The organism is Bacteroidia bacterium (assembly GCA_039924845.1).
Classification (GTDB): Bacteria; Bacteroidota; Bacteroidia; order DATLTG01; family DATLTG01; genus DATLTG01.
This window is the reverse complement of record JBDTAC010000041.1, coordinates 1-57671: the sequence shown is the minus strand read 5'-3', so window position 1 is coordinate 57671 and position 57671 is coordinate 1. Positions and strand designations below refer to the sequence as shown.

Here is a 57671-nt window from a genome sequence, read left to right as displayed (position 1 = left end):
ATTTTTTTGAAGGCTCTTTTTAATCTGTCGTGGTTTTTTTATTCTGATCCTTAAATCCATCCAAATCAAAAAGCATGGTAAAACGTAACGTATGCGCCAAAGGATTATTTATTTGCGTTGGAATTAGATATGCCAAATCGAGTGAAAAAACTTGATATTTTAATCCGGCTCCAAGCGTAACATATTGCCGATCACCTTTGGTGGCATCTTCATAAAAATAGCCAGCACGAATAGCAAATTGCTTCGCATACCAATATTCTGTTCCGATAGACCAATCAATTTCATGCCATTCTTCTAATAAACCACCCGGTGCATCCGAAAAAGAGCTGATCATGCCACTTACTACACTTTGGTTTGGATCTTTTCCTGCGAGGATTACATATTGTCCAGCGGCGTTGACGCTATCTGTACCCGAATGATTTTGATAATATACTGGCGGTGTCGGCACTAATAGTTTATTGGCATCCACCATGAAAGAAAAACTGTTGTATTCGTCTGTATTGATGGTAATAGAAGTACCCAAACGCAAATCAGTAGGAATAAAATCGGTTATCGTACTGCTGCTGTATGACATTTTTTCGCCAATATTAGAAATATTTAATCCAGCTCTCCAAATGCTTTTTTTACCACCAATGGTAATGTCAGAATTTTGATAAAAGGTATTGATGTCCGCAGCAATAGACCTACCAGGATGCGTAGTAGCACCTGAGACAATTTGTCCTGCCGTTAAATTGGAATAAATATAACGTACTGCCATTCCTCCCGACCATTTGTCAGATAGTTTTTTTGCATACCCGAAATCAAGCGCAAATTCATTGGGATTGTATTGTCCGATAGCATTGCCTCCCATATCAGTAAATGTAATACTCCCCAAAGAAAAATAGCGTAATGAAGCAGAGATGGTTTGATCATTTTTTAATTTATAATATCCAGCAAGGTATGCTAAATTAATATCTGGCACCAAGGCGCGCAACCAAGGAGTATAGGAAATAGAAAAACCCATTTGTTTATCAACAAATGCTAACTTAGAACAATTCCAATGTAGCGAATTAGCGTCAGGAGAAGAAGCAACCCCAGCGTCTCCCATCGCGCCCGACCTGGAATCAGGTGCAATCATTAAAAAAGGAACAGCCGTAGTAACTGTATTAATATTATGTCCGCTGGTAGCTTGTCCAACATTATTTAGATTAGTCGGATTACTTGTTTGCGCGCCTAAAAAACCAGCAAATGCAATTCCGGCAGTGAGGGTGAAAATTTTTTTTTCTTTCAAAAACTTCATGTTTATCTTCTGTTTTTTATTGATAAATGGGGTACAAAAATAATTTTTTTAATTACAAAATAACAAGTTTATCGTATTTATCTGCGATGGATCCATCCGAAGCCTTTACAATTAGATGATACACGTAAACGCCTCGTCCGATTTTATCGCCATAATCGTCTTTTCCATTCCATTCAATGGGGTCTGATCGAAAGCCTTGTGTTTGGACATTTTCAGCGATTGTTTTAACTAATTTTCCAGAAACGGTGAAGATTTGAATTTGAACTGCAAATTGCCCACAGCCAAAATTTTGTTCAAAATAAAAATTTGTATTTGTAGTAAACGGATTGGGATAATTCAACACGTGATCCAATTGGAATTGCGCTGCTTGCGCTACAACAAACTCTGTTGTTACTTCGGATGAATTATTGTACACATCCCAAACTCTCAACGTAAGCGTATGTGTGCCAGGACTTAATCCTGTGAAAGGATAAGTAACACTTCCACTTTGATAACTATTCATATCGGCTTGATAATAGGTATTCAAATTTATTGCACCAGCAGTATTGCGATCAAGTATCGCTGTAATATCATGTCCGATGCCATTTCCTACTGTATTTATCCCACTCGAATCAAAAACAGTCGCGTATAATTGTGGATTTTCGTTCGTCATTCCTCCATATACAAACTTATTGTCGTTTAAATACAGTTTAACAGACGGTCCTGTAACATCTTTGGGCGGATTTGGATTGGAGCCACCCACAACAAAATTACCGAATTGTCCGGCAGCATCTTGCACCCCATTTTCGGCGTAATAACTGATGCGACCTTTCCCGAAATTGTAAGCAATATCTTTAGGTACGACAAAAGTAAAACTAAAATTTCCATTGATGACGCTTACTTTTCCTTTATATAAAACACTATTTTGCAATTGAAAAGTAAAAGGAGGATTATTTGCAGTGCCACCATTGGAAAGTGTCGTTATACTATTTGGCTTATCGTATACTGTTGGATAAATAATTCCGTTAAAATTAGACACCTTGCTTCCGGCAGAATCACTCACAAAACCAATTATGGTAACTTTTGTCAATGCTTTAATTGTATCCATTGTGGGTGATGTGGCAAGGATTCCTCCTACGGAAGTTGTGGTTACATTAAAATGTGGGAAAGCAGGCGTTACAGCAGGGTCGCCCAAGAAAGTAAAATTTCGATTGTTTACATTCGTTCCGCTTAAATTTTTTGTTTCCATCATTAAATCTCCCATTCTCGGAAAAGTACCATGCATAGGGCTTTGTAAGACATTAAAGAAATTCTGATTGAGCGTAAAATTAGGTCCTGAATAGACAACCCTCACTGTAGTTAATAAACCAATACCACCACCAATAGGGTTTAGCAAAATATCTTCCCCTGCTGCTACTTGTTCCGGATCATCAAAACGACTGAACTCACAGGTTGCAGTAATAAACAATGGTAGAGTGTTCATATTTGTCCAACTTTGAATATCCGAAATACTTAACACCCTTTCCAATCCCCAACCAAATACGCCTCCATGTCCAAGATAATTAACAATAAATGCTCCTTTTTGAACTTGTTGGTTAATTGCATTTTCGACATCAGGATAACGTTCCCCTCCCGGCGTTGTTTGCTCTACATACGCATCAAAATAAATTTTATTTATATTATAATCTGGATAAGCGGTTTCCACTTGTGTAGCAAGTTGATCGGATTGCGATTCAAAAGTAATATCACCATCGTGCGCTACAAAACAAATTTGATTTCTCCAATCAGTTAAATTGTAGTTTTGAGCTTGTGATCCACAATTACAATTGTTTCCGCTCGATGCTAAGGCACCCGTTTTCGTTTCATAGCGAATCACCTTATTGATAATATTTTGTGCATCTTGAGTTGTTTGCACTGGCATCCGACCAACGCCAATATCTAACATATAACTAGAAGTCCAATCGCCTTCATTGTCATCTAATAAAGCATAAAAATCATCTGAGACATAGGAACTAGTAGGATCAAGTGAATTGTCTGATTCATACGTTGGGATGTAATCTGTATTATTGGGGATACGATATTTATTATCGTAAGATCCGCGCCCCATCAGTAATAAATATTTAGGAGCATTGCTTGGATTACTTGCCCGGTCATAAAACATTTTAACAAAATCTCGAATCCCTACAGGATCTTGTTCTCCGCCAGAAAATTCATTGTAAATCTGATTAGTTGTAGCAACTACAACATTTAAATTATCCTGATTTGCATGAAAATTTGCTAAATTATTTGCTTGATTGACAAATTTCGGATTCGTAACAATAATTAAATCTGCCCGCTGATACGCATGTAAATTCTGATTCGCAACCGAACCAAAATTTTGTGGTATTAAAAAATTATTTCCAGTGAAAGAAATAAATTTTCGGAGCGTTGGTGTTGGTAAGGTATATTGATACGTCGTACCGCTCAAAGACATTGTGATTTGTTGCGCATTGGTCGGATCTGTTACGTCCCATATTGTTATCGGAAGAAAAGAAGACACATTAAATTGTGAAATATTTGTTGCACCCACCGATTTCGTATCTTGGAATTCCATTTGATTCCCAACCATAGTAAGTTGTCTTCTCGCATTTAATTCAATGAAATTTAACCAACCAACCGCTGCTGGCGTATTATTGGTAACGGTTACAGTAATATTTGAGCTCGATGGAGTAAATACATAGCTGCTGTCTGCTTCAGAAGCATATATACAATCAAAGCAAGTAACTGCGACAGGCGTCGTAATTAGCGTTGTGGATCCCGACTGTGAACTGACGGAAAAAGAACCGTTAGAGCTACTTCGAGCTACCAAATCCGTATTCACCCAAACTTTTGAAGAAACATCGATATTGGGAAAATTAAAAGAAAAATTATATGAATTGAGTATATTAAATTGTTCTCCGTACCACTGGTTTCCAGAACGTATCAAATTTACTCCGTCTAATTCGTGGTAATTATAATCATCAAAAGAGCTAACCGTATTTGTTATAGATTGTGTGGCGGAAGGAATGTTAGCAATTCGTTTACCTGCACCTAAATCCGCTGTAATAAAATAAAAAGTGGTATCAGAATAATAATTACTTTGATGATGAAATCTAGTATCGGTAGAATCATACTTCCAAATTACTGGACCTTGCCCATAGAAAAGTAAATATCCAGCACTGTCCAGCGTTGTGTTATTTTGTTCATTTACAAAAATAGGATCTTCTACTAAATCATCGTGTCTAAAAGTACTATTGGGCAAAGGCAACATGCCACCTCCATTACCATAAACTCGGATATTTTTAGGATTAATTGTTGTCATATCCATCCCGATATTTTTTAGATATTGATAGGATAATTTATAAATACCATCCTGAGTTACGCCTATTTTATACCACTTTCCGGTTGCCAAAACCGAATTAGCAGCGAAACTCATGGATCCTGTTCTGTGCGTTTTCAATTCCTCTTTTACATTCTGAATAATAAAACTGAAAGAAACTAATTTTTCATAGGCTCCTGTAAAAGTATTTTTTCTAATGGGAATAAATTTTATTTGAGCAAAGGCTTGTTTCTGACTGTAACCCACATTTGCAATTATTTTTATTTTAGTACTTAAAAAAATATTTTTTTGAGTCGCTAAATTAACCTCTGCTGAAGTAAGAGGTTCATATACATCATTGATTAAACTCACGGAAATATCAGTTGGATTTCCTGACAATTTAATCGTTTCATAATACGTGGGAAGCGGCTGTGTTTTCGAATCGTAAATGGCTTTTTGGAAACAAATATAGGAGACCTCGCGCCCATCAGGTAATGTTTCAACAACAGGATTTTTCCATTTTAAATAACGCAAACCCACATCACTTTGAGCGAGCAAAGAAAGCGAAGACGAAATAAAAAAAAGAAAAACAACTATTTTTTTTAGCATTCTAAACTTAGATATCAAAAAATAAAAAACGACGGTGAAAGACTTTTGAATTTCAAAAATAGCAAATATAGACGATTCGATTATACAAGTTCTTTTTAATAAATTTTTTGTTTTGAATATATATTGCATATATTTGTCTCTGTATTTTGTCTTTGCTTAACGCAAGAATTGAAATTTTATTTTATTATACATTAAAAATATTTTTTTGAAACATATTTACAACTATAATCCGTATAACCCATTGCTTAACATATATACTATGATAAAACGATTTACTATTTTCGTTGTTGCGATGATCTCCTTAGGGTTGACACAGTCTGCAATGGCACAGGATCCTGAGTTCACACAGTTTTATGCTAATCCTTTATATTTGAATCCTGCTTTCGCTGGATCTGGAAGATGTCCGAGGGTTTGTCTTAATTACCGTAACGAATGGCCTGCTATTTCAGGAACTTTTGTTACTTACAGCGCATCTTATGATCAATCAGTGGATGCTATTTCTGGAGGCTTGGGGCTTTTAGTTACAAGTGATCAAGCTGGGCAAGGCACTATTAATACCACTAATTTCAGTGGAATCTATTCCTATCAATTAAATGTAACACGCGAGTTTTCTATCCGCGTTGGTTTTCAAGCCACATACGAAGAAAAAAGTATAGATTGGAGTAAACTTACTTTTGGTGATATGATTGATCCGAGAAGAGGGTTTGTGTTCAACTCACACGAAATTCCAGGAGCTAGTTCCATTAATAATGTTGATTTTTCAACAGGTATTTTAGGCTTCAGCAAGAATTATTTTTTCGGATTTGCCGTTGATCACCTCACACAACCAAACGAAAGTTTTTTTACCGGAGCGAATAACAACAGTCCGCTACCAATGAAATTTACTGGACATGCTGGAGCTATTATTCCTGTTGGAAATGATATGGGAAGCGGAAATCAAGCATTTATTTCTCCCAATATCTTATTCCAAAAACAACAAGATTTTCAACAATTAAATTTGGGTTTGTATTTCAGTAAAGGTCCAATTGTAGGTGGTTTATGGTATAGAAATCAAGATGCCTTTATTGCTTTAGTAGGATTTCAACAAAATCTATTCAAATTTGGATACAGTTACGATGTTACGGTATCCAAACTGAGCAATGCAACAGCAGGATCTCATGAACTTTCTTTTCAAATGCAATTTCAGTGCAAACCAAAAAGAAAAAAATTCAGAACAATAAGTTGTCCTTCTTTTTAGTTAATATAATATAGTTATATTTGCCAACGAACTCTATCAAAAAACAAAAAATATGAAAATAATTTCAAGAACGGTTCTATTTGCCACAGGCGTAATGCTTTTTGCTTCGTGCAGTAAAGAAAGATCTCCTGCTACAGGATGGAATTACAACGATAAGAAAAACGGAGGTTTTGAAGTAGTCCCTTACGAGGAGCAAGAAACTGGACCTGGTCTTATTTTGGTGGAAGGTGGTACATTCACGATGGGTCGCACAGAGCAAGACGTAAATTATGATTGGAACAACGTTCCAAGAAGAGTTACTGTTTCTTCTTTCTACATGGATGAGACCGAAGTTACCAACTTAGATTATTTAGAATATTTACATTGGACAAACAGAGTTTTCAGTGCTAATTTTCCTCAAATATACACCAAGGCACTCCCTGATACACTTGTTTGGCGTTCTAAATTAGCCTATAATGAACCTTATGTAAATTATTATTTAAGACATCCTGCTTACCGCGATTATCCAGTGGTTGGTGTTAATTGGTTACAAGCAAATGATTTTTGTAAATGGCGTACCGATAGGGTGAATGAATTTATTTTAATGCGCGAAGGAATCATTGATATCAATCCAAATGCTTCTGATGCAGATTATTTTAATACAGATGAATACCTTGCTGGAAAATGGACAGGACAAATTAAAACTCCCTTACCTTCATTAGATCCTAATACAGATACACGCCAAGTGAAAATGGAAGATGGTATCTTTTTACCGGATTACCGCCTTCCAACTGAAGCAGAATGGGAATATGCTGCTTACGGCTTAATCGGAAATACACATGGAGAATTGATTACTGATCGTAGAATATATCCGTGGAATGGACACTGGGTGAGAAATCCGGACGACAAATGGATTGGACAAATGTTAGGCAACTTTGTGAGAAGTAATGGAGATTATATGGGTGCTGCTGGTTGGTTGAATGATGCTGCCGATGTTACAGCTCCTGTATATTCTTACTGGCCGAATGATTATGGTTTGTACAATATGGCTGGTAACGTAAGCGAATGGGTAATGGATACTTATAGAACGTTAAACCTTCAGGATGACGATGATTTCAGACCATTCCGTGGAAACGTATTTAAAACACAAGTGAAAGATGATGACGGAATTCATATCAATGATTCTATTAGATATGACGCTGATAGCAATATTACAAATATTCCAGGACAAGTTCTTTGGAGAGATGTAAGCATCAACAACAAAGAAGATCATTTGGACGAACGCAGAAACTACAAACAAGCTGACAATATTAACTACACCGATGGAGATGTTAATTCCAGTATTTACTACAAAGATGGACAAGATGCAGTCACCAGTCGTGGTAATGCTATAATGTATGAGTATGCTAAAACTTCCATGATTAACGACAACGCAAAAGTTTATAAAGGGGGTTCTTGGAGAGATAGAGCGTATTGGATGAGTCCTGGAACAAGACGTTTCTTGGATCAACGTCAAGCTACCGATTATATTGGATTCCGTTGCGCAATGACGCGTGTTGGAAGTCCAACAGGATTAGGAACTAAAAAAAGAGAGTAATTAAAAAAATATTTTTTTGAAAGCCCCGATTTTTATAAATTGGGGCTTTTATTTTTATAGCTATGTCAGAACAAATTAAAAAACTATACGCGCACTTTCTCCGAAATCCAATCGTATCTACTGATACGAGAAATTTATTTCCCGGAAGTATTTTTTTCGCTTTAAAAGGTGGAAATTTTAATGGAAATGAATTTGCTGAAAAAGCCATTGAATCCGAATGCTCCATCGCTGTTATTGATGAAAAGAAATATCAAAAAAACGAATCATATTTTTTAGTGGATGATGTGCTGAAAACACTTCAAGAATTAGCAAATTATCACCGCAAACAATTAACAATTCCCATCATCGCCATTACAGGAACAAACGGAAAAACGACCAGCAAAGAGTTGATCAATGCGGTGCTTTCGCAGAAATTTAAAACCGTAGCAACAAAAGGAAATTTAAACAATCACATCGGCGTGCCGCTCACGTTGCTTTCTATTGACAAATCGCACGAAATCGCAATTATAGAAATGGGTGCGAATCATCAAAACGAAATTGAAGCACTTTGTAAAATTGCTGAACCCGACTTCGGAATGATTACAAACATTGGAAAAGCCCATTTAGAAGGCTTCGGCGGATACGAAGGTGTCGTCAAAACAAAAAATGAATTGTATCAATTTATTCAACAAAAAAATGGAATTCTTTTTGTAAACGACGACAATGATTTATTAAAAAAACTTTCGGAAAGTATCAAAAAAATAATTTTCGGAAGCGCTAAAAAAGCTGATATTATTGGTTTATTTATTGAAAGCAATCCTTTCGTAAAATTAAAATATAAAACAAAAAACGAAACGATTTCTATTAACGAAAAAGAAATTATTAGTACACAGTTAATTGGAAAATACAATTTCGAAAATATTTTGGCGGCGGCTTGCATCGGAAATTATTTTGGTGTGCCTGAAAAAAATATTCGAGCAGGTTTAGAAAATTACGTTCCATCCATGAATCGTTCGCAAGCAATGCAAACGAAAAAAAATTTTTTATTGTTAGATGCTTACAACGCGAATCCTTCCAGCATGAGCGCTGCGATTGAAAATTTTGCAGCAATGCCTTCCAAAAATAAAATTTTAATTTTGGGAGATATGCTTGAATTGGGCGATGATACTGCAAAAGAACACGATGCGATACTTGATTTAATTCATCAAAAAAAGTTTGAAAAATTATTTTTCGTAGGCACTTATTTTTCTGCTTCCGCGAAAAAAGGAAATGCAAAAACATTTCGAAATACGGAAGAAGCGAAAGAATGGATTTTGTCTCATCCTATTGAAAATGCAAGCATTTTAATAAAAGGTTCACGCGGAATTCAGTTAGAGAAATTGGTTGAATTTCTCTAAAAAAGTATTCGGAAGATTATTTTTCTGATGACGTTTTTACATGTCCATTTTCATGTTTGAAAAATTATTTTTTCAAATCCTTTTATTCAGCAATAAAATAAGGGAAAGTAATTTTATCGTCTTTCAGCATCCTGCCTTTAATCCCGTAAGTAGAAAAAAGTAATTCGGGCGTAATAATAGTCGCAGGTTTTCCATTCGCAACTATTTCTCCGTTTTTCATCATCACAATTTTATCGGCATATTGCGAAGCCAAATTAATATCGTGTAAAACGGCAATGACCAAAATATTTTTTTTGGCTAAGGATTGTGCTATTTTCAAAATGAAATGTTGGTAATTGATATCCAAACTGGAAACCGGTTCGTCTAAAAATAATATTTTAGATGCGTATTCTTCGTTTTCCAATTGTGCTAAAATCCTTGCCATTTGCACCTTTTGCATTTCGCCGCCAGAAAGTGTGTTGTAATCGCGTTCGCTTAAATTTTGAACACCCATTTTTTCCAACATCTCTGCGCAAATTTTTTTATCCTTTGCCGTTACAATCGTGTCGTAATAAGGATAACGCCCCATCAACACAATTTCTTCTACCGTTATCGGGAAAGAAATTTCGTAGTGTTGCGAAAGTACGGCACGCATTTTCGCGAGTTCTGTTTTTGGGAACTTGTTAAGCGATTTATCATTCATTAAAATTTCTCCTGTGGAAGGAAAAATACTTGCCGCCATTACTTTTAAAAGCGTTGATTTTCCAGCACCATTTGGTCCCATAATCGTAATAAATTCGCCTGCTTGAAACTCTAAAAAAATATTTTTCAGAAGCGGAGTTTTGGAAATTTCGTAGGAAATATTTTTCAGACTAAGCATAAAAATTCCCTTTCCCTTTTCTACTATTCCGAATAAGTAACCATAAAAATAGCGGAGCGCCTACAAAAGCGGTAATAATACCAACAGGCATTTCAGCAGGAGCAATAATAATACGCGCTAACATATCCGCCAAAGCGGTAACAATAGCTCCCAAAAGCGCGGAGCCAATAATAAGATAACGATTATCAGAACCTTTTATTAATCTCAAAATATGCGGAACAATTAATCCGACAAAACTGATAACGCCCGTCATTGCTGTTGCTACAGAAACCATTAATGCTGTTACAACAATAACACGCATTTTTAATTTACGTGTGTTGATACCCAAATAACCTGCTTCGGTTTCGCCCAATTGAAAAGCGTTGAGGGCTTTTGCCATTCGTATCGAATAAAAAATTCCGGTAATTGTAATAACAAGAAGAATGCAAACAGAGGGCCAGTCGGCACCAGAATAAGTTCCCAAATTCCAAAACGTAATAGAACGTGCTTGCGGATCACGAGCGATGTAAGACAAAAAACCAACGCCTGCTGCGGCAATTGCATTCACAGCAATTCCAGCTAATAGCATAGAAGTTATATTTACTTTTCCGAAAGAAGATGAAATTCGATAGACCAATAAAGTCGCGGATAATCCACCTACAAAAGCCATAAATGGCAATAAAAAATTTCCCAGAAAAGCGAAATGGGAGAAGAAAGCAATTTTACCAAACACAAAAACGAGCGATGCGCCCAATGCTGCGCCTGATGAAGTTCCAATTAATCCTGGTTCTACAATCGGATTGCGAAATAACGATTGCATCATTGCGCCACAAACGGAAAGTATTGCTCCTGAAAGCATACATAAAATCGTCCGCGGCAAACGTATTTGTAAAAATAATCCTTCGTAAATTTTATTGATTCCGTCTCCGGATTTTAATCCGAAGAAGTTTAAAAAATAATTAAGTATTTGAGAATAACTTAAATTTACGGCTCCTACACCAACGGATAATAAAAATAAAAAAAGCAATCCAATCCCTAAAGATAAATAGATAACCGAATAGCTTATTTTTTGACGCATTTTAGCGATGAATAATGTCCATTAATTTTAAAATATTTTCTCCCGTTCGCGGACCGAGATATAACAAATCGTGTTCTGAGATGCGATATACTTTTTTATTTTCTCCCGCGGGAGTGAGCGACAACCCTGGCATTACGTCCAAAAATTTACCAACGCCTCCAGCTTTATCAAAACCATAATCAGTAGCTAAAATAACATCTGGTTGATCTTTCACAATTGTTTCGGCACTCAAATTTCTCCATTTGGTAGTATCAGCAGCATTTACGCCACCTGCCATTTCAATCAAATCAGTTGGAGTTCCGTTGTTTCCCATCACAAAATAACGATTGCTTTTTCGTCCGTAATGAATAATCAATACTCTTGGTTTGGGTTTTCCTTCATATTGTTTTTGTTTTTCGGCAACTATTTTCATGTCTGCATCTAATTTATTGCAAATCGAATCTGCTTTAGCTGTCGCGTTAAAATCTTTACCTAAAAGATGGATTAACATTTTTAAGCTATCAATAGAACCTGCGGCAGGATATTGTTTGATATGAATGCCAATTTTTTGAAGCTGAGGAAGCAACGTAATTGGTCCTACTTCAGCATCAGTACCTTTATTAAAAATAACGATGGTTGGTCGCAAAGCAGCAATACCTTCTGCGCTTAGCATCATGTGATAACCAACAGTAGGAATTTTTTTTGCAGCTTCCGGAAATGTACTTGATAAATCAACACCAACAATTTTATTGCCTTGTCCGAGATCAAATAATAATTCGGTAAGTTGTTTAGAAACACAAACAATTCGTGTGCTATCTTTGTCTTGATTGGCGGATGGTTTATTTGAAAATTGTCCACAAGAAGCGAAAAATAAAGGAAGTGAAAAAATTCCTAAGAGTAGTTTATTTTTTAAAAACATTTTTTTATGTATAATAAAATTTTTTTCGGGAGAAGAATAAATCTCCTCCCGAAAAAATAATTTTTTGATGATTAAAATTTATAACTGATAGTTAATCCTCCGTAAAAAGTAGCTGCATAAGGAGCCGGTAAAATGTAACCATCACCACCTCCATTTTTAATATTAGGGTCATTCCCTTGCGCCAACTCTTGGATATTTTGTCCAACAAAAATAAGACTGTAATAAGTACTGCCTAACAAATTATTAGCACCTGCATAAACATCCACTACAAAATGGTTAAATGTATGTTTGTAGCCAATTTTTGCTCCCAGCAATGAATATGCATTCATATAATGACCATTGTCAAATGTAATAGGAACTTTATCTACATATTGATAAGTAGTATTTGCATAAAATCCAATTTTTGTCTGCAAATCAATACCGAAATTGAACACATTAGGAGCTACTTCTGCAACTTTTTTATTGGAATAATCATTCGTCACAGTGTCTGTATTTCCTTTTGCTCCAAATGTTTTAAAATTAACATACGTATAATTAGAATACGTGTAAGACACCCAAGGACGGAGCAATGTAATGGCGTTATTTTTATTATTTAAAAGATTATATGCCATATACAATTCTGCTCCCAAGTTACGTTCTTCGCCAGCATTGGTATAAAAGGATATCGAATTAGCTGTTTCTTGAACAAGCCTGTTCGTTATATCCATATCGTACAAAGCTAATTGGTACGTAAATTTTTGAGTTGATCCCAAAGAACCTTTAGTGCCAATTTCGTATTGTATCGCATTTTCTGGCTTCAGCGCGGAGTCCACTTTTCCAACTGAATTGGTCATTTGGCTTAGTAAGGCTGGAGCATATCCTTCACTCACATTGGCGTAAACAGCAATGTTTGAGGTCAAAGCTTTTGTTAGAGATATACTTGGCAGGAACACAGGACTAAATGACTTAATAAAGATTGGATCATCTAAATATATCTTGCCACTATTAAGTAAATTTTGTGTGCCGAATTCATTAAAATTAAGAGACCCACCAATTGCCAACGTAAAATTAGAAGGTAAACCAACTATCCAATTAGTAAATAAATTATAACTCAACGCATAGTTTTTTACATCGGATGGAAAATCAGGTCCTGAAGTTGAAGTGAATGGCGAAGGAACAAAAGGGAGAATAAAATTTCCTTGATCTGTTTGATTTGATTTTTGGAAAGAAACACCCGTAATGCCATTTACGCTTATTTTATCACTTTTGGTATCGTAAACCAAAGCTGTTCGTCCGCCGAAATTCAAATTGTTATTCAAGCTAAAACCATGAGCAAAATATTGGTTCAGTTCATTTCCTGTAGCAAATAAGGTGGTTTCTGTACTAAATTTTTTTGACAATTTATATTTATCTGTTATTCCTGTACGATAACTCTCTATATCAACATGTGATTGATTAAACATATAATTGGTATCACTTACAGCTTGTCTATTATAAAACGTTGCACTGTCAATTTCTCCAGTTAATTGTTCGTAAGAATGGCTGTAAGAAAAATAAGTGGAAATAGTGTTTTTACTACTTGTTTTAAAATCTCCCGCGAAACTTGCATAATTTTTTTTAGAATGGTCGTTCGGACGAAATCCATCGTACGTTTGTTGTCCATAATTTACCCATATAGAAGAAGAACCATCGGAAGTCATTAGGCTCGTATTTGTACGAAATAAACCATAGCTGCCTGCGATTGCTTGCTCCTGAACGCTTGTTTGATCGGGGGTTGGAGTGGGTGTATACAAGCTTACTGCACCTGCAATGTAACTACCATACAAAGGAGAAGGACCTTTTACTACTTCTACCTTACCAAGATTAGACATGTCAATATCATCCATTACCGTAGTTCCTGTTGCATCTGTTACAGGAATATTGTCGATATATAATTGATAACCCAATCCATTAAAATTCTCTCCATTAGTTCTACCATTGTCAGCACTGGGATAATAACCACGAATAATAATGTGCTGTCCGCCCCAAGGAGAGCGAGAGCTCATCATTACTCCAGGCACCGTATTCAGCGCATCTTCTAATTTTAAACCCGAACTTCTATTTAATTCATCGTGGCTTAATGTGGTAACCGAACCTCCTTTTTTTAAGGCTAATATTTGAACTTCACTGAGTGCGGTATTAGAAACTTTAAGTAAAACGGATAGCTGTTGTGATTTATCCTTTGCAAGCAATTCCTGCGACTGGTAGCCAATTAAAGAAACCATAATACTGTCAAAATCAGTTGGAGCTGAAAGCGTAAACATTCCTTTACTATCCGTACTAACAGCCGTGGATGTATGAGGAATAGAAACTACCGCTCCAGGTATTGGTTCATTGTCTGATCCGTTTACCACACCTTTAACGCTGTATTGCGCATAGGTAATTTGGGTGGATAATATAAAGGCAGCAAGTGCCATAAAGATTGTTTTTTTCATGTCTATTTTTATATGATTTATAATTAAAATACGCACTCTACCAAAAACGCTTTCTGCTTTTGCGTAAAATAAAAAAAAGATAAAACTGTTCAGCCTAAACTAAACAATAGGCTGAACAGTTTATCACTAAACTACTAAACTATTTTTTTATGCTATTTTAGGCGGTGGAGAGAGAACATCCTTACTTGCATTGCTATAATGCGAAAAAAGAAGTGGGAAAAAAATATTTTTTGAAGATTGATGAATAAGAATTGTATTTATTGACGGAAAATAATCTTTACTAAATGCTTTTACCAATTTCTTAGAATTATCATTCGTGTTTTTTGAATCAGGTAAAACGTTCATACTTACCTGAACATTCAATGCTTTATTCAACGTATCTTCACGATTATCCTGAATACAATAAAAATACACAAAGCCATCCGATTTTTTTTGGCGCACCACATCGTACATATTTCCGTGGTAACGAATTTCATTTTTATCTGTTAATTGAAAATCAGAAGTATTGTTTTCGATTTCTTTTTCAGAAATTTTCACAACGTTTAATTGCTTATCAGAAAATTTATTTTCCACTTCGCGCTCCATTTTTTCTTTGTTGTCGAATTGCATAAAATCCAACGTAAGATACACCCCGAAGAGGTTAAATAAAAAAAGTGCGAGCAGCGATATGGAAAAAAATCGTTTCAAAAAAATATTTTTTCGAATAGTTTGAGAGGCAAAGAAACATTTTTTTTTCTTCAAAAACAATTTTCTGCCAATAACTCCCGTTGATAGTATGATAGAAAACGAAACATTTTTACTTTTTTAGTACTTTTGTTTCATAATTATTAACTTAAAACGTGTAAACATGGCCGGAGTAAACAAAGTGATTTTAGTAGGTAATTTGGGCAAAGATCCCGAAGTGCGTTACCTCGAAGGAGGAACTGCTGTTGCTAAATTTTCCTTAGCAACCAGCGAAAGCTACAAAGACAAAACAGGTAAAAAAGTAGATCAAACCGAATGGCATAATATTGTTTTATGGCGCGGTTTGGCGGAAATTGCCGAGAAATATTTAAAGAAAGGAATGCAAGTGTACATCGAAGGTAAAATACGCTCGCGTTCGTGGGAAGACAAAGAAGGCGTGAAAAAATACACGACCGAAATTGTTGGAGAAAGTTTAAATATTTTGGGTAAAAAAGAGGATCGTGACGGAAATTCGGTACACGCAGAATCGCAGCATGAAGACAATCATGCGCCCTCACCTGCCAACGAATCGACGGATGATTTACCGTTCTAAAACGATGTCGAAAAATTAATTTTTCAAACGCCCTTTCTGGTTACCTTGTAAATAAAGGAATTAGAAAGGGCGTTTTTATTTTTATCTTTGGCAAAAAAAAAACATTGCAGCATTTATTTATACCAATATATTCTTTTTTAATTTTCAATATTTCCCTCAGTCCATTGACATTGGCTGCGCTTAGCGCGATTATCGGAATTGTGGTTTTATTGTTGTTAACTGCCACCGTTTCTGCAGCAGAGGGCGCGTTTTTTGCACTTTCTCCAGCAGACATTGAATCCTTAACATCTTCTAATGAAAAAAAAGATACACGCATCGTAGAACTTATTTCAAAACCTCGCTATTTACTTGCCACGCTACTTATTTCTATCAATTTCACCAACATTGCTATCGTCATTCTTTCCACGTATCTCACAGAAAATATATTTCCGAAATTTCAAAATCCGATACTTGAATTTATCGTAGAAATTGCCGCCATCACTTTATTAATTTTACTTGTTGGCGAAATGATTCCGAAAATTTATGCCACTCAAAATGCACTAAAAACATCGCGACGACTCATTTATCCAATTGTGTTTTTACGAAAAACAACGCAACCTTTAGCTTCATTTTTAATTGCTTCTACTTCTTTGATTGATAAAAAAATAAAACGTAAAAGCAGAAATATTTCGATGGACGAATTGTCGCACGCGCTTGAATTAACTTCCGAAAAAAGCATGCCCGCAGAAGATCATAAAATCTTGAAAGGAATTGTGCGTTTCGGAAATACCGATGTAAAACAAATTATGAAGCCGCGTATGGATGTGATTGCGTTTGAACAAAAAATGGCTTACGCAGAATTGCTCGAAAAAATTACCAATGCCGGATTTTCGCGCGTGCCTGTTTACAAAGAAAATTTAGATACTATTTCCGGAATTTTACACATCAAAGATTTACTTCCGTTTTTAAATGAAAAAAATAATTTCAACTGGCAACAATTGATTCGACCTGCTTTTTTTGTTCCAGAAAATAAAAAAATAGACGATTTATTGCGCGAATTCCAATATAAAAAAACACACCTCGCCGTTGTAGTGGATGAGTACGGCGGCGTTTCCGGCATTGTAACCTTGGAAGATGTAATTGAAGAAATTGTAGGCGAAATAAACGATGAATTTGACGACGACGATACTGTTTATTCTAAATTGGATGCGAAAAATTTTGTGTTCGAAGGAAAAATTTTACTGAATGATTTTTGTCGAATTACGAATTTAAGCACGGATATTTTTCAAGATAATAAAGGAGAATCCGAAACATTGGCAGGATTTCTCATCGAATTGGAAGGAAGAATTCCGAGAAAAAATGAAAAAATATTTTTTGATAATATTCTTTTCAACATCGAATCGTCCGATAATCGAAAAATAAAACGCGTAAAAATAACTTTAAACGATGTTATATCCGACTGAAAAAAAAGCGTTTCAAAAAAATAATTTTTCGAACGCAAAAAAATATTTTTTCGCGAGTGCATTTTTAATAATCCTAGCTTCCTGTGGAAACAGTGATGATTCCTTGCCATTACCAAAACCAAAAGGTTATTTTCGAATTGCACTTCCACAAAAAAATTATGTTATCTACAATGCCGTTTGTCCGTTTTCATTTGATTATCCGACGTATGCAAAAGTAGTTCCCGATACCAGACCAGACGCGCAACCGTGTTGGTTAAATGTGGAATTCCCTCAATTTCACGGATCCATCCATTTAACGTACAAACACGTAGACGGAAATTTGAAAGACTATTTGGAACAATCGCGCACCTTGGCAATTAAACACGAAATAAAAGCTTCTGCGATTACCGAACAAGTGATTGTAAATGATTCCAACAAAGTGTACGGTTTGGTGTATGATATTGAAGGTAATGCGGCTTCGCCGATGCAATTTTATTTAACGGATAGTGTGTCTAATTTTATTCGTGGATCACTTTATTTTGAAGCTGTGCCGAACAGCGATTCGATTGCGCCAGTAGTTGGTTTTATAAAACAAGACATTCAAAAAATGATTGACAGTTTTCGTTGGAGAAAATAATTTTTCAAGCGATTAAATCCGATTCAAAAAAATATTTTTGGGATTCACCTTTTGCATCCTATTAACTTGCTGCTTCAGATTATTGTTCTACATTTACTTTCACAAATAAAAAACGCCTCATGACAGAACAAACTACACCTCCTACTCCACCTGCTTATGCAGGATTTTGGCTTCGCTTCGTAGCATTTATTTTAGATGCGCTTATTTTGGGCGCTGCCAAATGGATTATTTTAGCACCTCTACTTGCATTATTTGGAATTAGCACTATTGCTGCGGGTTTGGAACATCCTTCCGCAAGTCCTGAATCCATGCTTTCTTTCAGTAAATTACTTGCGTTAATTACCGTTGCTGCTATCTATTCAGCAATTATTTTATGCGTTTTGTATTGGCTGTATTATGCGTTGATGGAATCTTCATCCAAACAAGCAACCGTGGGAAAAATGGCACTGGGCTTGAAAGTAACAGGTTTAAACGGAGAAAGAATTTCTTTCGGAAAAGCATCTGGAAGATTTTTTGCCAAATACATTTCTGGCTTAATCTTATTTATCGGATACATGATGGCAGGATTTACAGAAAAAAAACAAGCCCTTCACGATATAGTAAGCGATTGCTTAGTGGTAAAAAAATAACCACTTATTCTTACAATCCCACCAACTGTTCCTTTTTACAATAAAAAGTGGATTTGTTGTTTACATTTGTTGTAGATAATTAATTTAGAACCCAAATACTATGATAAAAAGAACTACGCCAAAAAACAAATGCATTAAAACGCTGATGGCGTTTGCATGTTTTATAGTACTTGGATTTTCCGCTTATGCCGGACCTAACGATACGCTTAATGTAATCAGTCATAACAAAGTGCACATGAACTATTACGGTTCATTTGATGGCTGGGGCGTTTTCCCGAGTGATACCGTATCCTTCCGTAAAGTGTTATTGAATTTAACGATTGGATGTCCTTCCAGCGGTTGCAGCCAGTGGGATTATACCGTAAAAATAATGGTGCGCCATAATACAGGCATTGTAGATTCTACCTATAAAACAGCGCCTTCTTTTACAGTAAATGGATCTATAAAAGATTCCGTTAAAATTAAAAAGGACACTACTTACACTACTTTTTACGACACGATTACGCACACAACGGATTCTACTAAAAATGGTGCTTATACTATAGTTCAATATTTGAATTCTTCACAACCCACTACTCCAACAGATACAGTTCATTGGTGGAATTCCGGATACTACAATTATTACTATAACAACACGGGCGCAAAAACAGATTCTATTTTTGTGAACGACAGTATAATGTACCAAACCTATTATCATTATTATGCAAAATACGATTCCATTCAGGAATATGAAATTGCACGTACCATTACGCCTTATGGCGGATATTACAATACCTCTTGGTCGCATTTGTACCAAATAGACGTTTCTGATTTCGTTTCGCTTTTACATGATTCAACCCAAATACGTGTGTATTATCAAGGTTATTCAGATGGTTTTGCCGTTACTTGTAATTTCGAAATGATCAAAGGTATTCCTCCACACAAAGCTTACAAAACACAAAATTTATGGAGTGGATGGTTTCCTTACGGAGATCCTGTTCATCCCATCGGCACGTATTTACTGCCTCAAACAGTAAAAATTGACAGCGCCGAATCTGCTGTAGGCATACGCGTTCTTCAAACAGGTCATGGCTCGGATAATGTAGACCCTTGCTCTGAATTTTGTTCTCAAAACAGTTATTTTAAGATAAACGGAACCACTGATTTTACCAAAACTATTTGGCGAAACACTTGCGGATTAAATCCACTTTTGCACCAAGCTGGAACATGGATTTACGATCGTGCCAATTGGTGTCCTGGAGCAGATGTATATCCTTTTTCGTTTGATTTAAGTTCTTTTGTAGCACCTAAAACAACTTATACTTTGGGTATGGATATGGATCCTTATACACGTGATGCAGGTAACGGAAATTGCGGTTACAACATTGGTTCTTCTGTTATCTTTTACGGTCCTGCTAATTTTACAGTGGATGCAGAAGTTTATGACATCAAAGCACCTACTACCTTTCCGGCATACAGTCGCTTTAACCCTATTTGCGGTATTCCGGAAGTAGTGTTGCGAAATGCTGGATCCACTCCGCTTACCAGCGTAGATATTAACTACGGTGTTATCGGCGGATCAACACAAACGTATCATTGGACTGGAACTTTAAATTTTACAGATACCTTAACAGTTGCACTTCCTTCTATGAATTGGAGCAGCAGCGCACCTAAACATATTTTTCAAGCAAGCGTTAGCAATCCAAACGGACAAGCAGATCAATATGCAGCGAACGATATGATGCAAGCTCCATTTATCAATCCTCCACAATATCCTAATATATTTATTGTTGTTTTTGAAACGAATAGCGCAGCAGCAGAAGATTCCTATGTTATTCGTGATGGAAATGGAACTGTTGTTCATTCCAAAAGTGGTTTTGCAAACAATACACTTTATAGAGATACTCTTAATTTAGGCGACGGTTGTTATCAATTTGAATTGGACGATGCCGGAGAAGATGGTATTAGCTTTTTTGCAAACAGTGATGGAAATGGCTTTATACGTTTCCAAAAAGTTACTACTCCATCCACTGTGTTCAATACCTTACAGCCAGATTTCGGGACTTCTATTATCCAAAGCTTTACCGTAGGTGGTTATTTAAGTGTGGATAACATTACAGCCAATAAAATGGATTATTTCGTGTATCCAAATCCAAGCGATGGCATGTTTTATATTGATGGTTTGTTGGCTTCTACGAAAGTGAAAGAAGTAAATATCTATTCCATACTCGGACAAATTATATACACCACAAAAATTCCTGCGGGAGTAGATAAATTTGCTATCAATACAGCTTCATTTGCTGCCGGAATGTATTGGGTAAGCATTAGCAACAGCGATGGAAAAGTACTGAAGAAGTTAAGTGTAGTTAAATAAGTTTGTTTATTTAAAACTTCTGAAGAAGATATATTCTCAAAGAAATATTTTATAAAATAGACTAAAAAACTATTTCATACTAACAAAAAACCACACCAATATTTGGTGTGGTTTTCTGAAAATTAAATGGAATTTATTCTTTCACAATCTTAATGCTTCTGCCTTTTGGCGAAAAGGAATTGGTTACTACCTTAAAGCCGTACTCACTCAGCTGTTCCTCTTTACCGCGATAATGAGCGAGCAAAACATCCCGCATTTTAGAAACTAAATACGTAAGGGTGTTCGGATTACTGGCTGTTTGCCCCTTCTCGATACCCAAAGCGATGCGCGCTGCTTGCATATCCTTTTCGCTTTCTTCGCGTAAGTGTATGCTGCGGGTGCGATTGGTTTCGGCTTCGGTGGCAAGCAATTCCAATTCTGCCAAATCGGATTGGGCAATCGGACTTACTTCCTCATTTGTTGCGCTCTTTTCCATGATGCGTTGAGCAAGACGCAATAACTCTTCCGGCTGTCTGTGCGGGAGGGTTACACTTACGGTTCTTTTCGACATCTTCTTTTGTTTTTAGGGTTAAACGTGTTTAACAACGTCAAGTATTAACTCATTATTGTTTAGCATGTGTTAAAATTTACTAAAAAAGAACTAATAAATAAATGGTATCAGTTCATTCTTGCTATGTATCAACTCATACCAACAAATAATGAACTGCGAGTGCCCTACTCACAGCTTATACTTTCTTAGTCGCAACTCATACTGCCTTAGTCGGAGTTCTGAGTGTCTCACTCACAGCTCATACTGAGATACTCTCAGTTCATACTACCTTAGTCAGAGTTCTGAGTGTCATACTCACAGCTTAGACTGAGACACTCACAGTTCATACTGCCTCACTCACAGTTCATACTGAGACACTCACAGCTGCGACTAAGATACTCACAGCTCATTAATAAATGCTATTATCCTCTCAGGACGCTTGTTTAACAAGGCAATTCCGTTTTAAAAGTACTCACTTCTCCTCCGCAGAAAATTCTGTTGAAGTTTATTTAAGACCATAGGAAAAACTGTATCTTTGATTTGAACTAACAGATGAAAAAAACATTCTTTCTATTCCTTTTTTCGCTTTGCCTCTTGGCTTTTACAACAAAAGCTCAAGTGCAAAACCTCGTACCCAATCCGAGTTTTGAATACCATACCTGTTGCCCAAACATTGGGCAAATAAGCTGTCAAAGCCCATGGTTTTGTTCTATTCTTTTCGGTGATGAATATGATAAATATTATCATACTTGTGCACCCCAGGGAGGAGGAGGAGGAGTACCGCTTAGTATTGCTGGCTTTCAATATCCAAGAACAGGAGATGCATATACATTGATTAGGTGCTATGCATGGTCGGTAGCCCCTCCAAATGCGAGAGAATACATGGAAACACCCTTGGTAAAACCGCTGCAAAAAGGGAAGAGATACTGCGTACGCTTTTTTGTGAATTTAGCCAATGATGCTTACGCCATCAGTGATATGGGAGCTTATTTTTCGGATACAGCTATTACCAATGACAATAATTACCCATTTTCCTTCCAGCCGCAAGTGAATAATCCGGTAACTAATTATTTAAACGATACGCTCAAATGGATGCCCGTATCGGGCAGTTTTACCGCAAAAGGAGGAGAAAAATACATCACACTCGGCACCTTTGTGTATAACAATGCCCAGTTGCACTTTGAAGATATTAGAGATACCTTAAATGGTGGCGGCGCAATTTACTACATCGATGATGTTTCGGTAATAGAGCTGCCCGATAGTGCAGCAGGCTTGGGTGGCAGTATTTGCAAAGGAGATAGCGTACAATTGGGCAAAGCCGTCTTGCAAGGTTTTACCTATAATTGGTACCCCACAACAGGTTTAAGTAATAATACCAGCGCACAGCCTTGGGCAAAACCTGCACAAACTACAACGTATTACTTAAGTGTGCAAGATAGCGCTGGTTGCAGCAGCACCGATACGGTAACTGTTACCGTTTGTCCGCCGCCTACCTTGCAAATACCCAATGTAATTACACCCAACAACGATGGCAAAAACGATTATTTTGTGATAGAGAACTTACCCGATAACAGCGAGCTTACTATTTATAACCGTTGGGGTAATAACGTTTACCAAAGTCTCAATTATCAAAACAATTGGAAAGCGGATGAAGTAAATGCAGGAACGTATTATTACCTATTAACTTTACCAAATAAGGAAGTGAAGAAAGGGTTCCTTGAAGTGATTAAATAAATGCAGAATGCAGAATTAAGAATGCAGAATTGAAAGTTGATTTGAAGATTTGAAAATGTGCAGATGTACCGATTAAAAAACAATAAAGAAAAAGCCCGTCATTCCGAACTTGATTCGGCATTGGATTTCGAATACGATTTTAGCAAAATGAAAGGAGGAACCCAAGCCTTGAATTTTTGTTTCTGTTGCTTCAAGGCAAAAGAAAAAGCAAAAAACAATTATGAATGCAGAATCTGCGCGAAGGGAAATTTATTTTATTTCTTGTCCTTCACGCAATTGATCGGAAGCATTTAAAACCAATACATCAGCAGGTTTTACATTTCCCCATATTTCTACTTTATCGCCAGATTCGTTTCCTTTTTTTACATCTACCCATTTTGCCTTTCCATTTTCATCTTCTTGAATAACAAAAACTCTTTCGGTAGAAGTAACCACAGCAGACTTAGGAACAAAAAGACTGGAATCGGCACGTTGAATTTGCAAATTCAATTCGGCATACATGCCAGATTCTAAAATGAAATTAGAATTGTCCACATCAAACTCAATCATTTCTGAACGGATATCTTGTGTGATGGCATCTGCTTTCCGAGCCAATACCGCTATAAATTTCTTCCCCGGAAAGGCATCCACACTAAAAAAAACATTTTGTTTATCAGGAATACTGCTTGCATAAATTTCGGGAACAGCTACCACCAAACGCAATTTGTTTTCTTGCTTTAAGCTAAACATCGGCAACGTATTGTTTTTTCGAGAAACGCCTACTAAAGCTCCAGGCGAAATATTTCGTTCCGTAATAATTCCATCAAAAGGAGCCGTTACGTTTAAATAATTTTGAATATCCGACAAGGATTGATACGCCGATTTGGCTGAAACAACCATCGCGCTATCTGCTATCATTTTCGATTTCATTTGCTCCAAATCATTGACAGATACAGTTCCTTTTATTTGGCTGGTTTCGAACAAGCGTTTGTAATTGGATTTACTGGCGATATAAATAGCTTGTTCTGCATTTAATTTCGATTCGGCTTCTGCCATTTGTGCTGCTAATTCGGGGGCATCTAATACCGCCAGCAAATCGCCTTTCTTCACTACAGAGCCTCTATCCACCAGCACTTGTTTAACGAATCCACTTTCTTTGGCATAAATATCTACTTGGTTAAATGCCTTTAATTCTCCCGGTAAAGTAATTGATTTCGCCATATCTGATAAGGTGGGAGAACAAGTAAGGATTTGCGGAGAAGCTTTTTTATCGGTAGTAGCAGCAGAGTTAGCCGTATTTCCATTGGAGCTATCGCATCCTGTAAAGGCAACGCTTGCCACAATGATTGAGAGTGCCGATAAGATGATTTTGTTTTTCATTTTTTGAAGATTAAGATTCATTTAAAAAATTATTTTTTCGATGACGTTTTTTTATGCTCTTTATAGAAATTACTTTCCGGATCTTCTGGATCCAAGGAAACAGATTGCAAAGTGGTTTTGTTTTGTATTTGAGCAAATACAATCGGTAGAATAAAGATTACCGCCAATGTAGAAGCAATCAAACCACCAATAACGGCTCTTCCAAGCGGCGCACTTTGTTCACCGGCATCGCCCATCCCAGCTGCCATCGGCAACATTCCGACTGTCATGGCAAGGGTCGTCATTAATATCGGACGAATCCTTGCGTTGGCTCCCGCAATAGCTCCTTTTTCCGCATCTCCGCAATCCAATCGCACACTTTCCGAATTGGTAACCAATAAAATCGCATTCGCGACGGACACACCAATCGACATAATAATTCCCATATAGGATTGCAAATTAAGTGTGGAACCTGTAAGCAATAATGCAATTAATGAGCCTGCAATTACAGCAGGAACAGCCGACAAAATGATTAAGGAAAGTTTAAACGATTGATAATTGGCAGCAAGCAACAAGAAAATAACTAACACTGCTAACAATAAACCAGATTGTAAACTGCCTAAAATTTCACTTAACAATTTCGTTAATCCACTTTGTTCTACGGTTAATCCTCGTGGCAATTGACCGGATTCTGCAATAGCTTTATTTACTGCCGCAACTGTTCTTCCCAAATCTTTTTTATAGATATTGGCAGTAATTGTAACCACTCTTTTGCCGTCAATGCGATCAATTTCGCCGGGTATCGTATCGTATTGCAATGTTGCTACATCTCGCAAAAGCGGACGAATTTTACCAGCCATCAAAGGAATATTTTCCATATCCGACATACTGTTCATATCAGGATGAGGTACCTCCACCTCCACTTGATAGCCCATCCCTATTTTTTGATCCATCCAAAAGATTTTATCTGTATATCGACTGGAGGAAGTAGCTGCTACCAAGGATCGTGTTACATCGCTGATGTTTAATCCAAACTGAGCTGCTCTTACTCTATCAATATGTATACTAATGGTTGGGTATTTAAGCGGTTCGGCTATTTGAACATCTCTCAAAAAATTAATTTTTCGAAGATGCGACATCACAGTATCTGCATATACTTCGCCTTGGTTTAAATTTTTTCCAGATACAATAATTTCTACGGGCGTTGGCGAGCCTTCGCTCATTACTTTATCCACCAATTCGATGGGCTCAAAGGAAACCTTCATTTCAGGCATTTTTGCGTGTATTTCTTGCCGAAGTTTTTCTTTTAAATCATCCATGTCTTTGTACTGCGGATATTCTTTCAAATAATCTCTGTTCAAATTCACTTGCATCATGGCTTCTTGCGGACCACTGCTGAACATAAAAATATTATTTACGGCATACGTGGCTGGCTGTGAACCCACAAAACCGGACGTTATAGAAACATTTTTTTCGCCTACGGTTTGTTTGATGATGTCGATGACTTGCAAATATTTTTCTTCTGTGCGTTCAAAACGTGTGCCGTCTGGCTCTCTCAAGCGTAGTTGAAATTGACCTGAATTTACTTTCGGTAAAATATCTCTTCCTATTACCGAAGCTAAAACGACCACTAACCCGATAACGCCCAACATGTAAATAGTAATCACTCTCTTTTTACTTTTCAATAGTTGATGAAGAACGTTGATAATTCTTTTCTTGAATTTATCAAAGCGAGAAAGCTTTTTTTCGGATGCGTGTTCAATTCTGTATTCATCCGCAGCAGTATCTTTTATTTCGCGCTTATCCATCGCCAAAGTAGTATGCTCATGGTGCTTAAATTTATCAGTTTTCAAAATCCAATTCGCCATTATCGGAACGAATGTTTGAGAAAGTAAATACGACACAATCATTGCAAATCCAACAGATAAGGATAAAGGCGTAAACAGCGATTTTGGAACTCCTGTCATAATAAAAGAAGGAGCAAAAACAGCCAATACGCACAATAAAATCAATAACAGAGGAAAGGACATTTCGCGGCTGGCTTCCAAAATAGCTTTTGCCTTTGGTTTCCCCATCTCCAAATGCTGATGAATGTTTTCTATCGCCACTGTTGCCTGATCTACTAAAACGCCGATGGCTAATGCCAATCCGCTCAAAGTCATAATATTGATGGTTTGATGACACAACATCAGCATTAAAATAGCCACCATAATGGAAACTGGAATCGTCAAAATGACAATTAGCGCACTACGAGCATCTCCTAAAAACAATAACACCATTAATCCCGTTAGAATAGCGCCAGTGATTCCCTCTGTCATCAAACTTTTTACCGAATTAATCACATAAACAGATTGGTCAAATTCGTAGGATATTTTTACATCACTGGGAAGCTGAGCTTGCATTTGCGGCATCGTCTTTTTTACACGTTGCACTACATCCCAAGTAGAAGCTTCTGCCCGTTTTAGCACAGGAATAAAAACTGCTCTTCTTCCGTTTACAAGTGCATAACCAGTTGTTACATCTCCCGCATCTTCAACAGAAGCAATGTCTTTTAGAAAAACTGTTGGTCCTGTTCCCATTTTTATTGGTAAATCCAATAATTCGGATGGCTCTTTTACCAAGGTATTGGCAGGAGTCATAAAAGTTGTATTGCCGATATTTACATCGCCGGCAGCGGCTATTTGATTGCTCATCGCGATGGCTTTCACAACTTCATCCGGAGTTAAATTATAACTCCTCAACAATTCAGGATTTATAGTAACCACAATCGTTCTGGAACTTCCTCCAATGGGTGGAGGCGACGATACGCCCGGAATTGCGGAGAACATCGGGCGCACAATCCGTCCAGCAAATTCTTGCAATTCGTTTAAGGTGCGATGTGGCGCATTAAACACCAATTCGCCTACAGGCAATGAACTGGCATCGAAGCGCATCACAATAGGCGGAACAGTTCCGGGTGGCATAAATGCTTTGGAGCGTGTAACTTGATTCGCCACTTCTCCAGCAGCCTGCGCCATATCTGTACCTTCGTAAAAAGATAATTTTACCAAAGCAGCACCTTGTATGTTTTTTACTTCAATGCTTTTGATACCGGATACATACAAAAAATGGTCTTCGTATCGCGTGGAAATCAATGCTTCCATTTGTTGTGGCGACATTCCCCCGTAAGGTTGCGAAACATAAATAGTCGGTAAATCAATCGCCGGAAAGATATCTATCGCAATTTTTTGAGCTGCTAAAAAAGAAAAGAATACCAATCCTGCAATAATTACAATCACCGCAATGGGTTTTCGGAGCGCAAATTTTATCATCTCTTTTTATTTAATGTTATTGAATAGAATGGTTAAATCACCTTTGGTAGCAGCAATGTACAACAAGGCATCCCATACCTTTTCGTTGGCAATGGCTTGATCGGATTCTGCCCGATTCAGATTATACAAGGTTTGGGCAACATCCGCAATAGAAGTTAATCCGGAATTGTACATCGCTAATTTTTGACGGTACGCATCGGATGCTGCAGAAAACTGAATAGGTGCTTCCTTTGCCTCTTCCAGAGCAGATTGTATGGTATTGTACGATAATAATAGTTGATTTTTAAGTTCTACATTTTGTGCGCTTAACTCAGACTGCAAAGCTTTCGTGCGAAATTTTTGTGCTTCGGTTTCTGATTTTATTCGCGGATAATCTAAAATATTAAACGTGCACGAAATCCCCAAGGCATAGTTGTAGCGCGATAATTTTGTGCCATCACTAAACGCATTGTTGTAAATGCCGTTGTAGCCGATTCCAGAACCCCTCCCATCTGTTATTCCTAAAAGAGAAATGTTCGGAAAATAGCTTTTGGCAATGTATTTCGATTGTGCTTCGCTTATTTTTACTTCTGAATTATACAATTGAATCAAGGGATTATTTCCCAGATTCGTAGTAATAGTATCCGCAGAAACAATTGGAATATGCTGTGTAAAAACGCTGTCTAATTTAAAATTAACATTGGCGATGCCCATCAAATTTGCCAATGTATTTTTTTGCGTTTCTGATATTTGTTCATCGTTTAAAAAATTAATTTTCGCTTTGGATATTTCGGAGTTAGCAAACGAAGTATCTACACCTGGTTTTAATCCATTGGTGGCATACGAAGCAATAATATGTTTGATTTCCTCTGCCCGAAAAATATTTTTTTGATCTGTTTCTACGATTTTTTGAAGAGCCAATAATTTGAAATAAGCTCCGGCAACATTTACTTGATCGGTAAACAATTCGTTCGCATCGTCTGCATTTGCATATATTAATTCTGCTTTCGATTCATTTATTTTTGCGCGGTATTTTCCAAAACGTATGGGTGTCCATTCAAAATAACCCAGAGCAATCGAACCAAAAGCAGCTTCTGTATTTTCTTTCGCACTAATTCCAGCTGAAGTAGAAGGCACAATGCCCATCGGAAAATAAGTTCCTGGCAAGGAATTATCCGTCGCATAACTAAGTTGTCCGCTAACGCCCAAAGCCGGCAAATAGCCTCTGCGTGTCGCTTTTAACTCTTCATCGGCTGCCTTTACTTCATACTCCTTTGCCTGTAATAAAGGATAGTTTTTTATAGCTAATTGGAGCGCTTGTTTGAGCGTAATAATGCTATCTGTTTGCGAAAATGCAACACTGCACAACAAACCCAAAAATGGAATGAGAAAATATTTTTTCTGACGAATCATAAAAAAACAACGTATTAAAATAAAAAATTTAAAATGGAATTTTTACTTAAATATCTTTACTTGTAAGATATTTGGAATGTGCCGAGAAGCAACTATTTGGAAGAAAAAATCAGATTAAAAAGGTACGAAAAAGTACGTTTCGTTTTTGTGTGTTTTTGGGAAAATGCGTCGTATCAACAAAAACGAAACAAGTATTAGAGGAAATTTTGATGCTCAAAAAAATATTTTTTTGAAGCAGATTAATCGTGTTTAAATGATACGCCTTGCAAATATTATTGTAATTTTCTTGCTGCGCATCGTTGGTCGCGTAAATGTGTACATAACCGCAATCTCCAATACTTTCGTGGATATTGGATTGAATACAAGAAAAACTTTCTTTTCGAAAAGAGTTATGCGCGTTTGTTTGAATGGAGGTAAAAAGCGCTGCTGCACAGATAATCACAGAAACGAAAAAATATTTTTTGAAAACGAAACTCAATTTATCCATCACACTTGAAATAGAATCGGCGACAAAACTAATCAATAAAATGATCCCTTCATTGCCTTAACATTATTTAACGTTGAAAAATTATTTTTTTGAATTCTAAATTATTTCCTTCGTGCAGCTTTTGCATTAAATGCAAAATGACGCGCTCTTTTCAATTTCAATTCTCCATTGTCAATTATTTTATCACTTCTAAAAAGCCTTTCATTTTATCATCGTGTATAATCGACCAGCGTTTTAAATTTATAGTTTAGGCGCATGCCTACAACCAACATTTTATTAGCGACCAACATTACACTAATAGTTTAGAATTCCCAAAATTGTGTAACCAACTAAAATAATAATTGTAATTCCCCAAAAGAGATATTTAAAAACAATTTTATTATTTGCATTGAAACCGAATTTCGTAATTAAATAATAAAGCATTTTTGAAAAAACATAGCACAGAAAAATTACAATTCCGTAGCCAATTAAAATCATTAAATATTCCACCATAATTCAATTCATTAATTACCTATTCCACGTTAAGCGTAGCGTCTCGCTATGCTTTTATTAATCGGTATCTTACCGATTGGTTTCAATAAAATAATGATTTATTTCTTTATTGGAATTTCGGAACTCTTCTTTATTTTGTCTTACAAACAAAAGAAACAGAACATAAAAAAATATTTTTTCGAGTACTTCAAATTGGTCGTTTTATTTTCCATCAAAAAATATTTTTCGAACTATAAATTAAGACATTTTTATCGGGGGCTAAAAATGACAGAACGAATGTAATGCAAAATAGATGCTTCGGAAAATTATTTTTTATCAGGTACAAAATCCAAGACGATGGAATTCATGCAAAAGCGTTTTCCGGTAGGTGGCGGACCGTCATCAAATTCATGTCCGAGATGTCCGCCACATCTGCCACACAGAACTTCTGTTCTATCCATTCCGAAGGAATGATCTGATTTGTAAATAACACTGTTTTTACGAACCGTTTCAAAAAAACTGGGCCAACCACAAGAGCTGGCGAACTTAGCATCCGAACGGAAAAGTTCATTTCCGCAAGCCGCGCAATAATATGTTCCAATGCCAGTATAATTCCAATATTTTCCTGTAAAAGCACGCTCTGTCTGTTTATCACGAGCCACTTCGTAAATACTATCTGGTAACACTTTTGCCCAAACTGAATCTGGCAAATCCAATTTAGTAGTATCTGTGCGCGAATAATAGGGATTATTCGGATGTTCTGAATCGCTCATGGGAAAATTATTTTTTGAATTATTATTTTTTGATGCATCCGGCTTGTTATAGCAACTGATAATGGAGACAGCCACTAAACCGCTGAAAAAAAATGTTTTTTTGATATTGAATTTCATGTTGAAAAATTAATTTTTTGAAGGTGATTTTACAAGCATATACGAAAACTTGGAATAAACAGTTTTCAATGCTTTCTCCTTTTCTTTACTTGAATGTTCAATGTTTCTACAAAAAGCGAAAATCCCATTGCCAAATAAATATATCCTTTTGGTATTTCGTGGTGAAAAGCGGATGAAATCAACAACACGCCAATCATCAATAAAAAAGCCAAGGCTAACATTTTTATGGTCGGATTTTTATTTATAAAATCACTCACTGTGCCTGAAAATTCAATCATAATAAGCATTCCGACAATCACCGCCAAAATCATAATCAGTAAATTAGTTACCAAACCAACGGCAGTTAATATCGAATCGAAGGAAAACACAATGTCTATCAACACAATTTGCAAAACGGCTGCACGTAACACATTTTGTGTTACAGAAGGTTCTGGAGCCTCTTCCTCTCCTCCACTTTTAATTTTATCAAGGATTTCTAAACTCGTTTTTATCAATAAAAAAATTCCGCCACCAAATAAAATCAAATCTCTAGCGGTTACGTCAAAATCAGAAATACTAAATAAAGTAGATTTCATTTGTGCCAAGGTTGTAATCGCGAAAAGCATGATAATACGCATCAAAAGAGCGAGTAATAATCCTGTAGTACGTGTTTTTTTTTGTTTGTTTTTTGGTAATTTTCCAGCAACAATGGAAATGAAAATAATATTGTCAATGCCCAAAACAATCTCTAAAACTGACAGTAGTAAGAGGCTTCCAAGCGCCGACCAAGAAAACAAATCATGAAAATTTTGAACTAAGTACATCCTTTTATTTTTGAATGAGCAAAGTTAAAATTACGAAACAATAGCAAACGATTGTATTTTTCATTTTTCAAAAACCAATTTCTTTCCACACGTAACGTTTTGTTTTTAAATTAAAGTACGCCATTTTTTTAATTTTTTCTACTTCTAAAATCCCGTCCACATTATCGCCGACTTTGTCCAATTCACAAGGAATAATAAAATTATTTTGCTTGTCTATAAACCCAATTTTTCCGTTTTGTTTTACTTGTGCGATTCCTTTCACAAAATCTCCCGCATCATCGTAATTAAAAGGAATTACTATTTTTCCATTCATATCAATAAATCCAACTAAATTCTTTTTCGATACGCGCGCTAAACTGTCTGAAAAATCATACGCATTGTCGTATTGGAGAGGAATTTTTAATTTCATTTTCTGATTCAAATAACCCCATTTGTCATGCTTCTGAACGGCTATTAAACCTTGAGAACAATAAGAAATATCTTCAAAATCACGCGACAAAATTATTTTTCCAGTGCTGTCAATCAAGCCTTTTTTTTGATTACTGATAATTTTGGCAAATCCATTTTTAAAGCCTTCCGTCAAAAGTGCATCCGATGTAAAATCGTATTCTATCGGAATAATTATTTCTCCTTTTTTATTGATAAATCCATATTTTCCATCCTTCACCACCATCGCTTTGCCTTCTGAAAAATCACCTATTTTATCATAGATACAAGCAACTATCGTATCGCCTTTTGTATTGATTATTCCATATTTTCCAGCCAATTCCACTTTTGCTATTTCTTGCGAAAATTTTTCTACCCAATCGTATTTAAAAGGAATAATTTGTTTTCCTTCCAGATTGATAAAACCATATTTATTTTGTGTTTCCACGAAAGCCAAGTGATTCGAAAAATCGCCGGCATTTTGGTACCGGCACGGAATAATTTCTCTTCCTTTCTCATTCACGAAACCGTATTTTTCATTTTTCATCACTACCGCTAAACCTTCTGAAAAATCAGATACTTCATCATACACAATCGGAATAATTTCTTTTTTAGTTTTATAAATCATTCCGTATTTATTGCCTAATTTAACAACAGAATATCCTTTTTTAAAAGCTTCTACATCATCGTATTTAAAAGGAATTTCAAGTTTTCCCGATTTACTAATAAACCCTGCTTTTTCATTCATTCCCACCTCTGCATATCCTTCCGAAAAATTCGCATTCCATTCATAAATACAAGGAATCATCGTTTTTCCAGAACTATCGGCGTAGCCCCATTTCCCGTTTTCGCGGATAGGATAAAAATGCGTGAGCGATAAAGCCAAATCTTGATAAATTTTTTCTCTGTAAGGATAATCGGGATAATCCAAGCGAAAATCAACGATAGAACGCGGATTAAAATCGCTCGTAAAAATGGTGTAAATATTGTGCCAAGCGGTTTCTACGTTGTGATTATTCGGATATTTTTTGACGAACTGATGGTATTCTTCAATCGTAGCATTGGGTACAGCTAAAGCGAAAATAGCATTTTCAGCATCCTCTCGGTACGGACTTTTCGGATATTTTAAAATGAATGATTCGTAACTTTTAATATCGGAAGGCTTTGTAAGCGTTTTGTAAAGTGAACTTTCGTATTTCGATTCGGCGTCTTTGTACTCTTCCGCATCAGGATAATTTTTCATAAAATCAGAATACGCTTGGTAGGTATCTAAAATTTGAGCAATGTTAAAAGCCAAGCGATTCCTCAATTTAACAGCATTTTCGTATTCGGCTGCATTGGTAAAATTTGTCAAAAAATGCGTGTATGCCTCCATCGAATTTTTATTTTTACAAATCAAAAAAGCACGCGCGTTAATACTGTCTGTTAAAGCTGAAATGGCGGAATCATTGATCTGCAATAAAGCAAAATTGATTTTCTTTTTTGGAGGAAGTATAGCATATTTTTTCGCAGAAATAGAAATGTATTTATGCGCGCTATCCACGTTACTGAAAGGATTATCGGTACGATAATAAATAATACTCAAACCATAAGAAGCTCCAGCAGAATCACGTTTTAAGGCTTTCTGAAAATAATTTTTCGCTTTAAAATAATCGTAAATATGCAAAGCCTGAAATCCCTTTTGCAATTTCCCGGCAAAAGCCGCTTGAGTAATCACAAGAAAAAAGAGTCCAAGAAAAATAATTTTTCTCATAAAATAAATCTGTAAACGTTGCGAAGTTAATAGAATGCGAAACAGGTACACGAAATTTTAACATATATTTGCAGAAAATACAATGTATGTTTAGTAAAGGAGAACATATTTTCGCGATAGTTTTTTTTATCGCTTTCGTCATCGGAATAAGTTTTGCTTACCGCAAAGACAAAGGAAATGACAAAGATTATTTTAAAGGAATCTACAAAATAATTTTAGCCATCATTGTCGTTTTTTCGCTACTTTTTTTGTTTGTTACGTTAAAACGCCTCAATTATTTCTAAGAAATTGCTGTGTCAAAAAATTATTTTTTTGAACGACTTTTACCGGATAAATTGCGCTTCGTTACCTTATGTTCATTCTTCAACATTTTCAGTAATCTGCAGAGAAGTTTATTATTTTGCTGAATCAGGTTTTTATCCTCTTCTTTTACTTCCTTTTCTAAAATATCTTTTTTGTAATACTGAAAAAAATCATGATTTAATGTTTCAGATATTTTTTGTAATAAATCTGAATCCATTGATTTCCGTCTGAAAATATTATACACGTTTTCACGCGTTGTATGAATTCTCTTTCCAAACTCTGTTACCGAAAATCCAGATTTTTCGAATTGTTCTTCCACAATTTTACCAATGTTAACGGTGTGCTCTTTCAAACAATCCGTTGGGCAATTACCTTGCTCTTCGTTTATTTTTACTTTTTCAACATTCATTATTTTACAATCATTAAATTCCGCACAATATCTTAACAAGCCTCCAAATAATTGGTATTACTAATATTAATTTTTTCTCACGGAAGCGTATAAAAAAAACTCCACATATTTAGGCACTCTTTATTGATGAGTCCTAATTTTTGAGAAATCGGCTAACGCGAACGAACGACAATTTTTTTATTAACGACTAAATCGTTCCAATAATTCTTCTAAAATAAGGTTGTTTTTTTGGAGTAATTGAATGTCAACTTTATTTATTTTAGCAGACTTAGCTATTTGATAATAGTCGAAAAAATTATGATTTAATACTTTTGATATTTTCTGTAATAAGTCACAATCCATTGATTTCCGTCTGAAAATATTATACACATTTTCGCGCGTCGTATGAATTTTTTTCGCAAATTCAGTAACCGTCAATTCTGATTTCTGAAATTGTTCTTGAATTATTTTTCCGATGTCTACAAAATTATTTTTTTGCAAACAATTTTGCGATTCCGATTCGACGAGCCCCCTACTCGCCTCTTCTACCAAACATTCATTCAGCCAAGTAACTGCACTTTCTGAATCTAAAAAAATTTGCACTGGCGCAAACGAAGCAAATTTTTTTGCAATAAATTTCCATATAATTCGGCTGGCAAGATTGCTGGCAATAATGGCAAACGCAACAATATTTTCATATCTCTCAAGTGTAGCAACGTATTCCCAAGCATTTTTTGTGATAGTATAATTCATATCTGCATCCATTAAAACAACGTGTTTTTTATGCGCTGTCATTTCAATAAGTGTTTCAATATTTTTCTTAATATCCTTTACGTCTATTTCTACTTCATCACGCAAAGCGCATTTAATTATTTGTTTGTTCAAAAAAGAGAAATGTGCCGTCTCTGTACTGATAATACTCATAAATTTACCAATTAATTATGTTTTTTTTCGACCAAGATAAGTATATTTTTATTTTTAGGATTTTATTTTTTGTTAAAAAGCATACTTTATATTCCTTCTAAATAGCTGAATATTTTTCTTAGTTTTGCAACATAAAATTCTGAAAAATAATATTCCAAAATGGCGATTGTAATTCCCTTTAAAGGCATACGTCCGGCGAAAGACAAAGTCCATTTGGTCGCATCTCGTTCGGTAGACGGCTATACGCCTGCAGAATTGAAAGATAAACTTTTCGGAAATCCGTATTCATTTTTGCACATTATCAATCCTGATTTTTACGACGGACAAAAAACGCGCCCCGGTTCTCCAGAACGTTTGCAAAAAGTAAAAAATAAATTCCTTGATTTTGTTCAAGAAAAAGTTTTTGTAAAAGACGAAACTCCGTGTTATTATATTTATCGACAAATAAAAAACAATCAAGAATATACCGGAATCATTGGCTGTTCAGCAATCGAAGATTATTTTAATGGAGTGATAAAAAAGCACGAACAAACACTTACTAATCGTGAAGAAAAATTAAAAAATTATTTAGAAGTATGTGATTTTAATGCCGAACCTGTTTTATTTAGCTATCCCAACGACAAACAAATTGATGCGCTAACGGCAAAAATAACAAGCGTTTCCGCGATGTACGATTTTACCACTACCGACAAAGTTCGCCACCAATTGTGGGTTGTCAATAAGACAGAAAATATTCAACTTATTTTGGAACACTTTTCAAAAATGCCCGCCATTTATATTGCCGACGGACATCATCGTTCAGCTTCTTCTGCATTGCTTGGTAAATCAAGGAAAGAGAAAAATAAAAATCACACTGGAAAGGAACCTTATAATTTTTATTTGGGAATTTTTTTTCCAGAAACACAATTAAAAATATACGATTTCAATCGTGTAGTAAAAGATTTAAATGGGCTTCCAAAAAATATTTTTTTGGAACACTTAAATGAATTTTTCATCGTTGAAAAAAAGGGTGAAAAAATTTACAAAGCTTCTGAATTGCACAATTTCAGTATGTATATAGAAAATGAATGGTATTCGCTTACGCTGAAAAAATATTTTTTTGACGACCAAAATCCAGTGGAAAGTTTAGACGCATTTATACTTACCAAACACATCCTCGCTCCTATTTTAAACATTCAAGATTTACGCACAGACAAACGCATCGCCTTTGTTTCTGGCATAAAAGGAATGGAAGAATTAAAAAAACAAGTGGATGCGGACAAAGCGAAAGTCGCATTTGGCTTGTACCCTGTTAGTATGACGCAACTCAAAAATATTGCGGATACCAATAATATTATGCCACCAAAATCAACTTGGGTAGAACCGAAAATGCGCAGTGGCTTGGTGGTTTACAGTTTGAGTGAAAAATAATTTCCATGTCCGTTTCCGAAAATATTCAACAATTAAAAAAGGAATTGCCTTTGCACGTTACGTTAATCGCGGTAAGCAAAACGTATCCTGTTGAAAAAATAAAAGAAGCATATTCTGCTGGACAGAAAATTTTCGGTGAAAATAAAGTGCAAGAATTGTGCGAAAAACAAACGCAACTTCCTTCGGATATTGAATGGCATTTAATCGGACATTTACAAAGTAATAAAGTAAAATACATCGCACCATTTGTGAGTTTGATACAGGCAGTGGACAGTTTAACATTGCTTCAAGAAATCGATAAACAAGCGCAAAAAAACAAACGGATTATCAATTGTTTATTACAAATTTACATCGCAAAAGAAGACACGAAATTTGGGTTGGATTTTGCAGAAGCTGAAAAAATATTTTTTTCGGACGAGTTAAAATCATTACAAAATATTCAAATAATCGGATTGATGGGAATGGCGACGAACACAAACAACAAAGCACAAATTGCAAAAGAATTTCAATCGTTAAAATTATTTTTTGACGCACATAAAAACAAGAATTATCCGAATTGTAATTTACACACATTGAGTATGGGAATGAGTTCGGATTATCTTATCGCCATTGAAGAAGGCAGCACAATGATACGTGTTGGAAGTGCTATTTTCGGAAATAGAAATGCTCTCAAAAAATAATTTTTCAACTTGAAAATTAGCTCTGAAAATTTAGGAATTTTACTTGCTTTTGCAACCACCATTGTGTGGAGCATTGGTATTTTTCCCTTTACGGAAGCAGCTCGCAGATGGGGCGGGAAAGTATTAAATCATTTTCATTTATTGCTGGCAACCGTTTTATTGACAATTACGTGCTTGATTTTTAACTCGTTTCATTTTCTTTCTCTTTTTACAGATGCCGCGCCACAACAATGGTATTTATTCGGAATTTCTGGAATTATTGGTTTGGCTTTGGGCGATTATTTTAGTTTTTTATCTTTCGCGATTCTCGGAACACGCATTGCCAGCCTTTTCGGGACATTATCGCCAGGTGCAGCTTTATTTTTTGGTTATTTAATTATTGGAGAAAAGCTCAATTATATTGGTATTATCGGCATGGTGATTACAGTTGCAGGTATTATGTGGCTTACCGCAACCAAAGCAGAAAAAGCAAAAATTCCGAATCTCGGTCATGGTAAAGTGGAAAAAGGAATTTTTTGGGGCGTAATTGCCGCCATTTGTCAAGGTGTTGGATTGGTTCTTTCAAAAAAAGGATTTAATTATAACGGTATAAATGGAGTCATGCTTTCGCCTGTTCAAGTAACCTGGATGCGTGTATTAGTAGCTACTGTAGCCACTTATCTGGTCAGTCTTTTTCGTGGAGATATTAAAGAAGTGATGCGCCCCGTTATCACCAATAAAAACAAGGCATTGAAATTTGTTATTGTCGGCACTATCTTCGGATCCCTTTTAGGTATCAGCCTTTCCATGTATTCTGTTTCGCTTATAAAAGCATCTGTGGCGCAAACAATTTTTTCCTTAGTTCCCGTTGCAGTATTGCCTTTAGGCTATTTATTTTACAGAGAAAAAGTAACTGTAAAATCTTCATTGGGAGCCTTTATCGCTATTATAGGCGTTCTTATATTGATTTGGCGTGATAGCATCGCGTTGTTTTTATAACCACTTCATCGCTTGTTAAATTTGTTTCAAACAAAAAAACAATAGAAAAAGAATACTTAAAATCTATATTTCAGAAGTCTTGCTTTTCATAAATAATCCCTTATTTTTGTGGATTATTTTCAATTCAAAAAATTAATTTTTCAGACAGCAAAATACAATGACACAGGTAGAAATGATTATGCCTAAAATGGGCGAGAGCGTTGCAGAAGCGACTATTATCAAGTGGTTAAAGAAAGAAGGCGATAAAATTGCGATGGACGAAACAGTGTTGGAAATTGCAACAGATAAAGTAGATTCCGAGATTCCTTCGCCTGCTGAAGGCACTTTAGTTAAAATTCTTTTTAAAGAAGGCGATGTGGTGCAGGTAGGAAAAGCAATTGCCATTATTGCCAGCGGACAAGAAGCTGCTGCAACTGCTGCGCCAAAGGTTTCAGCGCCGGTTAGTGTTTCTACTAATGGTTCATCCAATGGTTCTGCAAACGCACATAAGCAAGTCATGACAAGTGTTTCCGTTGCAACGGAAAATTTTTCTTCATCAGAACGTTTTTATTCTCCATTGGTAAAAAATATCGCGAAACAAGAAGGAATTCCATTGGCGGAATTAGAACGTATTGCTGGCACCGGAAAAGAAGGTCGCGTAACCAAAACTGATATTTTAGAATACATTCCAAATCGGAATACACAACACATTTCAACACATCAAAAAACAGAAATTTCAACTCCTATTTCCAGCAACGGAAGCGCAGCAAAACCAGCTATTTCGGTTTCTGAGAATGATGAAATTATGGAGATGGACCGAATGCGTAAATTGATTGCGGATCACATGGTGATGTCGAAACACACTTCGCCACACGTTACTTCTTTCGTGGAAGTGGATGTAACGAGTATTGTGCGATGGCGCGATCGCGTAAAGAATAGTTTTGAAAAACGCGAAAAAGAAAAAATTACTTTCACGCCTATTTTTATTGAAGCGATTGCTCGTGCTATCAAAGATTTTCCGATGATTAATGTATCCGTGGACGGATCCAAAATTATTATCCATAAAAATATTAATATTGGTATGGCTGCAGCTTTGCCTTCTGGAAATTTAATTGTTCCAGTGATTAAAAATGCGGATCAAAAAAATCTGTTAGGTCTCACTAAATCTGTCAATGATTTGGCGACCAGAGCGCGCAACAGCAAATTGGTTCCGGACGAAATTCAAGGAGGAACGTTTACGCTTACCAATGTGGGATCTTTCGGAAATATTATGGGAACACCGATTATCAACCAACCACAAGTTGCCATTATGGCGGTAGGAGCCATCAAGAAAAAACCAGCTGTTATCGAAACTCCGCAAGGCGATACCATCGGAATTCGTCATTTGATGTTCCTTTCTATGTCTTACGATCACCGAGTAGTAGACGGTTCTTTGGGTGGAAGTTTTATCCGCCGAGTAGCTGATTATTTAGAGCAATTTGATTCCAAACGAGAAATTTAATCTGACAAAAACCGCATGAAAAAAATTTATTTTATTTTTACCATTGTTGCGCTTACAGCAGCAACAACCGTTTTTGCAAAAGCAAAAGACAAGGATCAAAAAAAAGATTTTCAGAAGGCGGAAGATTTGTTCAATAACAATTTATTTTCTCAGGCTTTGCCCATTTACCTAAGCATTGACTCTACCGAAAAAGACAATTACAATTTGGATTTTAAAATTGGCGTTTGCTATTTAAACGCTCCAATAGACAATGAAAAATCGGTTCCTTATTTAGAAAGAGCGGCAGCAAATACGTCCGCAGATTACAAAGAAGGAAGTTTGAAAGAAAAAAATGCTCCTATCGAAGCTTCTTATTTTTTAGGTCGCGCGTACCATCTCAATTATCAATTTGATTCTGCCATTGCTCAGTTTCAGAAATACAAAACATTTTTAGATTCAGTAAAAGATAAATCCATCGAAGCGGATGTGAATCACCAAATTGATATGTGCAATACGGGAAAAATATTAGTAGCCTCACCGGTAAATATTAAAGTAGATAACCTTGGAGCTACTGTCAATTCTAAGTATGCCGATTATTCTCCAGTAGTTTCCGCAGACGAATCAACGCTTATTTTTACTTCTAGAAGAAAAGGCAGTACTGGCGGAAAATTAGACGTAGACGGAAAATATTTCGAAGACATTTATATCTCGTACAAAGAAAATGGCGCTTGGTCTACTCCGCAAAATATTGGACCTCCCATCAACACAGATGGACACGAAGCGAGTATCGGACTTTCCGTAGATGGACAAACTGTTTTTATTTACAAAGATGATCAGGGAGACGGAAACATTTACACCAGTCGTTTGTTGGGTACAGAGTGGACTACTCCTCAAAAATTAAATGAAAATATCAATACCAAATATTGGGAACCAAGTGCCAGCATTAGTGCCGATGGAAATTTACTTTTCTTTACGAGTAATCGTCCCGGAGGCTATGGAGGTCGCGATATCTACATGAGTAAAAAATTGCCAAATGGCGAATGGGGAAAAGCAATCAATTTGGGTCCGAAAATAAATACGCAGTACGATGAAGATGCTCCTTACATCCATCCCGACGGGAAAACACTTTATTTCAGTTCCACAGGACACAATACGATGGGCGGTTTCGATATTTTTTACAGCACGCTTTCCGATAGTGGAACGTGGTCAGATCCTGTAAACATGGGTTATCCAGTCAATTCTACTGGCGATGATATTTTCTACGTGCCTACGGCAGATGGAAAAAGAGCATATTATTCTTCTTTCAAAAAGGAAGGTTACGGCGAAAAAGATATTTATATGTTGACGTACCCTGATAAAAAAGAACAGCCTCTAACTGTTTATACAGGTGTTGTAAAAAGTATTTATGGAGATGTACCGGATGGCACCGAAATTGATGTAACCGACAGTGCTACTGGCGAAATTGTGGGTCAATATTATCCGAATTCCAGCACTGGAAAATATTTATTTATCCTTCCTCCGGGAAAAACGTACCACATCACCTATCAAGCCGATAATTTTTTGTTTCAAACAGAAAATATGGAAGTGCCAACGAATTCTGCTTATCAAATAATTAATAAACCTGTTGTTTTAGCTCCTATAGAAGTAGGACAAAAAATTGTTTTGAAAAATATTTTTTTCGCATCCGGACAATCTAAATTAGCTGTAGGATCCCAAGAAGAATTGAATAAATTAATTGCGCTGATGAAACGATATCCGCAATTAGTGGCTGAAATTTCAGGACATACCGACTCACAAGGAAGATCTGATATGAATTTAAAATTATCTCAAAAACGTGCCGAAGCAGTTGTGGCGTATATGGTGGAACAAGGGATAGAAGAAAAAAGACTCAGTGCCAAAGGCTACGGAGATACACAACCCATTGCCATCAATAAAAATACCGATGGCTCTTGGAATTGGAATGGAATGGCGTTAAACAGACGATTTGAATTTAAAATTTTAAGTACGAAAGGCGAACTCAATGTGGTTGAAAAAATTAAAGTTCCAGAAAAGTTACAACTCAAAGAAAAAAAATAAATCATTTTGAAAAATTATTTTTTCAACCTCACAATTATTTCTCTCTGCATTTATGGCTTATCACTTAATGTGAATGCCAATACGCTTACGCGAAAAGAAAAAAGACTTTTGCGTAAAGCAGAAAATCATTTCTTGTTTGAAGAATACAGCAGAGCATTTCCTTATTATGCAGAATTATTGCAAACAGACTCAACCAATGCCCTTACCAATTTTCATGCGGGAATTTGTTATTATTATTCCGAAACAGAGAATGAAAAAGCATTACATATTTTAGAAAATGCAAAAAAATACATCCAAAGCGATACGATTCCTGATCTTTATTATTATTTAGCTTTAGCCAATCAACACGAAAATAATTTTCAAGAAGCCATTACAAATTACCAAAAATTAATTTCGTTTATAAAACCGAAAGCTACTGAAGATATCGCAGAAATAGATTCCAATATTGCAGCTTGTAAAAACGGAATTGCGTTGATGCAACACCCAGTTAACGTACGAATCGAAAATTTGGGAGCTGGTATTAATTCAAGTTTTCCGGATTATGCGCCTGTTATTTCTGCGAATGAATCTATCCTTATTTTTACATCAAAACGAAAAGGAACAGGCGGAAAAATTGCAGATGATGGTTTGTATTATGAAGATATTTATTCCTCCAAAAAAATTTCTGGTGAAGAATGGAACGCTTCGTTACGTTTGGATTCAACTGCGGATAAATTTCCAGCGCCAAGAGGTTTTCAAAAAATATTTTTTTCAAGAGCAAAAAATATAGGAAAAGCTATTAACACTAATTTCCATGATGCATCCATTGCCATTTCTGCTGATGGCACAAAGTTGTTAATCTATAAGAATTACAGTATTTGGATTTCTGAATTGAAAAATGATGCATGGCAAAAACCGCAACGATTGGATAAAAATATCAATACTAAAAACTCCTACAATCCAAGTGCTTGCTTTTCGGCAGACGAAAAAATCTTGTATGTAGTGAGCGAGCGCGCAGGAGGTTTTGGCGGAAAAGATATTTATCAATCTTCACTGCAAGCTGACGGGACGTGGAGTCCACTTCAAAATCTTGGACCGAAAATTAATACCGCGCTGGACGAAGAAAGTCCGTTTGTTACCGCCGACGGAAAAACACTTTATTTTTCATCGCAAGGACACAACAGCATCGGAGGTTTTGATGTTTTTAAATCTACCTTAGAAAATGGGAAATGGGGAAAACCTCAGAATATGGGTTATCCAATTAATGAAGGCGGAAACGATATTTTTTTTACGATGAATGCTGCTGGAACTCATGGCTATTATTCTACCGAAAGACACGATACATATGGAGGTTTGGATATTTACATGATTGATTTTGAAACTAACAAAGTCGATTCTTTAGCGAAAGCCTCATTAATGGCTTTGAAAAAAGATTCGACAGCCAAAGCCAATGATTCTATTGCTTCAATTGCATTGGCAGAAAAAACAAAAGCAGATTCTATTGCAAGTAAATTATCCGGCGGTGGAAAAAATATTTTTTCGAATACTGATTTTGTTTATTTCGATTTTGATAAATCTACTGTTAAAACTATTTATTATCCAGGAATGGACTCAGTATATAAATATTTAAAGGAAAATACACTATCACAACTCACTTTAACAGGCTATTGCGATTCGAAAGGAACGACAGCTCTTAATAAAGCTCTTTCCTTGAAACGTGCTAAAATGGTGGAGCGTTATTTTACAGAAAAAGGAATTCCTAAAAAACAAATTTTGCTTACTGGCGCAGGAAGTTCCGACCCTATTGCTCCAAATACGAATCCTGACGGAAGTGATAACCCAGCCGGAAGAGCAAAAAATAGGCGTGTAGCAATTTCCGTTTCAAAAAAATAATTTTTTGATTATAAATTCGCTCTTTTTTTATGGGATTTCGGATAAAAATAGCGTTGTAAGCCAATCATGTAAACGGGATAATAATACACGTACGATTTACTAATCATAGGCCATTGCACCGAAAAATCAATTCGTAAATTGGAATCAAAAATTTTCTGAACACCCGGACAAATATTAATGTAATTACCTGCTTTGAGCGCCGTTGTTTGCACATCAATGGAAGTTCCATCCTCAATTACTTTCGCGCCTTGATAGGATGTTCCAAGAAATTCGCAATAAATATTCCAGTTTGCCTCACTGTAATCCGTATAATCCTTAGGATAAAGCAAATAACCCAAGGATAAATTATACACCGCCGCTTTGCCATAAACAATTTCGTACGTATTCCAATGCACCGTGTAAATCGAGTTGTAATCGTTTTCCGAATAATTGCCCGGAAGTATTATTCCCGTTGTGATAGACGCTGCAAAGCGATTTTTCAAATACGTTAAAATCAACCCGCTTCCAAAACCTTTTGTATCGTCTAATAAATCTGGTTCGGCTTCGTCGTGCGCCACATTTACAAAGGAATATTCACCGTAAGCCGAAGCTCTAAAATGTTCGTTTTGCCCGTCTAAACTGAGAAAGCGATATTTTGCATATAAATTAATGTCATCGTGAAAACGATACGGATACACAATTCCGCGTGGAATAGCACCTGTGAAATAAGTAGTTTGCGTGCCGTAATGTGTGTGCGTAACCAAATTAGCGGGCAAAATACTATCGTGATGATTGGAAATAACTCCGGTGGCTTCAATAGTAAGTTTGGAAGTAAGTCCGTACATCAATCGTAGCGCGCCCATTCGTTTCCAAATGCCTAATTCTTCGTATGTTTCACCAAAAGCTCTTATACCAAAAACTCCTTTCGGGATAGTACTTGCAGGCTCATTAATCGGAAAAAGTTCTTGCGCTTCTGCTCCGAGAGAAAATAAAAATAAGGCGAAAACAAAAATAATTCGTTTCATGTAGTAACGTAATAAACGCTTTTATTCGCGTTTGCGGAAGAAGGTTTCAAGGTATCTTCCCATTTTTTATATCCTTTTCTATCCAAGTATTTTTTTCCGAGAAAAGTCAAAATTACTTCGCCATTTAACTTTTTAGTTTCCACGCCAACAAACTGATAAAAAGAGTTTTCGAACGTGTATGTAAAACCTTCCGAAATAGAAAGATGATCAAAAACAAAAGCAGCTTTTAAATAACGAACAGAAAATCCGGCATCGTAAACGGCTTGCGCAATTTTTTCCATCGACACGGTTTTACCTTCCTTAAAAATAATCTTCCCTTCCGTATTTTTCAAATCCATTTGCACATCTTTCACAAAATCTAATTTACGAATGCTCATTTCTACCGAGCGCGTACAGGCGGAGCAAGTCAAACCGTTAACACCCACTTGCGCATATTTTATTTGTGCGATGCCGGAAACGCTAAAAAACAGAAGTAAAAAAAGGCTCGCCGAAAAATATTTTTTCAAAAGAGAAATACGTGTTTTCATGGGCAGTATTGAAAAAATATTTTTTTGATTTGTTTAACAAAGATAGGTGTTTCCGTTTGTTTGAAAATTATTTTTTAAAAATTAAATTCCAATTAGAAAAACGAAGGAACACAATAAATAAAAAACGCTTCCTAAAAACAAATACCTTTGCCGTATGTGCATCAAAAAAATAATTGCGATTAATTTATTATTGATATACGCCCTCGCTTTGATAAAGCCTTTTGTGCCCGTTGTAGATTATTTGATGCACGAAAAATACATTGCTGCCAATCTCTGTGAAAATAAATCGAACACCAAGATGTGCTGCAATGGCAAGTGTTACATGGCGAAACAATTGAAAAAGGCTGCATCTGAAAATAAAAAAAATAATTCTCCGACAACAATTAATTCCGATAACTTAGAAACACTTTTTTGTCTGAAAAAAAATAATTTAACAGCTTATTTCTTACCTAAGTTTTCCTCAAAAATAATTTCTATTTATACTGAAAAAAAATCTGCGAAAGCGATTTTAGAAATTTTCCATCCGCCTACATTTACTGCTTAATAAGATTTTAGTTTCTAAAAACAGGTTACTCGTCTTGCAGACGAAGGAAGCATCTTTGTAAAATAGATTCTTCAAATGTTCAGAATAACAAAAGAGTTTTATTTATTACAGTATTATCATTTCATGAAAAAAATATTTTTATTGATTTCATCTTTATTGATGTTAATCAATGTTGCAATGGCTCAGTCTTTAAGTGGTACTGTTATAGACTCTTTGAGCCATCAAACAATAGTGGGAGCCGTGGTGTATATTCCGCAACTTAATTTAGGTGCTACTACCAATTCAAATGGAGAATTTAGAATAAGTCCTATCCCTAAAGGAACTTATGAAATGGAAGTAAAAATTTTGGGATATGCTACCATAACTCAACAAGTTATGATAACGGACAGTACCACTTGTACTTGTTCTATGTGTATTTCCGCCTGTACCGCTAACGAAGTGGTGATTACAGCATTGGGTAACGTTACCAATACGCAACGTTCTCCCGTACCTGTTTCGCTGATATCTCACGATGTAATGTTGCAACAAACTTCGAGTACTGCCATTGATGCCGTGGCTTCTCAGCCTGGTGTAAATGAAACAACGGAAGGTTCTGGGACCACAAAGCCACAAATTAACGGCTTGGGATTTGACCGTGTTTTAGTGTTGATGGATGGAGAAAGACAAGAAGATTTTCAATGGGGAGACGACCACGGTATTTTGATAGATCCTTATGCTGTTTATGATGCTGAAATTATTCGAGGACCTGCTTCTTTACAATATGGGGCAAGTGCCGAAGCGGGAGTGATTAGCTTTAAATCGCAACCTTTTGCAGAAAGCGGAACGGTGCAAGGTAGCGTGCTTACAGAATATCATACCAATGATGGATACATCGGAACCTCCGAAAATATTGGAGGAAATAATAATGATTTTGTGTGGAACCTAAGAGCAAGTAACGAAGAAACGCATGATTACTGGAATCCAAAAGATGGATATATTTGGGGAACTGCTTGGCAACAGTCGAATGCGCGATTAACAATTGGACTGAATAAATCTTGGGGATATACGCGACTTACAGTAAGCGCGCTCCACAGACGAATTCAAGTGCCGGATGGTAATCGCGACAGCGCAACTGGACAATTTATGTTCGATGCTCCTCAAAATGGACAGATATATCCAAACAAATCCAACTTCTTAGCATACAATCCTACCATTGCTGGAGATAAAATTTTGGATGAAAATCAAATTTGGTGGCAAAATAGTATTAACGCAGGCACTGGAAGAGTTGGGATAGATATTGGTTTCACCCAAAGTGTTCACCACGACATTGATTCAGGAAGTGTTGGAGAAGGAAATATGCAGGTATATGATATTCCTTATTCCTTGAAATATCAAATTATAGGAGAAAAATCAGGATTGAAACTGACCACTGGCATAAACGGGACTTACGAATTCGAGCACCAACTGGCGGAACCACCTGCGCCTTATATTGGTAATTATGAAATACCGAACTATACCGATTTTCAAGCGGGTGCTTATGCCATTTTAGAAAAAGATTTTAAAAATCTCACAGTAAGTGGAGGATTGAGATACGATTGGAGTAATTTTATTGGACAAGGAATGTATCTGACAAACAGTGGTACTCCCGAACAACAGCAAGTTTCGGCTGGAACTCCGGGAGCAGAAACACAATTTAGTCCATTTAACAATACGTATACCGGACCATCCGGAAGTGTTGGTGCTTCTTACCAATTACCAAATAATAATTATCTGAAACTCAATTTCTCAAAGAGTTACCGAGCTCCTGCTATTAATGAATTAACAAGCAATGGTCAGAATATCGGTTCCAATGCCGTTCAGTTAGGGAACTTAAATTTAAAATCAGAACAAGGCTATCAATTAGATATTGCCTATGGAAATAATGGGAAGGACCTTAGTTTTGAAGCCGATGGTTTTTATAATATTATAAATAATTTCATATTTGGCGATCGTACCGATTCTGTTTCAGGCGGACTTCCTGTTTACCAATTTGTATCAAGCAACGTTGCTATCATTACGGGAGTTTCGGGGTATTTCAACATACATCCTGTTAGTACAAAATGGATTGAAATAGACAATGGCTTAACGTATATTTATTCCTTTCTGCCAAATCAAACGGATTCAACCGATCATATTCCTTGGATACCTGCTACGCACATAACTACGGAAGTGAAGCTTCACTTGAATAACAAACCAAATTCCATATTAAAAGATACCTACATTAAGTTAGGACAAGCAAAATATTGGGCGCAAAATGCTATTTACAGCGCACTTTATACAGAAATTCCTTCTGCCGCATACACTTTATTTAATGCAGGTATAGGAACCAATTTTGTAAACCCGAAAACAGGCAGGGTAATTTGTTCATTGTATATCAATTGTACTAATTTAACCAATGTAGGATATGCAGATCATTTAGATCTTGCAAACTATTTCCTATCTTATGGTGGCAGAATAGTTACCGTAACCAATCAAAGCCAAGGTATTTACAATATGGGCAGAAATGTAGGTTTTAAACTGATTTTCCCGATAGGCAAATAATACGTTTCATATTGTTTTTTTTATAAAGATGCTTCCTTTATCGTATTAACGAAGGAGGCATCTTTGTGTTAAACGATGTACATACTCCATCACACGGTGTACATGCTCCATCAAACAAATAACATGCTCCATCACACAGTGTACATGCGCCATCACACAAGTAACATGCTCCATCACACGAGTAACATGTGCCATCAAACAAATAACATGTGCCATCAAACAAATAACATGCGCCATCACACGAGTAACATCTGCCATCAAACAAATAACATGTGCCATCAAACAAATAACATCTGCCATCACACGAGTAACATGTGCCATCAAACAATTAACATGCGCCATCAAACAAATGACATGCTCCATCACACGAGTAACATGCGCCATCAAACAATAATCTTGCTTTATAATAAATTGGGGAGGGATATTCAAAAAGGAAGCTCTTCTTTTTTTAGAGTATTAGGGATATACCTCAATTTGCAGATGAGAAATTAATTGAAAATTAATTATATTCGCCAATAAATAAGTTAGTGAATATAAACCAATAAAAATCGAAAATGGACGAAGTAGATTTCTATGAAAATCTAAATGAACAACAAAAAATTGTACACAACAGATACAAATCAAACCTAAATTCATATTGTTTCGGCTTCAACGGACAGGAAAAAACAAACGAACTTTGTGGAATAGGAAACGCCTACGATTTCAAATACAGAATGGACGATGCGAGATTGGGCAGGTGGTTAAGTTTGGATAAATTAGCAGCTAAAATTCCATTTTGGTCTCCGTACTCTTATGGCTATTCTAATCCTATTCTTTATTTAGATGCAGATGGTTTATTTCCATTCGCTGTTACTGTTAGGTCTTTTGTTCCACCTGATGCTTTCAAATACTTTGATTATGATGATGATAAGAGAGGCTTTTCTGCCGAACAAAATGTTACATCGCGTATTAGTCAAACTTATACCGTAGATCCTACGAAAAAATCAGTAATAGGTAATGGTCATCCAACAAGTTCCGATACTAAAACTAGTGGTAAAACAGTTGGTAATGCAACACACACAACAGACAAAGGAAAAGTAGACAACAAAACTTTTTATAAAAATGCGGGTTCTGATGTAGCTGATGTTGAAGCGCATTATTCGGGTTCTAATCCCGACCTTGCACTTTTGGGGACAGCTCCTAATATTGAAGTAAATTCATCTGTAATATTAGCGGAAAATGATAAAGCGGGTTATTTGATTGCTTATGTTGATTTATCAGGAAAAGAATTTCCCGCTACCGAAGCATTGGTAAGTGATGCAAAAGGGCAAACAGTTTGGTTAACTGGTTCGGGGGCTAAAGGAAATCCTTTAAGTTTATATTTTGATAACACAAAGAAACTTGGAACTGTTGACGTAAGAATAAATATTGACTCTAAAGGAAATTTTACAGGTGTCGAATATGGTGGTAAAACCTACACTCTTAAAGAGTGGAACAAAAATCACATCAGCAAACCAGCTACAAACAAATGAGGTTCAATAATTATATAAAATATATTTTATACGGCTTGTATGGTATTTATAATTTTGGGTATCAAATATTAACTTATCCCATTCTTCTGTGGTTAGCTGTTTATCTTAATGATTTATTTATTCCTGCTAATTTAATGTGGAAGAATAACAATTCGAGAATTGATATATGGGGTTCAACTGGAGCAGCTATTTATGAATCAATAGCATTAATTGCTGAAACAGGTGTTTTGATATTTATAATTTACTCCATAAATAAACTATTTCTAAAATACATAATGAGAAATAAAAACTATCATAAAATTACAAACTGGACGGCTAAGATAAATATAATTATATGCTTATTTTATATAATTATGCTTGTATTAAGAGGTATCGGGATATCTACTTTTATTGATTGTATTTAACAATAGTCATTTTTGGTAGTGTTCAGATTGTCACCTACATTTTTAGGCTTCAAAAAAATATTTTTTCAAAGGCAAAATAAACCGTATTTTTGAATTACACAAAACGAAACAATGCCACGCAATACCGCTACGATGTCCGAATCTACAGCCTGCTGCACAGGAGGCTGTAGATTCGGATTCAACGGAATGGAGAAGGATAACGAGATTTATGGAACTGGAAATGCCTATACTGCCGAGTTTAGAATGCTTGACCCACGCCTAGGCGGACGTTGGTGGAGCTTAGACCCGACCCCAAAAGCGTGGGAAAGCCTGTATTCGGGTTTTAGTAATAATCCTATATGGTTTAGCGACCCGAAAGGTAATACGGCTGGTAATCCTCAGGCAAGATTTGAAGCAAGTTTAGGGTTGACTTTTGGAGGTAATAAATTAACTTTTAATGCAGGAGCAACAGCAAGTATAGGACAGCGTTTTAACTTTTTTCAGCCAACACTTGATTTGTCTGTCAATGTTTATAATGGTGGTTTAGGTACTTCAGGAAACAGTTCAGCTATACAGTTCGACATCAGTACATCAGCTTATGCAACTTTTGGTGGTGGTAAGGGTATTGGACTGCCACAATATACATTAAATTTCAATACCAAATCTGCGTTAAACAATACTTTCGGTGGCTCTGGAACGTATGGTCAAATACTCAACTATAATTCAGCAACAAATAAAACAACAACTCAAGGATTGGTTGGAGCAAGAGGTGGCACAGATCAAGGTTGGACAGGTGGAATTATTTTTTCAGCGAATTTAGGAGGAAATTTATTTGAAGGTGGGTATCAGGATTTTACAGGCACGCATTTTGGTTCTAATAGCCAGCAAAGAACTGCGACAAGTTTGTATTACGATCAAGATCCTTTTCAACAATCATTGAATAAAGCAGATACTTTTGGGAGAGTAAATGGCTTTTTATTTGATAGTTACGGATCAGGCTGGTTGCAAAATTATATTCACAACTCTAAAGACTTGAAGTTATTCCATTATGATTAATTACGTTGATACGCAGGCAATAAACAGTAAGTGCTAAAAAAAATTAATATATGGCAAAGCGTTTGTTTTTCTTTTTTTTTATAGTTATTAATTTTACCTCTTGTAGTATTATGGGATGGATACCTCATTATTATACTCTACCCGATGGAGGAATACGTCCCAAAAAATCAAATTTCTCTTTTGCAAAACACCCCTATCATTTAGCTGATACTAATTTGATAGACACGAATGCAGTATATTTTAATCTTAATACAGACGTATACTATGGATCACACTTTGTGGACTCATCTTATGTGATATACCGTTTTTTTAATAATGGAAAATTATTGATAAGTTATGCTTACGAACACAAACCGACCAATAAAGAATGTAATAGCAATAGTGATACTTATGCATTTATTGGCTATTATAAAATAAAAGGTACAAAAATCACTATTGAAATATATACCACAGACGATTATGGTGGTTACAATTTTTACTATGGAGAAATATCTGATGGTCTTATTGTTTTTACTCATTGGAAACCTCGTACATTTAATAGTTTTAAGCAACGAATTTATCCTTATAAAGTATTAACTAAATACAAAGTAAAATTGAGGTAGTGGGTGGGTAGTGTTCCAATTTGCGCTTACACTTTTAAAGAGATAAAGAGGTTTCAAAAAATAATTTTTGAGTGAAGATAAATAAAATCAACGGCAGCAATTACGATTACATACAAACAGAAGTACCACTCTATGGAAGCTCACGTCTTGGCGAATGGAAACCGAATATTTTAGTGAAAACGTTCCCTACCAGTGGTATTCCTACGTATAGTTGCATTTCTTGTCCTGTAAACCTTTGGACAATTGATATTGGTTTAAACAATGGTTTATTCCCAAGAAAAATCTTCAAGAAAGAATACGAACTGAATGACCATTTAGGAAATGTCCACACCATTGTTAGAGACCGTAAGAATGCGGATAGTACCGCTTTTGTGATTAGTTACAATGACTACTATCCTGGCGGTATGCTGATGCCGAGAAGGAATTATCAGGATTCCTTGTACACCTTCGGATACAACGGAAAGCTCAAAGACAATGATATTTACGGCAATGCTAACGCCTATGATTTTAAATTCAGAGAAGATGACCCACGCCTAATACACTTTTGGAGCTTAGACCCTTTAAGGAGAAAATATGCGGGTTGGTCGCCTTATGCTTTTGCGATGGACAGAGTTATTGATGGAAAAGATTTAGAAGGTTTGGAATGGGCTGACCCGAAAAAAGAAGCTGCTGATATGGCAGATTATCAGAAAAGTTTATCTGATGAAAATCAAAAGACAAGTACAACCGATTCTAAAAAAGATGTAAAAGATTTAGTGTTAAATACTCAAGGACAAGATTTTATCAAATCGTATGAGCAAGGACCTAAAGGAGGACCTGCATTACAAGAATATGACGATAAAAACAAATATTGGAAACAAGGTGAAGCTCCTACGGGTAAAATAACAATAGGATACGGACACGTAGTTCAGCGCGGAGAAGATTATAGTCAAGGTATTACTCAAGATCAGGCAGATGCCTTATTTACAACTGATATAAAAAAAACTATTATCTTAGTTGATACTTACGTTAATGTCCAACTTACTCAGCAGCAGTTTAATGCAACTGTAAGTTATGTGTTTAATGTAGGCGTAAATAATTCGCTTGCGGCAGGCAGGCATTTTATTGCTAAACTAAATAATTCTGATTTTTCTGGAGCAGCATCAGAAATGGATGTCAATACCTCAGGGAATGAGTATTCACAAGGACTTCAAAACAGGAGAACTGCAGAACAAAATATCTTTTTATATGGAATATATGAAAACAATGGTCAGTAAAAAATTACTTCTTTTTTCTACACTTATACTGTGTTACAATTGTTATGCACAACAATTAAAAAATGCTCCAAGTAAATATCTATACGGAAAATGGAAATGTGTAAAGTTAGATGCAAGAGGATATGAAAATTTAACTCCGGAACAGGCGCGCAAACTTCAAGCATCTATATTAACAGTGGAAAAGCATACATACTATTACAATAATATTAGTTTCATTGAGTGGTGCAATTTCGATCATTGGATAGTAACTAAATATGATACCGTAAATTTAGATTCACAAGATCCATTAGTTTACACATATACAACGAAAGAACTTTCAAAAATAAAAGTTATTGAACCTGTGGATAGCATTGGGAAATTTGGGTGCGTGAATGATTGTGCAGCATTTTACTTGAAAGGAGACACCTTGCTAAATGATTGTGGAGGGTATTATTTTTATTTCACTAAAGTTAAAGAAGTAAAAAACGAAACTATTCCTATTGATGGCGATACAGTTCGCTGTATTTATGGCAACAGATGCGGCAGTACAGGTTACGTAATACAAGGCACACGAGCAACAGGGCACGCTGTTCATGTTCGCCCTGTAAATAAAAATGTTCCAATGGAGCAGGTTAGCAAAAAGGATTTGAAAAAAGAAGAAGAAAAATAATTTTTCAGTGAGTAAAAATAAAATCAACGGCAGCAATTACGATTATATTCAAACAGAAGTGCCACTTTATGGCAGCGCGCGTCTTGGAGAATGGAAACCGAATATTTTAGTGAAAACCTTCCCGACCAGCGGTATTCCTACGTATAGTTGCATTTCTTGTCCTGTAAACCTTTGGACAATTGATATTGGCTTGAACAATGGTTTTTACCCAAGAAAAATATTTAAGAAAGAATACGAATTGGATGACCATCTGGGCAATGTTCATACAACAGTGAGTGATAGGAAGAATGCTGATAGCACTGCTTTTGTGATTAGTTACAATGATTACTATCCTGGCGGGATGCTCATGCCCGGCAGAACATTCAGCTCAAATCTCTACCGCTTCGGATTTAACAAAGGCTCTGAGAAAGACGATGAAATATACGGCACCGGAAATGCCTATACTACCGAGTTTAGAGAACTGGACACCCGCTTGGGTGGCAGGTGGTGGAGCTTAGACCCGAAAGGAAAAGCATGGGAAAGCCCTTATGTGGGGTTTAGTGATAATCCGATTGTTTATAGCGACCCGAAAGGAACAGATGTAAAAGACCCGAAAGGAACCACAGAACATACTGGCAATGGAATAGCTACATCTGATAACGGAAAAACAATACACAACGACCCAAATGCAAAAGAAAGTAATTGGGATTATGGAACATGGAATAAGGAAACAGGCAAATATGACTTGCATAGTACAGATAATGAAACACAAAATTCTACTGCTAATAATACTGCTACAACTACTGACCCTCCAAAAACTGCGGCAACAGACGTAGCGAATAATACAATATATGAAGATAATAAAGATTTTTGGGCAATTTCACCTACTTTTACAAAACAAGAAATCCAAAAAGAATTAACAGACAGGGCTATAGGAATTGTTTTAGATAAAATTGAAGATTATTTGGAAGGAAAAGCAGGTGCAGAATCACCGTTAGTATTTGACCCTTACGAGTTAAATGAAAGAATATTTAAATTTCAAGCAAAAGGTAGATTGAGAACTTTAGGGTCAGGAAGTTCATTAATTTCACCAATTCTTAACCAACAACAGGAAATAATTGGCATTTACTATCTACAATACATTAACAATAAAGGAAAAGAATCATTCATAGAAAAAGAAGATTACGACTTTAAAGAAAACTATCGTAATGAAGAAAAAAAGTTTTATTAAACGCAGATGAATTATGAAAAAAAAACTAAATCATATTTTGGGAATCCTTTTTGGAATTGGTTTAATATTATTTGGGTTTATTATTTTTTTTATGTACCACAATACGCAGGAAATGGCTAATAGTTATTCTGGCATGGCTCCTGGTTTCATTAGCTTGTTGTTTATTATGTATAAATATTTAGGACGAGTAGGAACTTTTTCATTTTGGGTTATTATAGGAGGAATTGCCATTTATAAAAAACTGAATTTTTCAAAGAAAAAAAGTTAGAGGATGATGATGAGGGTAGTGTTCGGTAGTGTTCCAATTTGCACCTGCGTTTTTTAAAAATTCACAAACAGCTTTAAGTCGGTAGTGCTCTGATTGTCACCTGAGAAGTCATTTCAAAAAGATAAATCGTTAAATAAAAAAATCCTCTTCTTCGGAGAGGATTTAGGTAAGTAATTTCCAGCGCGCAGATTATGAATCATTTCAGAATGACACATTCGTTTAATTGGTATATCTATACACCTTCAAATATGCAAATCATTTTTGTTTTTCAATTGCTGAAAACTGCCGTAATCAATTCGGCTAACTCAATACCAATTCGCGCTTGCGCTTCTTCCGTGGCAGCACCGATGTGCGGAGTTAAAGCTATTTTAGGATGAGTCAAAATTTCTTTTTTAGGATGCGGTTCGTTTTCAAAAACATCCAAAGCTGCATGTTTTATTTTACCGCTGTTCAGTGCTTTTATTAAATCATTTTCATCAATAACACCACCACGCGAAGCATTTACCAAACACACGCCGACTTTCATCAAAGCAATTTCTTTTTCGGTAATCATTTTTCCGCCCGGAACATGCAAGGTAATGAAATCGCTGTTTTTCAACACATCTTCTAAACTTATTGTTTTAATGTGAATAGAAATTTTATCAACTCCTTGAATTTCCAATGCGAGCGTTGCTTCTTTCATAAAAGGATCAAACGCCAACACCTTCATTCCGCTGCCCAAAGCAATTTTCGCAACCGCTTGTCCAATACGACCGAAACCGATAATACCCAATGTTTTTCCTTTTAATTCTATTCCGTTGGCGTATTTTTTTTTCAATACATCAAACTGCGTATCGCCATTCACAGGCATTTGACGATTTGCATCGTACAAAAAACGCGACATTCCATACAAATTGGCAAACACCAATTCTGCCACCGAATGCGAAGAAGCAGCCGGAGTATTTACCACTTTTATTCCTTTTGATTTCGCATATTCCACATCAATATTGTCCATCCCTACTCCGCCTCTGCCAATTAATTTTAAATTAGGACAAGCATCTATTAATTCTTTACGAACTTTGGTAGCACTACGAACCGTAAGTGCCACATAATTATTTTCGTTAATGGCTTTCGCTAAATCTTCTTGCGCTATCTTTTCGGTGATAACTGTAAAACCTGCTTTTTCTAATAAAGATTTTCCTTGAGCATCAATGCCATCATTGGCAAGAATTTTTTTCATACATTTTATTTTAAATTATGATAAACAGATTGAACATCATCGTCTTCTTCCAACTTCTCCACTAAATTCAACACTTCTTGTTGCTGCTCTTCCGTCAATTCTGTAATAGTTGTAGGAATGCGCTCTAACTCTGCGCTGAGGATATTTACTTTTTTTGCTTCCAAGGCTTTTTGCATCGCACCAAAATCAGTGAAAGCAGTATAAATAATTATTTCGTTTTCATCCGCAACAATTTCATCCGCACCAAAATCAATCATTTCAAATTCAAATTCTTCCATATTTATATTCTCCGAAGAAATTCGGAACACACCTTTTCTTTCAAACATAAAACTCAAAGAGCCTGTTTTTCCTAACTCTCCGTTGCCACGCGAAAAATACATACGCACATTTGCAACCGTGCGTGTTGGATTATCCGTAGCACATTCTACCAAAACCCCCACTCCATGCGGTGCATAGCCCTCGTACACAATCTCTTCGTAATCGGATTGATCTTTTGCCGTCGCTCTTTTAAGAGCCGCGTCAATTCTATCTTTCGGCATATTAATGCCTTTTGCATTTTGGATAGCCAAACGCAAACGCGGATTGTAAGCAGGATCGGCGGTGCCACCTTGTTTAATCGCAATGGCAATTTCTTTCCCCATTTTGGTGAATCCCTTTGCCATGGCATCCCAACGTTTCATTTT

The 57671-nt window shown here is 36.0% G+C and carries 49 protein-coding genes; 26 read left to right on the top strand and 23 right to left on the bottom strand.

All coding sequences use genetic code 11. The features are described 5' to 3' along the window. Positions 1–19: 19 nt before the first annotated feature. Both porV and porU read right to left on the bottom strand, forming a co-directional pair. Positions 20–1279 carry a type IX secretion system outer membrane channel protein PorV gene (gene porV / locus ABIZ51_04460; protein MEO7088028.1) on the bottom strand — a complete coding sequence of 420 codons (1260 nt, stop codon included), beginning with the start codon at positions 1277–1279 and terminating at the stop codon, positions 20–22. Between the two features lie 52 nt (positions 1280–1331). Then, the gene (gene porU / locus ABIZ51_04455; GenBank protein MEO7088027.1) at positions 1332–5204 is read right to left on the bottom strand and encodes a type IX secretion system sortase PorU; all 3873 of its coding nucleotides are present in this window, start codon (positions 5202–5204) and stop codon (positions 1332–1334) included. Positions 5205–5463: 259 nt separating this feature from the next. Here porU and ABIZ51_04450 point away from each other — a divergent pair, with 259 nt between their 5' ends. The 3 genes from ABIZ51_04450 (at position 5464) to murF (ending at position 9393) form a co-directional block, all read left to right on the top strand. Continuing rightward, a complete protein-coding gene (locus ABIZ51_04450) occupies positions 5464–6441 on the top strand; it encodes a type IX secretion system membrane protein PorP/SprF (GenBank protein MEO7088026.1) in 978 nt (325 codons plus the stop codon). 52 nt (positions 6442–6493) lie between these two features. Next, entirely contained in the window at positions 6494–8017 is a 1524-nt protein-coding gene (locus tag ABIZ51_04445) for an SUMF1/EgtB/PvdO family nonheme iron enzyme (protein MEO7088025.1), read from the top strand. A 62-nt stretch (positions 8018–8079) separates the two neighbouring features. Further along, on the top strand, positions 8080–9393 hold the full coding sequence (gene murF, locus ABIZ51_04440; GenBank protein MEO7088024.1) for a UDP-N-acetylmuramoyl-tripeptide--D-alanyl-D-alanine ligase: 1314 nt from the start codon (positions 8080–8082) through the stop codon (positions 9391–9393). Between the two features lie 82 nt (positions 9394–9475). Here murF and ABIZ51_04435 read toward each other — a convergent pair whose 3' ends face one another. From ABIZ51_04435 to ABIZ51_04415, 5 genes are all read right to left on the bottom strand, one after another. Beyond that, a complete protein-coding gene (locus ABIZ51_04435; protein ID MEO7088023.1) occupies positions 9476–10252 on the bottom strand; it encodes a heme ABC transporter ATP-binding protein in 777 nt (258 codons plus the stop codon). After that, the gene (locus ABIZ51_04430; GenBank protein ID MEO7088022.1) at positions 10245–11309 is read right to left on the bottom strand and encodes an iron ABC transporter permease; all 1065 of its coding nucleotides are present in this window, start codon (positions 11307–11309) and stop codon (positions 10245–10247) included. Before ABIZ51_04430 ends, ABIZ51_04435 begins: the two co-directional genes overlap by 8 nt. 1 nt (position 11310) lies before the next feature. Then, positions 11311–12207 carry an ABC transporter substrate-binding protein gene (locus tag ABIZ51_04425; GenBank protein MEO7088021.1) on the bottom strand — a complete coding sequence of 299 codons (897 nt, stop codon included), beginning with the start codon at positions 12205–12207 and terminating at the stop codon, positions 11311–11313. 71 nt (positions 12208–12278) lie between these two features. Next, on the bottom strand, positions 12279–14660 hold the full coding sequence (locus ABIZ51_04420) for a TonB-dependent receptor (GenBank protein MEO7088020.1): 2382 nt from the start codon (positions 14658–14660) through the stop codon (positions 12279–12281). Between the two features lie 147 nt (positions 14661–14807). Next, positions 14808–15269: a hypothetical protein gene (locus tag ABIZ51_04415; GenBank protein ID MEO7088019.1), complete on the bottom strand. Its 462-nt coding sequence runs from the start codon at positions 15267–15269 to the stop codon at positions 14808–14810. Positions 15270–15507: 238 nt separating this feature from the next. On the opposite strand from ABIZ51_04415, the gene ABIZ51_04410 reads away from it, so the two are divergent. The 5 genes from ABIZ51_04410 (at position 15508) to ABIZ51_04390 (ending at position 20976) form a co-directional block, all read left to right on the top strand. Next, positions 15508–15936, top strand: coding sequence for a single-stranded DNA-binding protein (locus ABIZ51_04410; GenBank protein MEO7088018.1), 429 nt, complete (start codon positions 15508–15510; stop codon positions 15934–15936). A gap of 170 nt (positions 15937–16106) precedes the next feature. Further along, positions 16107–17378, top strand: a complete 1272-nt coding sequence (gene gldE, locus ABIZ51_04405) for a gliding motility-associated protein GldE (GenBank protein ID MEO7088017.1) — start codon at positions 16107–16109, stop codon at positions 17376–17378. Then, positions 17362–17994, top strand: a complete 633-nt coding sequence (gldD, locus tag ABIZ51_04400; GenBank protein MEO7088016.1) for a gliding motility lipoprotein GldD — start codon at positions 17362–17364, stop codon at positions 17992–17994. Before gldE ends, gldD begins: the two co-directional genes overlap by 17 nt. Before the next feature lie 119 nt (positions 17995–18113). Further along, a complete protein-coding gene (locus ABIZ51_04395) occupies positions 18114–18623 on the top strand; it encodes an RDD family protein (protein MEO7088015.1) in 510 nt (169 codons plus the stop codon). 100 nt (positions 18624–18723) lie between these two features. After that, on the top strand, positions 18724–20976 hold the full coding sequence (locus ABIZ51_04390; protein MEO7088014.1) for a peptide-N-glycosidase F-related protein: 2253 nt from the start codon (positions 18724–18726) through the stop codon (positions 20974–20976). 133 nt (positions 20977–21109) lie between these two features. Here ABIZ51_04390 and ABIZ51_04385 read toward each other — a convergent pair whose 3' ends face one another. After that, positions 21110–21526: a hypothetical protein gene (locus ABIZ51_04385; GenBank protein MEO7088013.1), complete on the bottom strand. Its 417-nt coding sequence runs from the start codon at positions 21524–21526 to the stop codon at positions 21110–21112. A gap of 531 nt (positions 21527–22057) precedes the next feature. Between ABIZ51_04385 and ABIZ51_04380 the strand changes: the two genes are divergently transcribed. Then, the gene (locus tag ABIZ51_04380) at positions 22058–23239 is read left to right on the top strand and encodes a gliding motility-associated C-terminal domain-containing protein (protein MEO7088012.1); all 1182 of its coding nucleotides are present in this window, start codon (positions 22058–22060) and stop codon (positions 23237–23239) included. A 249-nt stretch (positions 23240–23488) separates the two neighbouring features. Here the strand turns inward: ABIZ51_04380 and ABIZ51_04375 are convergent, their stop codons facing one another. From ABIZ51_04375 to ABIZ51_04340, 8 genes are all read right to left on the bottom strand, one after another. After that, complete coding sequence (locus ABIZ51_04375; GenBank protein MEO7088011.1) at positions 23489–24598, bottom strand: efflux RND transporter periplasmic adaptor subunit; 1110 nt, start codon at positions 24596–24598, stop codon at positions 23489–23491. Positions 24599–24627: 29 nt separating this feature from the next. Further along, complete coding sequence (locus ABIZ51_04370) at positions 24628–27888, bottom strand: efflux RND transporter permease subunit (protein MEO7088010.1); 3261 nt, start codon at positions 27886–27888, stop codon at positions 24628–24630. A gap of 6 nt (positions 27889–27894) precedes the next feature. After that, positions 27895–29280 carry a TolC family protein gene (locus ABIZ51_04365; GenBank protein MEO7088009.1) on the bottom strand — a complete coding sequence of 462 codons (1386 nt, stop codon included), beginning with the start codon at positions 29278–29280 and terminating at the stop codon, positions 27895–27897. Positions 29281–29389: 109 nt separating this feature from the next. Further along, positions 29390–29803, bottom strand: a complete 414-nt coding sequence (locus ABIZ51_04360) for a hypothetical protein (GenBank protein MEO7088008.1) — start codon at positions 29801–29803, stop codon at positions 29390–29392. 258 nt (positions 29804–30061) lie between these two features. Further along, on the bottom strand, positions 30062–30259 hold the full coding sequence (locus ABIZ51_04355) for a hypothetical protein (protein MEO7088007.1): 198 nt from the start codon (positions 30257–30259) through the stop codon (positions 30062–30064). 305 nt (positions 30260–30564) lie between these two features. After that, positions 30565–31128, bottom strand: coding sequence for a peptide-methionine (R)-S-oxide reductase MsrB (msrB, locus tag ABIZ51_04350; protein ID MEO7088006.1), 564 nt, complete (start codon positions 31126–31128; stop codon positions 30565–30567). 65 nt (positions 31129–31193) lie between these two features. Then, a complete protein-coding gene (locus tag ABIZ51_04345; protein ID MEO7088005.1) occupies positions 31194–31931 on the bottom strand; it encodes a TerC family protein in 738 nt (245 codons plus the stop codon). 67 nt (positions 31932–31998) lie between these two features. Then, entirely contained in the window at positions 31999–34110 is a 2112-nt protein-coding gene (locus tag ABIZ51_04340; GenBank protein MEO7088004.1) for a WG repeat-containing protein, read from the bottom strand. 86 nt (positions 34111–34196) lie between these two features. Between ABIZ51_04340 and ABIZ51_04335 the strand changes: the two genes are divergently transcribed. Then, complete coding sequence (locus ABIZ51_04335; protein ID MEO7088003.1) at positions 34197–34394, top strand: hypothetical protein; 198 nt, start codon at positions 34197–34199, stop codon at positions 34392–34394. Positions 34395–34414: 20 nt separating this feature from the next. Here the strand turns inward: ABIZ51_04335 and ABIZ51_04330 are convergent, their stop codons facing one another. Both ABIZ51_04330 and ABIZ51_04325 read right to left on the bottom strand, forming a co-directional pair. After that, positions 34415–34822, bottom strand: coding sequence for a hypothetical protein (locus tag ABIZ51_04330; protein MEO7088002.1), 408 nt, complete (start codon positions 34820–34822; stop codon positions 34415–34417). Positions 34823–35002: 180 nt separating this feature from the next. Further along, positions 35003–35725, bottom strand: coding sequence for a hypothetical protein (locus tag ABIZ51_04325; protein MEO7088001.1), 723 nt, complete (start codon positions 35723–35725; stop codon positions 35003–35005). Between the two features lie 159 nt (positions 35726–35884). Here ABIZ51_04325 and ABIZ51_04320 point away from each other — a divergent pair, with 159 nt between their 5' ends. From ABIZ51_04320 to ABIZ51_04295, 6 genes are all read left to right on the top strand, one after another. Beyond that, complete coding sequence (locus ABIZ51_04320; protein ID MEO7088000.1) at positions 35885–37135, top strand: DUF1015 domain-containing protein; 1251 nt, start codon at positions 35885–35887, stop codon at positions 37133–37135. A gap of 5 nt (positions 37136–37140) precedes the next feature. Beyond that, a complete protein-coding gene (locus ABIZ51_04315; GenBank protein MEO7087999.1) occupies positions 37141–37815 on the top strand; it encodes a YggS family pyridoxal phosphate-dependent enzyme in 675 nt (224 codons plus the stop codon). Between the two features lie 9 nt (positions 37816–37824). Further along, entirely contained in the window at positions 37825–38793 is a 969-nt protein-coding gene (locus ABIZ51_04310) for a DMT family transporter (protein ID MEO7087998.1), read from the top strand. A 157-nt stretch (positions 38794–38950) separates the two neighbouring features. Next, positions 38951–40273 (top strand): dihydrolipoamide acetyltransferase family protein, encoded by a 1323-nt coding sequence (locus tag ABIZ51_04305; GenBank protein ID MEO7087997.1) that lies wholly within the window; start codon positions 38951–38953, stop codon positions 40271–40273. Between the two features lie 15 nt (positions 40274–40288). After that, complete coding sequence (locus ABIZ51_04300) at positions 40289–42328, top strand: OmpA family protein (protein ID MEO7087996.1); 2040 nt, start codon at positions 40289–40291, stop codon at positions 42326–42328. Between the two features lie 6 nt (positions 42329–42334). Next, positions 42335–44200: an OmpA family protein gene (locus ABIZ51_04295; GenBank protein ID MEO7087995.1), complete on the top strand. Its 1866-nt coding sequence runs from the start codon at positions 42335–42337 to the stop codon at positions 44198–44200. Between the two features lie 8 nt (positions 44201–44208). Here ABIZ51_04295 and ABIZ51_04290 read toward each other — a convergent pair whose 3' ends face one another. Then, on the bottom strand, positions 44209–45204 hold the full coding sequence (locus ABIZ51_04290; GenBank protein MEO7087994.1) for a hypothetical protein: 996 nt from the start codon (positions 45202–45204) through the stop codon (positions 44209–44211). Next, the gene (locus tag ABIZ51_04285; protein MEO7087993.1) at positions 45201–45731 is read right to left on the bottom strand and encodes a heavy metal-associated domain-containing protein; all 531 of its coding nucleotides are present in this window, start codon (positions 45729–45731) and stop codon (positions 45201–45203) included. The genes ABIZ51_04290 and ABIZ51_04285 overlap by 4 nt, the downstream gene beginning before the upstream one ends. Before the next feature lie 154 nt (positions 45732–45885). On the opposite strand from ABIZ51_04285, the gene ABIZ51_04280 reads away from it, so the two are divergent. Both ABIZ51_04280 and ABIZ51_04275 read left to right on the top strand, forming a co-directional pair. Beyond that, a complete protein-coding gene (locus tag ABIZ51_04280; protein MEO7087992.1) occupies positions 45886–46275 on the top strand; it encodes a hypothetical protein in 390 nt (129 codons plus the stop codon). Between the two features lie 123 nt (positions 46276–46398). Beyond that, complete coding sequence (locus ABIZ51_04275) at positions 46399–48834, top strand: TonB-dependent receptor (protein ID MEO7087991.1); 2436 nt, start codon at positions 46399–46401, stop codon at positions 48832–48834. A 45-nt stretch (positions 48835–48879) separates the two neighbouring features. Here the strand turns inward: ABIZ51_04275 and ABIZ51_04270 are convergent, their stop codons facing one another. Continuing rightward, entirely contained in the window at positions 48880–49263 is a 384-nt protein-coding gene (locus ABIZ51_04270; protein ID MEO7087990.1) for a hypothetical protein, read from the bottom strand. A 125-nt stretch (positions 49264–49388) separates the two neighbouring features. Between ABIZ51_04270 and ABIZ51_04265 the strand changes: the two genes are divergently transcribed. From ABIZ51_04265 to ABIZ51_04230, 8 genes are all read left to right on the top strand, one after another. Beyond that, entirely contained in the window at positions 49389–50345 is a 957-nt protein-coding gene (locus tag ABIZ51_04265; GenBank protein MEO7087989.1) for a hypothetical protein, read from the top strand. Beyond that, positions 50303–50749 (top strand): hypothetical protein, encoded by a 447-nt coding sequence (locus ABIZ51_04260; GenBank protein ID MEO7087988.1) that lies wholly within the window; start codon positions 50303–50305, stop codon positions 50747–50749. The genes ABIZ51_04265 and ABIZ51_04260 overlap by 43 nt, the downstream gene beginning before the upstream one ends. Positions 50750–50860: 111 nt before the next feature. Continuing rightward, positions 50861–51784, top strand: a complete 924-nt coding sequence (locus ABIZ51_04255) for a hypothetical protein (GenBank protein MEO7087987.1) — start codon at positions 50861–50863, stop codon at positions 51782–51784. A 50-nt stretch (positions 51785–51834) separates the two neighbouring features. Next, positions 51835–52386: a hypothetical protein gene (locus tag ABIZ51_04250; protein ID MEO7087986.1), complete on the top strand. Its 552-nt coding sequence runs from the start codon at positions 51835–51837 to the stop codon at positions 52384–52386. Between the two features lie 71 nt (positions 52387–52457). After that, a complete protein-coding gene (locus ABIZ51_04245) occupies positions 52458–53642 on the top strand; it encodes a lysozyme (GenBank protein MEO7087985.1) in 1185 nt (394 codons plus the stop codon). Beyond that, positions 53623–54291, top strand: coding sequence for a hypothetical protein (locus tag ABIZ51_04240; protein MEO7087984.1), 669 nt, complete (start codon positions 53623–53625; stop codon positions 54289–54291). The genes ABIZ51_04245 and ABIZ51_04240 overlap by 20 nt, the downstream gene beginning before the upstream one ends. Before the next feature lie 7 nt (positions 54292–54298). Beyond that, positions 54299–55501 (top strand): hypothetical protein, encoded by a 1203-nt coding sequence (locus tag ABIZ51_04235; GenBank protein MEO7087983.1) that lies wholly within the window; start codon positions 54299–54301, stop codon positions 55499–55501. Positions 55502–55514: 13 nt separating this feature from the next. Continuing rightward, on the top strand, positions 55515–55769 hold the full coding sequence (locus tag ABIZ51_04230; protein MEO7087982.1) for a hypothetical protein: 255 nt from the start codon (positions 55515–55517) through the stop codon (positions 55767–55769). Positions 55770–56037: 268 nt separating this feature from the next. Here the strand turns inward: ABIZ51_04230 and ABIZ51_04225 are convergent, their stop codons facing one another. Further along, a complete protein-coding gene (locus ABIZ51_04225; protein MEO7087981.1) occupies positions 56038–56988 on the bottom strand; it encodes a D-2-hydroxyacid dehydrogenase in 951 nt (316 codons plus the stop codon). A gap of 5 nt (positions 56989–56993) precedes the next feature. Next, positions 56994–57671, bottom strand: a 678-nt coding sequence (locus ABIZ51_04220; GenBank protein MEO7087980.1) for a YebC/PmpR family DNA-binding transcriptional regulator, incomplete at its 5' end; no start/stop codon positions are given.

What these genes read in the sequence shown, in the direction of transcription:
- porV (MEO7088028.1), bottom strand. Translation starts at nt 1,279, where the DNA reads ATGAAGTTTTTGAAAGAAAAAAAAATTTTCACCCTCACTGCCGGAATT.
- porU (MEO7088027.1), bottom strand. Translation starts at nt 5,204, where the DNA reads ATGCTAAAAAAAATAGTTGTTTTTCTTTTTTTTATTTCGTCTTCGCTT.
- ABIZ51_04450 (MEO7088026.1), top strand. Translation starts at nt 5,464, where the DNA reads ATGATAAAACGATTTACTATTTTCGTTGTTGCGATGATCTCCTTAGGG.
- ABIZ51_04445 (MEO7088025.1), top strand. Translation starts at nt 6,494, where the DNA reads ATGAAAATAATTTCAAGAACGGTTCTATTTGCCACAGGCGTAATGCTT.
- murF (MEO7088024.1), top strand. Translation starts at nt 8,080, where the DNA reads ATGTCAGAACAAATTAAAAAACTATACGCGCACTTTCTCCGAAATCCA.
- ABIZ51_04435 (MEO7088023.1), bottom strand. Translation starts at nt 10,252, where the DNA reads ATGCTTAGTCTGAAAAATATTTCCTACGAAATTTCCAAAACTCCGCTT.
- ABIZ51_04430 (MEO7088022.1), bottom strand. Translation starts at nt 11,309, where the DNA reads ATGCGTCAAAAAATAAGCTATTCGGTTATCTATTTATCTTTAGGGATT.
- ABIZ51_04425 (MEO7088021.1), bottom strand. Translation starts at nt 12,207, where the DNA reads ATGTTTTTAAAAAATAAACTACTCTTAGGAATTTTTTCACTTCCTTTA.
- ABIZ51_04420 (MEO7088020.1), bottom strand. Translation starts at nt 14,660, where the DNA reads ATGAAAAAAACAATCTTTATGGCACTTGCTGCCTTTATATTATCCACC.
- ABIZ51_04415 (MEO7088019.1), bottom strand. Translation starts at nt 15,269, where the DNA reads ATGCAATTCGACAACAAAGAAAAAATGGAGCGCGAAGTGGAAAATAAA.
- ABIZ51_04410 (MEO7088018.1), top strand. Translation starts at nt 15,508, where the DNA reads ATGGCCGGAGTAAACAAAGTGATTTTAGTAGGTAATTTGGGCAAAGAT.
- gldD (MEO7088016.1), top strand. Translation starts at nt 17,362, where the DNA reads ATGTTATATCCGACTGAAAAAAAAGCGTTTCAAAAAAATAATTTTTCG.
- ABIZ51_04395 (MEO7088015.1), top strand. Translation starts at nt 18,114, where the DNA reads ATGACAGAACAAACTACACCTCCTACTCCACCTGCTTATGCAGGATTT.
- ABIZ51_04390 (MEO7088014.1), top strand. Translation starts at nt 18,724, where the DNA reads ATGATAAAAAGAACTACGCCAAAAAACAAATGCATTAAAACGCTGATG.
- ABIZ51_04385 (MEO7088013.1), bottom strand. Translation starts at nt 21,526, where the DNA reads ATGTCGAAAAGAACCGTAAGTGTAACCCTCCCGCACAGACAGCCGGAA.
- ABIZ51_04380 (MEO7088012.1), top strand. Translation starts at nt 22,058, where the DNA reads ATGAAAAAAACATTCTTTCTATTCCTTTTTTCGCTTTGCCTCTTGGCT.
- ABIZ51_04375 (MEO7088011.1), bottom strand. Translation starts at nt 24,598, where the DNA reads ATGAAAAACAAAATCATCTTATCGGCACTCTCAATCATTGTGGCAAGC.
- ABIZ51_04370 (MEO7088010.1), bottom strand. Translation starts at nt 27,888, where the DNA reads ATGATAAAATTTGCGCTCCGAAAACCCATTGCGGTGATTGTAATTATT.
- ABIZ51_04365 (MEO7088009.1), bottom strand. Translation starts at nt 29,280, where the DNA reads ATGATTCGTCAGAAAAAATATTTTCTCATTCCATTTTTGGGTTTGTTG.
- ABIZ51_04355 (MEO7088007.1), bottom strand. Translation starts at nt 30,259, where the DNA reads ATGGTGGAATATTTAATGATTTTAATTGGCTACGGAATTGTAATTTTT.
- msrB (MEO7088006.1), bottom strand. Translation starts at nt 31,128, where the DNA reads ATGAAATTCAATATCAAAAAAACATTTTTTTTCAGCGGTTTAGTGGCT.
- ABIZ51_04345 (MEO7088005.1), bottom strand. Translation starts at nt 31,931, where the DNA reads ATGTACTTAGTTCAAAATTTTCATGATTTGTTTTCTTGGTCGGCGCTT.
- ABIZ51_04340 (MEO7088004.1), bottom strand. Translation starts at nt 34,110, where the DNA reads ATGAGAAAAATTATTTTTCTTGGACTCTTTTTTCTTGTGATTACTCAA.
- ABIZ51_04335 (MEO7088003.1), top strand. Translation starts at nt 34,197, where the DNA reads ATGTTTAGTAAAGGAGAACATATTTTCGCGATAGTTTTTTTTATCGCT.
- ABIZ51_04330 (MEO7088002.1), bottom strand. Translation starts at nt 34,822, where the DNA reads ATGAATGTTGAAAAAGTAAAAATAAACGAAGAGCAAGGTAATTGCCCA.
- ABIZ51_04325 (MEO7088001.1), bottom strand. Translation starts at nt 35,725, where the DNA reads ATGAGTATTATCAGTACAGAGACGGCACATTTCTCTTTTTTGAACAAA.
- ABIZ51_04320 (MEO7088000.1), top strand. Translation starts at nt 35,885, where the DNA reads ATGGCGATTGTAATTCCCTTTAAAGGCATACGTCCGGCGAAAGACAAA.
- ABIZ51_04315 (MEO7087999.1), top strand. Translation starts at nt 37,141, where the DNA reads ATGTCCGTTTCCGAAAATATTCAACAATTAAAAAAGGAATTGCCTTTG.
- ABIZ51_04305 (MEO7087997.1), top strand. Translation starts at nt 38,951, where the DNA reads ATGACACAGGTAGAAATGATTATGCCTAAAATGGGCGAGAGCGTTGCA.
- ABIZ51_04300 (MEO7087996.1), top strand. Translation starts at nt 40,289, where the DNA reads ATGAAAAAAATTTATTTTATTTTTACCATTGTTGCGCTTACAGCAGCA.
- ABIZ51_04290 (MEO7087994.1), bottom strand. Translation starts at nt 45,204, where the DNA reads ATGAAACGAATTATTTTTGTTTTCGCCTTATTTTTATTTTCTCTCGGA.
- ABIZ51_04285 (MEO7087993.1), bottom strand. Translation starts at nt 45,731, where the DNA reads ATGAAAACACGTATTTCTCTTTTGAAAAAATATTTTTCGGCGAGCCTT.
- ABIZ51_04280 (MEO7087992.1), top strand. Translation starts at nt 45,886, where the DNA reads ATGTGCATCAAAAAAATAATTGCGATTAATTTATTATTGATATACGCC.
- ABIZ51_04275 (MEO7087991.1), top strand. Translation starts at nt 46,399, where the DNA reads ATGAAAAAAATATTTTTATTGATTTCATCTTTATTGATGTTAATCAAT.
- ABIZ51_04265 (MEO7087989.1), top strand. Translation starts at nt 49,389, where the DNA reads ATGGACGAAGTAGATTTCTATGAAAATCTAAATGAACAACAAAAAATT.
- ABIZ51_04255 (MEO7087987.1), top strand. Translation starts at nt 50,861, where the DNA reads ATGCCACGCAATACCGCTACGATGTCCGAATCTACAGCCTGCTGCACA.
- ABIZ51_04250 (MEO7087986.1), top strand. Translation starts at nt 51,835, where the DNA reads ATGGCAAAGCGTTTGTTTTTCTTTTTTTTTATAGTTATTAATTTTACC.
- ABIZ51_04240 (MEO7087984.1), top strand. Translation starts at nt 53,623, where the DNA reads ATGAAAACAATGGTCAGTAAAAAATTACTTCTTTTTTCTACACTTATA.
- ABIZ51_04230 (MEO7087982.1), top strand. Translation starts at nt 55,515, where the DNA reads ATGAAAAAAAAACTAAATCATATTTTGGGAATCCTTTTTGGAATTGGT.
- ABIZ51_04225 (MEO7087981.1), bottom strand. Translation starts at nt 56,988, where the DNA reads ATGAAAAAAATTCTTGCCAATGATGGCATTGATGCTCAAGGAAAATCT.